The sequence below is a fragment of the Thiohalorhabdus sp. Cl-TMA genome (assembly GCF_041821045.1).
GTDB classification, from domain to species: domain Bacteria; phylum Pseudomonadota; class Gammaproteobacteria; order Thiohalorhabdales; family Thiohalorhabdaceae; genus Thiohalorhabdus; species Thiohalorhabdus methylotropha.
This window is the reverse complement of record NZ_JBGUAW010000005.1, coordinates 1-55213: the sequence shown is the minus strand read 5'-3', so window position 1 is coordinate 55213 and position 55213 is coordinate 1. Positions and strand designations below refer to the sequence as shown.

At 65.6% G+C, this 55213-nt stretch carries 57 protein-coding genes; 14 read left to right on the top strand and 43 right to left on the bottom strand.

All coding sequences use genetic code 11. From position 1 onward, the window contains the following. Nucleotides 1-188 precede the first annotated feature (188 nt). From pssA to ilvB, 4 genes are all read right to left on the bottom strand, one after another. Nucleotides 189-956: a CDP-diacylglycerol--serine O-phosphatidyltransferase gene (gene pssA, locus ACERLL_RS08105; protein ID WP_373655574.1), complete on the bottom strand. Its 768-nt coding sequence runs from the start codon at nt 954-956 to the stop codon at nt 189-191. 85 nt (nt 957-1041) lie between these two features. Next, on the bottom strand, nt 1042-2058 hold the full coding sequence (ilvC, locus tag ACERLL_RS08100) for a ketol-acid reductoisomerase (protein WP_373655573.1): 1017 nt from the start codon (nt 2056-2058) through the stop codon (nt 1042-1044). Between the two features lie 128 nt (nt 2059-2186). After that, nucleotides 2187-2675, bottom strand: a complete 489-nt coding sequence (ilvN, locus tag ACERLL_RS08095; protein ID WP_373655572.1) for an acetolactate synthase small subunit — start codon at nt 2673-2675, stop codon at nt 2187-2189. Nucleotides 2676-2685: 10 nt separating this feature from the next. After that, nucleotides 2686-4374 carry a biosynthetic-type acetolactate synthase large subunit gene (ilvB, locus tag ACERLL_RS08090; RefSeq protein WP_373655571.1) on the bottom strand — a complete coding sequence of 563 codons (1689 nt, stop codon included), beginning with the start codon at nt 4372-4374 and terminating at the stop codon, nt 2686-2688. Nucleotides 4375-4540: 166 nt separating this feature from the next. On the opposite strand from ilvB, the gene ACERLL_RS08085 reads away from it, so the two are divergent. Then, complete coding sequence (locus ACERLL_RS08085) at nt 4541-5242, top strand: arginyltransferase (RefSeq protein WP_373655570.1); 702 nt, start codon at nt 4541-4543, stop codon at nt 5240-5242. Nucleotides 5243-5311: 69 nt separating this feature from the next. On the opposite strand, the gene ACERLL_RS08080 is transcribed toward ACERLL_RS08085, so the two are convergent. From ACERLL_RS08080 to ACERLL_RS08070, 3 genes are all read right to left on the bottom strand, one after another. Continuing rightward, nucleotides 5312-5824, bottom strand: coding sequence for a superoxide dismutase family protein (locus ACERLL_RS08080; protein WP_373655569.1), 513 nt, complete (start codon nt 5822-5824; stop codon nt 5312-5314). Between the two features lie 156 nt (nt 5825-5980). Beyond that, nucleotides 5981-6910: a PA2778 family cysteine peptidase gene (locus ACERLL_RS08075; protein WP_373655568.1), complete on the bottom strand. Its 930-nt coding sequence runs from the start codon at nt 6908-6910 to the stop codon at nt 5981-5983. A 12-nt stretch (nt 6911-6922) separates the two neighbouring features. After that, a complete protein-coding gene (locus tag ACERLL_RS08070; protein WP_373655567.1) occupies nt 6923-7333 on the bottom strand; it encodes a PA2779 family protein in 411 nt (136 codons plus the stop codon). Between the two features lie 291 nt (nt 7334-7624). On the opposite strand from ACERLL_RS08070, the gene ACERLL_RS08065 reads away from it, so the two are divergent. Beyond that, nucleotides 7625-8695 carry a hypothetical protein gene (locus tag ACERLL_RS08065; protein WP_373655566.1) on the top strand — a complete coding sequence of 357 codons (1071 nt, stop codon included), beginning with the start codon at nt 7625-7627 and terminating at the stop codon, nt 8693-8695. Nucleotides 8696-8733: 38 nt separating this feature from the next. Here ACERLL_RS08065 and ACERLL_RS08060 read toward each other — a convergent pair whose 3' ends face one another. Then, on the bottom strand, nt 8734-9810 hold the full coding sequence (locus ACERLL_RS08060; protein ID WP_373655565.1) for a formyltransferase family protein: 1077 nt from the start codon (nt 9808-9810) through the stop codon (nt 8734-8736). A gap of 349 nt (nt 9811-10159) precedes the next feature. Between ACERLL_RS08060 and ACERLL_RS08055 the strand changes: the two genes are divergently transcribed. The 3 genes from ACERLL_RS08055 (at nt 10160) to ACERLL_RS08045 (ending at nt 13646) form a co-directional block, all read left to right on the top strand. Continuing rightward, nucleotides 10160-11245: a DegT/DnrJ/EryC1/StrS family aminotransferase gene (locus ACERLL_RS08055; RefSeq protein WP_373655564.1), complete on the top strand. Its 1086-nt coding sequence runs from the start codon at nt 10160-10162 to the stop codon at nt 11243-11245. A gap of 31 nt (nt 11246-11276) precedes the next feature. Next, on the top strand, nt 11277-12431 hold the full coding sequence (locus ACERLL_RS08050; protein ID WP_373655563.1) for an ATP-grasp domain-containing protein: 1155 nt from the start codon (nt 11277-11279) through the stop codon (nt 12429-12431). A gap of 279 nt (nt 12432-12710) precedes the next feature. Next, the gene (locus tag ACERLL_RS08045; RefSeq protein ID WP_373655562.1) at nt 12711-13646 is read left to right on the top strand and encodes a TDP-N-acetylfucosamine:lipid II N-acetylfucosaminyltransferase family protein; all 936 of its coding nucleotides are present in this window, start codon (nt 12711-12713) and stop codon (nt 13644-13646) included. A gap of 98 nt (nt 13647-13744) precedes the next feature. Here ACERLL_RS08045 and ACERLL_RS08040 read toward each other — a convergent pair whose 3' ends face one another. Further along, nucleotides 13745-14236 carry a GlcG/HbpS family heme-binding protein gene (locus ACERLL_RS08040; protein WP_373655561.1) on the bottom strand — a complete coding sequence of 164 codons (492 nt, stop codon included), beginning with the start codon at nt 14234-14236 and terminating at the stop codon, nt 13745-13747. A gap of 163 nt (nt 14237-14399) precedes the next feature. Beyond that, a complete protein-coding gene (locus tag ACERLL_RS08035; protein WP_373655560.1) occupies nt 14400-14843 on the bottom strand; it encodes a hypothetical protein in 444 nt (147 codons plus the stop codon). Nucleotides 14844-14952: 109 nt separating this feature from the next. Here ACERLL_RS08035 and mobB point away from each other — a divergent pair, with 109 nt between their 5' ends. From mobB to ACERLL_RS08020, 3 genes are all read left to right on the top strand, one after another. Then, nucleotides 14953-15519, top strand: a complete 567-nt coding sequence (gene mobB, locus ACERLL_RS08030) for a molybdopterin-guanine dinucleotide biosynthesis protein B (protein WP_373655559.1) — start codon at nt 14953-14955, stop codon at nt 15517-15519. Further along, nucleotides 15513-16151: a CYTH domain-containing protein gene (locus ACERLL_RS08025; protein ID WP_373655558.1), complete on the top strand. Its 639-nt coding sequence runs from the start codon at nt 15513-15515 to the stop codon at nt 16149-16151. The genes mobB and ACERLL_RS08025 overlap by 7 nt, the downstream gene beginning before the upstream one ends. 133 nt (nt 16152-16284) lie before the next feature. Continuing rightward, a complete protein-coding gene (locus tag ACERLL_RS08020; protein ID WP_373655557.1) occupies nt 16285-17874 on the top strand; it encodes a hypothetical protein in 1590 nt (529 codons plus the stop codon). 85 nt (nt 17875-17959) lie between these two features. Here ACERLL_RS08020 and ACERLL_RS08015 read toward each other — a convergent pair whose 3' ends face one another. Beyond that, on the bottom strand, nt 17960-18754 hold the full coding sequence (locus tag ACERLL_RS08015; protein WP_373655556.1) for a LysM peptidoglycan-binding domain-containing protein: 795 nt from the start codon (nt 18752-18754) through the stop codon (nt 17960-17962). 102 nt (nt 18755-18856) lie between these two features. Next, nucleotides 18857-19264 carry a hypothetical protein gene (locus ACERLL_RS08010; protein ID WP_373655555.1) on the bottom strand — a complete coding sequence of 136 codons (408 nt, stop codon included), beginning with the start codon at nt 19262-19264 and terminating at the stop codon, nt 18857-18859. A 473-nt stretch (nt 19265-19737) separates the two neighbouring features. Between ACERLL_RS08010 and ACERLL_RS08005 the strand changes: the two genes are divergently transcribed. Then, nucleotides 19738-20142, top strand: a complete 405-nt coding sequence (locus tag ACERLL_RS08005) for a DUF2069 domain-containing protein (protein ID WP_373655554.1) — start codon at nt 19738-19740, stop codon at nt 20140-20142. 120 nt (nt 20143-20262) lie between these two features. Here the strand turns inward: ACERLL_RS08005 and ACERLL_RS08000 are convergent, their stop codons facing one another. Then, nucleotides 20263-20748: a DUF302 domain-containing protein gene (locus ACERLL_RS08000; protein WP_373655553.1), complete on the bottom strand. Its 486-nt coding sequence runs from the start codon at nt 20746-20748 to the stop codon at nt 20263-20265. Next, complete coding sequence (locus tag ACERLL_RS07995) at nt 20748-21800, bottom strand: c-type cytochrome (protein WP_373655552.1); 1053 nt, start codon at nt 21798-21800, stop codon at nt 20748-20750. The genes ACERLL_RS08000 and ACERLL_RS07995 overlap by 1 nt, the downstream gene beginning before the upstream one ends. Nucleotides 21801-22206: 406 nt before the next feature. Between ACERLL_RS07995 and ACERLL_RS07990 the strand changes: the two genes are divergently transcribed. After that, nucleotides 22207-23466, top strand: coding sequence for an EAL and HDOD domain-containing protein (locus ACERLL_RS07990; RefSeq protein WP_373655551.1), 1260 nt, complete (start codon nt 22207-22209; stop codon nt 23464-23466). Here the strand turns inward: ACERLL_RS07990 and ACERLL_RS07985 are convergent. The 6 genes from ACERLL_RS07985 to ACERLL_RS07960 all read right to left on the bottom strand — a co-directional run bounded on the left by ACERLL_RS07985 (nt 23463) and on the right by ACERLL_RS07960 (nt 27697). Further along, on the bottom strand, nt 23463-24110 hold the full coding sequence (locus ACERLL_RS07985) for a class II aldolase/adducin family protein (RefSeq protein ID WP_373655550.1): 648 nt from the start codon (nt 24108-24110) through the stop codon (nt 23463-23465). The two genes, ACERLL_RS07990 and ACERLL_RS07985, sit on opposite strands and share 4 nt — an antisense overlap. Further along, the gene (gene mtnA / locus ACERLL_RS07980) at nt 24107-25204 is read right to left on the bottom strand and encodes an S-methyl-5-thioribose-1-phosphate isomerase (RefSeq protein ID WP_373655549.1); all 1098 of its coding nucleotides are present in this window, start codon (nt 25202-25204) and stop codon (nt 24107-24109) included. Before mtnA ends, ACERLL_RS07985 begins: the two co-directional genes overlap by 4 nt. 40 nt (nt 25205-25244) lie before the next feature. After that, entirely contained in the window at nt 25245-25784 is a 540-nt protein-coding gene (locus ACERLL_RS07975; RefSeq protein ID WP_373655548.1) for an adenine phosphoribosyltransferase, read from the bottom strand. Then, on the bottom strand, nt 25781-26686 hold the full coding sequence (locus ACERLL_RS07970; protein ID WP_373655547.1) for an S-methyl-5'-thioadenosine phosphorylase: 906 nt from the start codon (nt 26684-26686) through the stop codon (nt 25781-25783). The genes ACERLL_RS07975 and ACERLL_RS07970 overlap by 4 nt, the downstream gene beginning before the upstream one ends. 65 nt (nt 26687-26751) lie before the next feature. After that, nucleotides 26752-27261 carry a cupin domain-containing protein gene (locus ACERLL_RS07965; protein WP_373655546.1) on the bottom strand — a complete coding sequence of 170 codons (510 nt, stop codon included), beginning with the start codon at nt 27259-27261 and terminating at the stop codon, nt 26752-26754. A gap of 34 nt (nt 27262-27295) precedes the next feature. After that, nucleotides 27296-27697: a hypothetical protein gene (locus ACERLL_RS07960; RefSeq protein ID WP_373655545.1), complete on the bottom strand. Its 402-nt coding sequence runs from the start codon at nt 27695-27697 to the stop codon at nt 27296-27298. Between the two features lie 131 nt (nt 27698-27828). Between ACERLL_RS07960 and ACERLL_RS07955 the strand changes: the two genes are divergently transcribed. The 3 genes from ACERLL_RS07955 (at nt 27829) to ACERLL_RS07945 (ending at nt 30935) form a co-directional block, all read left to right on the top strand. After that, complete coding sequence (locus ACERLL_RS07955) at nt 27829-28098, top strand: hypothetical protein (RefSeq protein WP_373655544.1); 270 nt, start codon at nt 27829-27831, stop codon at nt 28096-28098. 462 nt (nt 28099-28560) lie between these two features. After that, nucleotides 28561-29985, top strand: coding sequence for an MBL fold metallo-hydrolase (locus ACERLL_RS07950; protein ID WP_373655543.1), 1425 nt, complete (start codon nt 28561-28563; stop codon nt 29983-29985). Nucleotides 29986-30293: 308 nt separating this feature from the next. Beyond that, entirely contained in the window at nt 30294-30935 is a 642-nt protein-coding gene (locus ACERLL_RS07945; RefSeq protein ID WP_373655542.1) for a methyltransferase family protein, read from the top strand. 78 nt (nt 30936-31013) lie between these two features. Here the strand turns inward: ACERLL_RS07945 and ACERLL_RS07940 are convergent, their stop codons facing one another. From ACERLL_RS07940 to ACERLL_RS07900, 9 genes are all read right to left on the bottom strand, one after another. After that, the gene (locus ACERLL_RS07940) at nt 31014-31445 is read right to left on the bottom strand and encodes a DUF1178 family protein (protein ID WP_373655541.1); all 432 of its coding nucleotides are present in this window, start codon (nt 31443-31445) and stop codon (nt 31014-31016) included. Between the two features lie 120 nt (nt 31446-31565). After that, nucleotides 31566-32144 (bottom strand): HNH endonuclease, encoded by a 579-nt coding sequence (locus ACERLL_RS07935; protein WP_373655540.1) that lies wholly within the window; start codon nt 32142-32144, stop codon nt 31566-31568. 95 nt (nt 32145-32239) lie between these two features. After that, on the bottom strand, nt 32240-33052 hold the full coding sequence (gene mazG / locus ACERLL_RS07930; RefSeq protein WP_373655539.1) for a nucleoside triphosphate pyrophosphohydrolase: 813 nt from the start codon (nt 33050-33052) through the stop codon (nt 32240-32242). A gap of 6 nt (nt 33053-33058) precedes the next feature. Next, a complete protein-coding gene (gene nfi / locus ACERLL_RS07925) occupies nt 33059-33757 on the bottom strand; it encodes a deoxyribonuclease V (protein WP_373655538.1) in 699 nt (232 codons plus the stop codon). Nucleotides 33758-33771: 14 nt separating this feature from the next. Beyond that, nucleotides 33772-34326 (bottom strand): [NiFe]-hydrogenase assembly chaperone HybE, encoded by a 555-nt coding sequence (hybE, locus tag ACERLL_RS07920; RefSeq protein ID WP_373655537.1) that lies wholly within the window; start codon nt 34324-34326, stop codon nt 33772-33774. A gap of 23 nt (nt 34327-34349) precedes the next feature. Next, a complete protein-coding gene (locus ACERLL_RS07915) occupies nt 34350-35573 on the bottom strand; it encodes an NnrS family protein (RefSeq protein WP_373655536.1) in 1224 nt (407 codons plus the stop codon). Between the two features lie 121 nt (nt 35574-35694). Next, complete coding sequence (gene dnaQ, locus ACERLL_RS07910) at nt 35695-36420, bottom strand: DNA polymerase III subunit epsilon (RefSeq protein WP_373655535.1); 726 nt, start codon at nt 36418-36420, stop codon at nt 35695-35697. 11 nt (nt 36421-36431) lie between these two features. Then, nucleotides 36432-36887: a ribonuclease HI gene (gene rnhA, locus ACERLL_RS07905; RefSeq protein ID WP_373655534.1), complete on the bottom strand. Its 456-nt coding sequence runs from the start codon at nt 36885-36887 to the stop codon at nt 36432-36434. Then, nucleotides 36865-37605, bottom strand: coding sequence for a class I SAM-dependent methyltransferase (locus tag ACERLL_RS07900; protein ID WP_373655533.1), 741 nt, complete (start codon nt 37603-37605; stop codon nt 36865-36867). The genes rnhA and ACERLL_RS07900 overlap by 23 nt, the downstream gene beginning before the upstream one ends. A gap of 363 nt (nt 37606-37968) precedes the next feature. On the opposite strand from ACERLL_RS07900, the gene gloB reads away from it, so the two are divergent. Further along, on the top strand, nt 37969-38751 hold the full coding sequence (gene gloB, locus ACERLL_RS07895) for a hydroxyacylglutathione hydrolase (protein ID WP_373655532.1): 783 nt from the start codon (nt 37969-37971) through the stop codon (nt 38749-38751). A 10-nt stretch (nt 38752-38761) separates the two neighbouring features. On the opposite strand, the gene ACERLL_RS07890 is transcribed toward gloB, so the two are convergent. The 14 genes from ACERLL_RS07890 to ACERLL_RS07825 form a co-directional block, all read right to left on the bottom strand. After that, nucleotides 38762-40531, bottom strand: coding sequence for a two-component system response regulator (locus ACERLL_RS07890; protein WP_373655531.1), 1770 nt, complete (start codon nt 40529-40531; stop codon nt 38762-38764). A 269-nt stretch (nt 40532-40800) separates the two neighbouring features. After that, entirely contained in the window at nt 40801-41124 is a 324-nt protein-coding gene (locus tag ACERLL_RS07885; protein WP_373655530.1) for a DMT family transporter, read from the bottom strand. A 70-nt stretch (nt 41125-41194) separates the two neighbouring features. Then, entirely contained in the window at nt 41195-42433 is a 1239-nt protein-coding gene (locus ACERLL_RS07880; protein ID WP_373655529.1) for a M48 family metallopeptidase, read from the bottom strand. 9 nt (nt 42434-42442) lie between these two features. Further along, the gene (locus tag ACERLL_RS07875) at nt 42443-43705 is read right to left on the bottom strand and encodes a M16 family metallopeptidase (RefSeq protein WP_373655528.1); all 1263 of its coding nucleotides are present in this window, start codon (nt 43703-43705) and stop codon (nt 42443-42445) included. A gap of 43 nt (nt 43706-43748) precedes the next feature. After that, entirely contained in the window at nt 43749-45845 is a 2097-nt protein-coding gene (pnp, locus tag ACERLL_RS07870; protein WP_373655527.1) for a polyribonucleotide nucleotidyltransferase, read from the bottom strand. Between the two features lie 17 nt (nt 45846-45862). Then, on the bottom strand, nt 45863-46132 hold the full coding sequence (gene rpsO, locus ACERLL_RS07865; protein ID WP_373655789.1) for a 30S ribosomal protein S15: 270 nt from the start codon (nt 46130-46132) through the stop codon (nt 45863-45865). A 157-nt stretch (nt 46133-46289) separates the two neighbouring features. Next, entirely contained in the window at nt 46290-47180 is an 891-nt protein-coding gene (truB, locus tag ACERLL_RS07860) for a tRNA pseudouridine(55) synthase TruB (RefSeq protein ID WP_373655526.1), read from the bottom strand. Nucleotides 47181-47232: 52 nt separating this feature from the next. Further along, on the bottom strand, nt 47233-48216 hold the full coding sequence (locus tag ACERLL_RS07855) for a DHH family phosphoesterase (protein WP_373655525.1): 984 nt from the start codon (nt 48214-48216) through the stop codon (nt 47233-47235). Then, the gene (gene rbfA / locus ACERLL_RS07850) at nt 48206-48580 is read right to left on the bottom strand and encodes a 30S ribosome-binding factor RbfA (RefSeq protein ID WP_373655524.1); all 375 of its coding nucleotides are present in this window, start codon (nt 48578-48580) and stop codon (nt 48206-48208) included. Before rbfA ends, ACERLL_RS07855 begins: the two co-directional genes overlap by 11 nt. A gap of 142 nt (nt 48581-48722) precedes the next feature. After that, the gene (gene infB, locus ACERLL_RS07845; protein ID WP_373655523.1) at nt 48723-51284 is read right to left on the bottom strand and encodes a translation initiation factor IF-2; all 2562 of its coding nucleotides are present in this window, start codon (nt 51282-51284) and stop codon (nt 48723-48725) included. After that, on the bottom strand, nt 51271-51861 hold the full coding sequence (locus ACERLL_RS07840; protein WP_373655522.1) for a DUF448 domain-containing protein: 591 nt from the start codon (nt 51859-51861) through the stop codon (nt 51271-51273). The genes infB and ACERLL_RS07840 overlap by 14 nt, the downstream gene beginning before the upstream one ends. Nucleotides 51862-51871: 10 nt before the next feature. Then, nucleotides 51872-53383, bottom strand: coding sequence for a transcription termination factor NusA (gene nusA / locus ACERLL_RS07835; RefSeq protein ID WP_373655521.1), 1512 nt, complete (start codon nt 53381-53383; stop codon nt 51872-51874). A 43-nt stretch (nt 53384-53426) separates the two neighbouring features. Further along, nucleotides 53427-53885, bottom strand: a complete 459-nt coding sequence (locus tag ACERLL_RS07830) for a ribosome maturation factor RimP (RefSeq protein ID WP_373655520.1) — start codon at nt 53883-53885, stop codon at nt 53427-53429. A gap of 140 nt (nt 53886-54025) precedes the next feature. Continuing rightward, on the bottom strand, nt 54026-54907 hold the full coding sequence (locus ACERLL_RS07825; protein WP_373655519.1) for an amidohydrolase family protein: 882 nt from the start codon (nt 54905-54907) through the stop codon (nt 54026-54028). Nucleotides 54908-55213: the final 306 nt, after the last annotated feature.

Here is a 55213-nt window from a genome sequence, read left to right as displayed (position 1 = left end):
GTAGGAGGCGTAGCCGCCGCAGGGGCAGGAGGGATAGGCGCAGGAAGGGCATCGCGGCAACAGCGGCACGTACGGGGCCGAAGCCGCCTTCCGGGGCGGCCCGGAATCGACAGGATGCGGCGCCTTGAATCGCTGACACTCCCATTGGTGCAAATCCCCTGGGCATGAAGTTTTACCAGTTATAGAACCTATTGCTCCGGGCCCTGGCTGTCAACCTTGGTACGCTCCCGGCGCTGGTGGCGCTTGTGCCGGAGCTGGCGCATGGTGTCCACCGGACCGGCCAAAGCGTACAGGAAGAAGAAGCCGAACAGCACCAGCGGCGGATGGATGGCCACCAGGATCAGGACCCCCACGATCAGCACCGCCGCGGGGAAGGGCACCCGATGCCGGAGATCGGCATCCTTGAAGCTGCGGAACCGGATATTACTGACCATGAGCAGGGCCAGGGCATATACACCGAACAGGGCCGCCACGTTCACCCAGACCCCGGTCAGCCCGGTCTCCTCCACGAACAGCACCCAGGTGACCAGGGTGGCGGCCGCGGCCGGGGCGGGCAGTCCCTGGAAGTAGCGCTTGTCCTTCACCGCACTCTGGGTGTTGAATCGGGCGAGGCGCAGCCCGGCGCAGGCCGTGAACAGGAAGCCACCGAGCCAGCCCACGTTACCGAAGGGACCGAGCGCCCACTGATGGGTCAGCACCGCCGGCGCTAGGCCAAAGGCGATCACGTCCGAGATGCTGTCGTACTCGGCGCCGAAGTCCGTTTCGGCGTTGATCAGCCGGGCCACCCGGCCGTCCAGGCCGTCGAACACCAGTGCCACCAGGACCGCCACCGAGGCCAGGGCGTAGTCCCCCTCCACGGATTTGATCAGGGCGAAGAAGCCGCTGAACATGGCCGCGGTGGTCAGCAGGTTGGGCAGCACGAAAACCCCCTTGCGGGGGTTGGCGCGGGTCCGCATCATCCGCTTCCCCAAAAAAGCCGGGCCGCGCCCCGCCGCGACGGCAGGACGGGCCCGGATCCATTTCTCCGTCCGGCGCGACGGCTCAGTTCTTTTCCCGGTCCACCAGCTTGCCGGCGCTCATGAAGCTCATGGCCGAGCGCAGGCGCTCGCCCACTTCCTCGATGGGATGCTCGCGGGCGAGGCGGCGAGCCGACTGAAGCCGCGGGGTACCGGCCTGGTTCTCCAAAATGTACTCCTTGGCGAAGCTGCCGTCCTGGATCTCGCCGAGGACCTTGCGCATCTCCTCCTTGACGTCCTCGTTGATGAGACGCCGACCGCGGGAGAAATCGCCGTACTCCGCGGTGTTGGAGATGGAGTAGCGCATATTGGCGATGCCGCCCTCATAGAGCAGGTCCACGATGAGCTTCATCTCGTGCAGGCACTCGAAGTAGGCCATCTCCGGGGCGTAGCCGGCCTCGGTGAGGGTCTCGAAGCCGGACTGGATCAGCGCCGAGAGGCCGCCGCACAGCACCGCCTGCTCGCCGAACAGATCGGTCTCGGTCTCCTCGCGGAAGGTGGTCTCGATGACACCGGCCCGGGTTCCCCCGTTGGCGCGGGCGTAGGATAGGGCGATAGCGTGGGCGTTGCCCGTGGCGTCCTGCTCGATGGCGATCAGGCTGGGCACGCCGCTACCCTGCTCGAAGGTGGCCCGGACGGTATGGCCGGGGCCCTTGGGCGCCACCATGAAGACGTCCAGGTCGGCGCGCGGAACGACCTGGCCATAGTTGATGTTGAAGCCGTGGGCGAAGGCGATGCCGGCGCCCTGCTTCAGGTTGGGCTCGATCTGGCCGTAATAGAGCGCCTTCTGGTGCTCGTCCGGAGCCAGCACCATGACCACGTCGGCCTTGGCCACGGCATCCTCCACGGAGGCCACCTTCAGGCCGGCGTTCTCCGCCTTGGCCCAGGAGCCCGAGCCTTCCCGCAGGCCGACGGTCACGGAGACCCCGGAATCCTTCAGGTTGTTGGCGTGCGCGTGGCCCTGGGAACCGTAGCCGATGATGGCCACTTCTTTCCCCTGGATCAGGGAGAGGTCGGCGTCCTGATCGTAATAAACCTTCATGGTGCGTGCGTCCTTTCCTGAACCTGCCGGTTTCGGCGGATTATAAATGAAAAAACAGTGATTTGCCCGTCCGGAACGCGAAGGGGGTGCGATGCCGCACCCCCGTCCAGGCTCCCGGCGTGTACGGGCTACATGCCGCGGGCGCCCCGCCCGATAGCGATGGCGCCGGTGCGCACCACCTCCACCACCTGGGCGGGCTCGAACAGCTCCAGCAGCGATTGGACCTTCTGGCCGTCACCGGTCACCTCAAGGGTATACGAGGAATCGGTGACGTCGATGATGCGGCTGCGGTAGATATCGGCGATGCGCTTCACCTCGGCGCGCTCCTCGCCGGATTCGGCCTGCACCTTGAGCAGCACCATCTCCCGCTCCACATGGGCCCCTTCGGTGAGATCGGTGACCTTGATCACCTCCACCAGCTTGCGGAGCTGCTTGATGATCTGCTCGATGATGGGATCGTCCCCCCAGGTGACGATGGTCATCCGGGAGACCTCCTCCTCGTCGGTGGGCGCCACCGACAGGCCCTCGATGTTGTACCCCCGGGCGGAGAACAGGCCCGCCACCCGGGAGAGCGCCCCCGCTTCGTTTTCTAGAAGAACGGATATCACGCGTCGCATGGGGCGCCCCTCAAACCAGGACCATCTCGTCCAGGCCCGCACCGGCCGGAACCATGGGATAGACGTTCTCCGCCGGATCCACCACGAAGTCCAGGAACACCAGCCGGTCGGTGCTCATGGCCTCGCGGAGCATGCCTTCCACGTCACCGGGCTTGTCGGTGCGCAGGCCCACGTGGCCGTAGGATTCCGCCAAAGCCACGAAATCCGGGAGGGCGTCCACATAGGACTCCGCGTAGCGGCTCTCGTAGAACAGCTCCTGCCACTGGCGCACCATGCCCAGGTAGCCGTTGTTCAGGTTGATTACCTTCACGGGCAAACGGTACTGCTTGGCGGTGGAAAGCTCCTGGATGTTCATCTGGATGCTGCCCTCCCCGGTGACGCAGGCCACCGCCGCGTCCGGATAGGCCATCTGCGCGCCGAGGGCGGCGGGCAGGCCGTAGCCCATGGTCCCGAGGCCGCCGGAGTTCAGCCACTGGCGCGGACGCTTGAAGTGGTAGAACTGCGCCGCCCACATCTGGTGCTGGCCCACATCGGAGGTGACGATGGCATTGCCCTCCGTCACCTCGTAGAGCTTCTCGAGCACGAACTGCGGTTTGATCAGACCGCTTTCGCGGTCGTACTGGAGGCAGTCCCGGCCGCGCCACTCGTTGATCTGGTCCCACCAGGGGCGGAGGCGCTCCAGGTCTCCCGGACCTTCGCGGTCCACAACCTGGCCCATCTCTTCCAGGACCGACTGCACATGGCCCACGATGGGAACATCCACCTCCACGTTCTTGGAAATGCTGGCGGGATCGATATCCACGTGGACGATCTTGGCATGCGGCGCGAAGCGCTCAATCTTGCCGGTCACCCGGTCGTCGAATCGGGCACCGATGGCCACCAGCACGTCACAGTGGGTGATGGCCATATTGGCCTCATAGGTGCCGTGCATACCCAGCATGCCCACGAACTGCGGATCGTCTCCCGGATATCCGCCCAGCCCCATCAGGGTGTTGGTGATGGGGAAATTGAGCTTGCGCACGAGCCGGGTCAGCTCCTCGGCGGCATCGCCGAGCACCACGCCGCCGCCGGTGTAGACCATGGGCCGCTCGGCGTTGCGCATGAGCTCCACGGCCTTCTTGATCTGGCCCGAATGCCCCTTGATGGTCGGGTTGTAGGAGCGCATATGCACTTCCTGGGGGTATTCGAACTCGCACTCGGCGGCGGTGATGTCCTTGGGGATATCCACCACCACCGGCCCGGGACGGCCCGTGGACGCGATATAGAAGGCCTTCTTGATGGTGGAGGCCAGCTCGCTGACCTCGCTGACCAGGAAGTTGTGCTTGGTGCAGGGCCGGGTAATGCCGACGTTATCCGCCTCCTGAAAGGCGTCGTTACCGATCAGGGAGGTGGGCACCTGCCCGGTAATCACCACCAGGGGCACCGAGTCCATGTAGGCGGTGGCCAGACCGGTGACGGCGTTGGTGGCCCCCGGGCCGGAGGTCACCAGCCCCACGCCCACCTTTCCGGTGGCCTGGGAGTAGCCCTCGGCGGCATGAATGGCCCCCTGCTCGTGGCGAACCAATACGTGGCGCACTCGATCCTGCTTGAACAGGGCATCGTATACGTGGAGTACGGCGCCGCCGGGGTACCCGAAGACCGTATCCACTCCCTCTTCCTGCAAGCATCGGACGACGATTTCTGCGCCAGTGAGCTTCAAGGCTCGCTCCTGTGTATAGACTTGAAGATGGCTGCGCGAGGGCCGCCACCTGGTAGCCGCTACTGCGTTATCATGGTCTGCTGGTAGACAGGAAAATTCCGTATTTTACGCACCCTAGGCCCGGACCGCCAGGGTGTCAATCTAGCCCCATTCGCCGGCCGAAGGCATGACATTATACGCCACTTTCCCCTATGACTGCCCTTACCTTCCTGACCGGACGGCGGTTTCCGCCGTTTACGATCCGGGAGTGCCCGTTGACAGCCGCCTGTACGGGGAGCTGATCCGTTACGGATTCCGCCGCAGCGGCCCGAGGCTGTACCGGCCGCACTGTCCGGCCTGCAGCGCCTGCGAATCCCTGCGCATTCCCTCCGAACGGTTTCGGTCCGATCGCAGCCAGCGGCGCATCTGGCGGCGGAATGCGGACATTCAGGTCAATATCCGGCCCGCGGAACTCGATCCGGACCATTTTGATCTCTATCGCCGCTACCAGAAGGCCCGGCATCCGGGCGGGGAAATGGATTTCCAGGACCCGGAAGACTTCGAGCGCGCCTGCCTGAGCTCGCCGGTGGATACGCGTCTGGTGGAAATGCGGGATCCGGACAACCGGCTGCTGGCGGTGGCCATCACGGATTTCCTGCCAACCGGACTCTCGGCCATGTACACGTTCTTCGAGCCCACGGCCGAACGGCGCTCGCTGGGGACCTACGCCATCCTGTGGCAGATCGACCATGCCCGGGAGGCGGGCTATCCCCACGTGTATCTCGGCTATTGGATCCGGGAATGCGCCAAGATGGCTTACAAGAACCGGTTCCGGCCGGCGGAGGTCTGGACGGGAAGCTTCTGGCGGGAGCTGGAAGCGGAGGAATAGCGACGAACCGGGCAGGGTCGTGTCGTCCGGTATGAAACGGGGACCGCCGGGCGGCCCCGCTCCGGACCGTTACTGCTCGATCACGCCGCAGGCGATCCGGGGGCCTGCATCTCCGGCGGGATCGGTCATGTAGTCGTCGGCGCCTTCGTGGATCACCACGGCCGCCCCATTATCGTCGAGCAGCTCGTCGTTCATGGATACCTTCGGATTGAAGATGACCGCTTCCAGCTCGCCCGAATCGGGCACGTAGATATTGGGCATGTCCCCGGCGTGGTAGCCGTCCTCGTTCATGAAGCCGTGCTGGTGGTCTTTCGGATTGTAATGCCCGCCGGCGGACTTGAACGGCGGCTTGCATTTGCCCTTTTCGTGGATGTGGAAGGCATGGGTGCCCTCGGGCATTCCGTCGAGCTCGGCATGGACGAGGACGCCGTGCGGACTCTCCTCCAACGTTACCTCACCAACCTCCTCGCCGTCCTTGTTCTCGAGCTGAGCGGTGGCCTCTTCGGCCAGGGCTTGGCCAGCAGCCACAAGCCCGCACAGAAGCAGGACCGCAGCGGACAATCCCGGGACCGCACGTGCCATGATCGTGCCTCCTAATGCCCGGAAGCGCCTCAGCCGGACGGACTCCCGGACGCTCGCTGGAAGTGGATGCCATAGGATCTTCCGGCCCAACGTAAGACTTCCCGTCCACCCGTGTACAGCCGGATAGGAGCACCCCTTACGCCGCTGGGCCGGGCTCTATGGCGCCCCTTCCAGCCCCCCGATCTCCTCCAGGGTGCGCCGGTACGTGTCCCGTTCCTCCTCTCCGAACCGGACGGCGGCCAGGGCCGCATCCCGGGCCGCCTCCCGGCGGCCCCGTTCCTTGAGGACCACCGCGAGATTGTTCCAGGCCGCTGCCGCGCGGGGATGCTGGCGCAGGGCGCCGCGGAAGGCTTTCTCCGCGCCTTCCAGGTCGCCCCGCCGATAACGGCTGTTTCCCAGCCCCATCCACCCCCCGAGCTGCCCGGGCCAGCGACGGGTGACCGCGGCATAGACACGCTCCGACGCCTTGTCCTTGCCGGTACGTTCAAAACCGACGGCGGCCTCCAGAACATCCAGGGGCCCTTTGCCCGCCGGCAGGTCTCCGGGCGGAAGCACCACCAGCGCCCAGCTTCCCCCGCGGTCCCAGGTCCGCTCGAAGGTGGCCAGCGCCACTTCCCGCGCCGGCGTCCGCCCCGTGTGAAGGATGACCGTTCCGCGTGACAGGTCATAGCCGATGGCCACCGCAAAATGCCAACGCGGCCACCAATCCAGGCCGAGGTTCTGGAAAACGAGCACGGGATGGCCGGCACCCAGCTCGGCCAGCACCCCTTGCAGCTCCCGGACGGGAACCGCCAGGCGCCCGTGGCGCCTGGCCGCGGCGATAATATCGGTCCGGAAGCTGCCCGCACGCCCCGGTGTGAAAACCTGGGGGGCCACTTTTTCCTGCGCCACTTTTTCCCCCGACCAGGAGAGCACCATAGCCAAGGACGCCGGGCCGCAGTAATGTTCCTGCTGGGGATAGAACGGTACCCCGACCACCTCCGAGCGTTCCGGAAGGGTGCCCGAATCCTCGCGAAGCCCTTCGCTTTCAAGATGTGCGCACGCGGACAGCATGGCCGCGAGCAACAGGGCACACGCCCTCCGCAAGACCGGCCTCCGCTACGGCTTCTTGACGAAGGGGAAAACGTCGGTGAGCCCGGCGATATCGGTAATGAGCAGCAGGATGAAGACGAAAATGGCTCCGCCCACCAGGGTCCCCAGGGCATCGCCGCCCGCGGGCTCCCGCTCCAGCGCCCCGGCAAGGCGCCTCACCTCGGAGTCGGTGAGGCTGTCCACCCGGGAAGAGGCTTCCTTGGGGCTCACTCCCCACCGCTCCAGCTGCTGCCGGACATCGCTCCGGGCCAGGAAAGCCTGCACGCGCGCCCGCTTCTCCACCAACCGGGCGTCCTTCACCACTTGTTCCGTGGATACCAGACCCGCCTTCACCACCCCCATCGGCATGGACAGCAGCACGACCAGCACGGCGAGCGGCATGGCCAGTACAGGCCCCAATTTCTCTACGCGCTGCATGAGTGACCCCCTTGGCTTGGACGAGAGATTTACGGTGCCTGAACGGCTTGCGTAACGCTTACAGGCCCTTACTTCGACACTAGGGACAAAAGCACTCCCGGACAAGGAGAGCACAGCCGCCCACCGGTCCATCCCTGGCGACACCCCGCCTCCGTCTTCTTGCCCGAGGAGGATCCGCCTTGACAGCCGGTGGCTCCCCCGCCGTGATGAGTAACTGAGGCTCAAAAAAACAGACACCGCTTTCGCGAAGACGCCCACCCTCTCCCGTCGAAAGGCCGACAAGAGGTGAACATGCAGGTCTTTGCCCACATCGGGATACCGAAAACCCTGACCACCTCCCTGCAGAAGGACTTCTTTGCCCAGCACCCCGAAATCGCATACCTGGGGGTAGGCGCCGACGGCGGGATCGGCTACGCGGACGAGGAGCTCGAGCGCATCTTCGAGCACCTCCTCCTTTACGGACGGAGCGAAATTTTCGAACGGGAAAGCCAGGAGGCGAGGAAAAAGATCGAAGCGGAAATGGCCGAAGCGCGGCGTGCGGGGAAAGCGGCCTTCGGGGTGTCCCTGGAATGGCTCTCCTTCCGCTTTTCCGCCGACATGAGCGACACACGGCGCAGTGCCCATAGGCTCCGGACGCTTCTGGGTCCGGATACGAATATCCTGTTCACCCTGAGACGGCAGGACACGCTGCTCCACTCCCTTTACAACGAATACGTCAAGGACGGGCTTCCCCTATCCTGGAAGGATTTTCTTTCCTATATATACAAATTCAGGGAACGCAATTTCTTTCTGGATCTGTGCTACGACGAGCTGTACGAATCGTATGCGCAAGCCTTTGGTCCGGAACGAATCGAAGTGGCTTTCCTGGAGGAATACCTGGAAGCGTCCGGGGCTTTGCGGAGGCGAAACGGGCGCGAGGCCATCGTGGCGGATCTGTCCCGATCCCTGGGTATCGCACAGCATGACACCCCCTTGGCGCATCACAACCCATCCCTGCCCCGGGAAGCGCTGGCCGAGAAGCTCCGCCTCAACCGGGAATTGCGGCATGATTTCGGCAATCTGCTCTTCGAGCACGCCAGCCTGCACCGTCAGAGCGCCGCGCACGCGCGGGACAGGACCCTTTTGGATATCGATGTCTACGGAGACGTACGGCGGAAGAGAATGCTGATCGCGGAGGCCGATGCACGCAGCCGAGCCCGGCTTCCCGATACCGACGAGGTGCGCCCGGATCCCGACGATCCCGTTTATGGCTGGCTGCTGGAGCGATTCCGGGAGGCCAACCTCCGGCTGTCCCGGAGAATCGGCCGTTCACTTCCCGAGGGATACTATTTCCCGGAAAACGGGGCACCCGCCTTCTCTTAAACTTCCCCGTCCCGTGGGCATTCCGGGACGATTCCCTCTTACAGGAAGGCGCCACACATGGAAAAATCCATGGAGAACAAGAAAAGCTCGCGGAGCTTCACCGATGCAGGCAGGCGCTCCACCCAGGCAGTGAACTCCTGCCACCGCGGCCATCTCCCGCTCGGAATAATCCCACCAGGCTCCGGTCGGGCAGCAGGCTCCCCTCCTCCGGCTCCACGGGCCAATTCCAGGTCCACAGCCCCTTCCCCCGTCACCACCGTTACCCGGCTTCCCGCCCCGGCAATGACTCGGCCCGGCCGATCGCCACTTCCAGCGGGCCGCTCCCCACGATCTACCACCGACCGTATGGGGTAGTCCCGTTCCCGGAATCGGATATGGCAGTCCCGGTGCTCGGCAACCCGGGCAATGAACCAGGATGGTGCTCGCCAATCCAACAGTAAGGACTCGGGCGGCTCGGAGCCCGTTTGTCGCTTCCAGCTGAAATGGCAGGGAAGATTGGTGGACCGCATCCCGCCTTCGGGAGACCGTCCGGCCTTCATGGCCCGGATCACCTCGCTGTACATGGGCCGAATCCGTTGAGCCGCCCGCATTTCCAGATCCCGCCGGCCATCCCCTTCAAGAATCGGAATCTGCTCCTGGAGAAGGGGCGCCCCCGTATCGATTCCCGCGTCCAGGAAATGAATGGTGACGCCGGTCCTGCGCATTCCGGCCAGGAGCGCGCCGGGAATCGGATGCTTACCGCGCAGCTCGGGAAGAAGCGAGATATGGGTATTGAGCACACCCCGCGGAAACCGGCCCAGGAAGGACAGGGGAAGCAAGTCCCAGCGGGAGACCACGACTAGATCCACCTCGAGCTTGTCGATAAGCCCGGAGACCACGGGATCTTCGGCTTCGCCTGCCGCCGAAAGCCGCAGTGCGGCGGGAATCGGCCATTTGTCCCCGAATACCCTCTTGGTCCTCCGCACCCACAGGGCGGGACGGCTCAGGCCGGTGGAGGAATATTCAACCACCGCCTCTACCCGACCACCGCCCTCGTTGATGCCCTCGAAAATGGGCACCTGGAAGGGACTGCACCGGGTAAGCAGCAAGACACGGGGAGAATCACCACCTGACAAGCCCACCTCCCATTGCCGCCACGGCACTTCGGAAGACACGCAGGAAGTCACGCCGTGGATGAAACGGAAGCTCCATACCAGCCAATACGTGCAAATTTCCGTGGAATCAACCTCCATCCCACCAAAACATTGTAAATAAATTTGAAATCAGGGTTCATCCCGATCCAACCGTCAAAAAGTAAAGATACATACTGGCGGGGACCCATTCGGACAGAGCAGAAAGCGGAACTGCTCCGGGCGCCCGACAAAAGCCAAAAAAATGAGATTCCGCGTGCGGGGCTGATGACTTCGGAAAAAAGCGTCAGCTTCACCACCCCTTTTGATTGAACCGCATCGCAAGGACCTACCCATGAACGCCGTGGGCAGCCCCTATCTGCCGGACCCCGAGAAATTCCATGGCTATCTGAACCGGATCTACGAAACCGGTCGCCTTTCCAATAACGGACCGCTAGTCAGGGAGCTCGAGGAGCGTCTTCAGGACTTCCTGGGAATCCGCAACCTGCTCCTGGTGGCCAACGGCACGCTGGCACTGCAAGTGGCCCTTAAGGCCTTGAACGTGCGTCACGAGGCGGTAACGACCCCGTTCACCTTTATTGCCACCAGTGCGGCCCTGTGCAACGAAGGGGTCACTCCCCGGTTCGCGGATATCGACCCGGAAAGCCTCAACCTGTCTCCGGAGCGGATCCGGGGGCATGCGGGCCCGGGCACTTCGGCCCTAGTCCCAGTGCACGTTTACGGAAATCCCTGCGATGTGGAGGAGATAGAACGAATCGCGGCAAACAGGGACCTCGCGGTCATCTACGATGCCGCGCATGCCTTTGGCATAGATTACGACGGAAACAGCATCCTCCGCTGGGGGGATGCCTCGGTCCTCAGCTTCCACGCCACCAAGCTATTCCATACGGGCGAAGGCGGAGGGATCGTCTTTTGGGACGATCAGGCCCTGGAACGGGCGCGAAGCCTTATCAATTTCGGACTGGATCCGGGAAACGGCGAAATCAAGGAAATCGGACTCAACGCGAAGATGAGTGAGCTCCACGCGGCCATGGGGCTGGCTGTCCTGGAGGATCTTCCGGACATTCTCGCCGCCCGGAAAGAGGTACTGGAAACCTATGAAAGGGAGCTGCAAGGATGGGTGGAGTTTCAGGAATGGGGCCCAAAGGCTTCGAAAAATGGGGCGTACGCGCCGATACTCTTGAGCGATGTCAGCGAGCGGAAAAGAGTAGAAAAATACCTATCGGGAAATGGGATTGCATGTCGGCCCTATTTTTCACCAGCTCTACATGAGACCTCCCCCCTCCGGACCGGTACCGACCTCCCGAATGCGACGGCACAGGCCGGGCGGGCACTTTGCCTCCCGATCAGTCCCGGGCTGAGCAGAACGCGGGTGAAATCGATCTGCGACCGCATAAAAACGGTATTGAGCAATGAGTAAAATTCTATTCCTAGGCGGGAGCAGGAACCAGATGCCGCCGATCGAATATGCGAAAAACGAGAACCATTACGTGATCACCGTGGATTTCAAGCCCGATAACCCCGGTCACGCAGTGGCGGACGAGTACCACAACCTCAGCACACGGGATCATGAAGGAGTGCTGCATCTGGCTCGGGAAAAACGCATCGACGGGATTGTCGCCTACGCCTCTGACCCGGCGGCGCCCACGGCCGCCTTTGTGGCCGAAGAGCTGGGCCTCCCCGGAAACCCTTACGAAGCCGTAAGCACTCTGGCGGACAAGAAGAAATTTCGGGATTTCTTGCAAGCCCATGGTTTCAATAGTCCGAAATGCGAAGTCTTCTCGGATGTCCGGGAGGCCGGTGCATTCCTTTCCGAAATCCCGGGAGACGCCTTCGTCAAGCCGGCGGACTCATCGGGAAGTAAAGGAGTGACACGCCTCAAGGAGCGCACGGCTTTCGCGGAGGCCTTCTTCCAAGCGGCGGAGTTCTCGCCCACCGAGCGCGTGGTGATAGAGGAAGAAATCCCCAGAAGCGGATATCAGATCGATGCGGACGCATTCGTCGTGGACGGCGATCTGAGATTCTGCTGCTGGTCCAATCAGCATGTGGACGCGAACTGCAGCGGAAACGTTCCGGCCGGGATCAGCTTCCCTTCCACCCTGACGGCGCAGAAACAGGCCCATGCGGAGAAGGAAACGCAGCGCCTCCTGGATGCAATCGGCTTCCGGAACGGTGCGCTGAATATCGAGCTGGTCTTCACGGATACCGGTGAGCTGTACTTCCTCGAGGTGGGTCCCCGGAACGGCGGGAACCTGATCCCCGAGGTCACCCGGTACGCCACCGGCGTGGACATGATCAAGTATACGGTGGATGCGGCCTTGGGCCGGGATTGCAGTGATCTGGAAAACCGGCCGGTATCCGGATTCTGGTCCTCTTACATTATCCATTCCCGACGGCCGGGAAGATTCAGGGAGCTGCGCGTATCCAGCTTGCTCGAAGAGAAAATCGTCGAATGGGATCCGTGGGTGGCCGCCGGGGACCGCGTGAACGCATTCCAAGGGGCTCATCATACCTTGGGCACCTCGATCCTGCGTTTTTCCGACATGGAGGAGATGCTGTCGCTCATGGACGATATGGAAAGCCACATCGAAGTATGTACGGACTGAGCGGCGAAAACCGTGCAGCTACCGAATTCTTTGAAGAGCCTCCCCCATAGCCTTCCGGTCATGACCGAACGCCCCCGAATCGCGCATGTGTCCCCGGACGACAAGTTCCTGGATTCGGCCTACAGGTTTTTCGAGGAGGTTGCCCCGAATTCGAACCGTTTCCTGGTTTCTGCCGGAACGGACAGGACCCGATATATCCGGGAAGCGCCTGTCCGGCCCATAGGCCCCGCCCGGTTAAGGCACAGAAAATTCGGGGAGCAACTGCAGGAATACGATCTGGTGGTCCTGCACTCCCTGGATGCCTTCAACAAGGAGCTGGTCGGCCGGGCGCCGGCAGGGGTGAATTTCGCCTGGGTGGGAATGGGCTACGATTACTACGACCTGATTTCCGAGGGAGCCGATAAGCTCTTCACCGAAAAGACCCGGGCAATATTCGAGAAATGCCTCCGCCCCGGAGGTCTTCGCCAGGACTTGCAGCACTATCTGCGTAAGCTGACCCCCTGCCGCGGGGCTTCGATCACCAAGGAAGAGGCCGCGAGCCGAGTCAATTTCTTCTCCCCGGTAATCAGTCCCGAGTACCGGATGGTCGTGGAACGGATCGGGCACCCGCGGCCCGGCTTCCTCGACTGGAATTACAGCCTGAACGGCCGCTTTTTCGACCGTACCGAAAGCTGCCACGCAGTGTCCGGAAACGACATCCTTTTGGGAAACAGCGCGGCTTTTTCCAATAACCATGCGGAAGCCATCGATTTCATAGGAGAGATCGACAGCACGGAACGGAGGGTTATCTGCCCGCTCAGCTACGGCAATGCATGTTACGCGGAATTCGTTGAAAAGTATGGAAGAAGCACCCTGGGGGAACGGTTCGCGGCCCTGCGCCGGTTCTTGCCGCCGGACCGTTACCTGGAAGCTATACGGCCCTGCTCCAACGTGATCATGAACCACTTCAGGCAGCAGGCGGCAGGAAACATCGCCATGATGCTCTTCCTGGGCGCCAAGGTTTTCCTCAACGAGGAAAACCCGTTATTTGCGTATTATAGAAGCCTCGGAATACAGGTCTTTTCCATGGAGGAGCTGGCTTCCGACCCCGGTCTACTGGATTCCGACCTGCCTTGGTCGCGCGTGCTGCAGAACCGGAGCATCCTGCGGGAAATTCTGGGGTGGGAGGCGGGGGTTCGCAAAACACGCGACTTTATCGCGACCGCCATTGGCTAGCCCGTTTGCGGCCCGCTCGCTTCCGGGCCCGGGATGGGGCAGCCCGAGCCCTTCCCGGGCATATCCCATTGTGCTCCCGGGCTCAATCCGCTCGCCCGTTACATCCCTCCGAATTGCAGGCGCTCCGCCACCGCATCGAGCCCTTTCTGCGCGCAGGCCTCATCGATATCCCCGCCCGGCGCTCCGCTAACCCCGACAGCGCCGACCATGGTCCCACTGCCCATCTCGATGGGTAGGGCTCCGCGCGCGAACAGCAGACCCTCGACATGATTCAGGGTGCTGCCGGCCTCGGGCCGACTGGCTTCCAGCTCCTTGGTGGAAACGGAGAACATTACCGAGGTATAGGCCTTCTGTTTAGCGATTCGAAGGCTCACCTCCGGGGCGTAGACATCCCGCATTACCACCTGGGTATCCCCGTTGCGATCCACCACTGCCGCGGTGACCTGATATCCCTTATCCCGGCAGGCCTTCACCGCCGCCTGGGCAATGTCCCGGGCAAGCTCCATGGACATGCGCTTAACCGACATGAAGTCCTGTCCCGCCGTTTGCGCCTGTGCACCGAACGGTAGCAGCAGGCACGCGGCCAGCATCGCTTTCCAAATCCTCTTTCCGATTTTCTCGGTCATACCCATCCTCCTTTGCTTCCATGCCCGCCCGCAGGCATTCCGATGCCTGGGGCACTACCTGGAGACCCCACCTCCGATCGAGCTCCTTCTCCCAGAATCGAAGCCCGCGAGAGCGGAGACCTCCGCGTCACTCCGCACCGGGACCGGCATCCTCACGGGCCTTCATTCGGAACCCGCCCACCAGGCCCAGCACTCGCCTTCGCAGTTCTTGACTGCATGCAGCCGTGTCCACTGCGCCGGATCCGTTCCGACCGCACTCCCCGCCGAGCCGCCAGACCTTGTGCCTGTACCCCGAGAGCAGGCCGGTCCAATCAGGACATTCGGGTCCTGCGAGGGCCACCACCAGATCCCACGCGGCCGCTTCGGTGGACGACCACGGAACCGGTTCGGGCAAGGGACCGGGCAGATCCGGTGGAAGCAGACGCTTCGGGGAAGGCGGCTCGGCCTCCCAGGCCGCGGCCCCGGCCTCCACCCATCCGTCTCCGAGGTACCCGGCCCAGGCGGCCGCCATCCCGGAAAGCTCCCCCCGCTCCGGATCCAGGAACAATATCCGCCCTTTACGCTTGTACATACCCTCCCCTCCGATATCCCTTCCCGGGAAACGGTCGAACCGATGCATCCAGGCGGGTATCCTGTGGAGTCTTTCGGCCAATGACAACCGGTTTCACCCAGGAGAAGCCATGATTGGCGCATTCCCGAAACCCGTACTGGGCTTCGTCGCCTATAGCGGCACGGGCAAGACCACGCTCCTTACCCGCTTGATTCCCCTCCTGCGGGAGGCGGGACTGCGCGTCGGACTGGTAAAGCATGCCCATCATGGCTTCGACCCGGACATCCCGGGCAAGGACAGCTATCGCCTGCGCAAGGCCGGAGCCGCGCAGACCCTGGTCGCCTCTCCGAGGCGATGGGCGCTGTTCACCGAGGAGCCGGAGGAGGGAGAGGCTCCCCTGGCGGCAATGCTGGAACGTTTGGATCCCGGGCGGCTCGACCTGGTGCTGGTGGAAGGCTTCCGTGGAGAGGACATCCCCAAGATCGAGGTGCACCGGCCCGCCCTCGGACAGCCCGCCCTGTATCCCGAGCTGGAGGGCATCATCGCGGTGGCCCTGGATGCACCTCCGGAACTGGATTTCGGGAACCTTCCCCTGCTGGATATCAATCGGCCCGAAACGGTGGCCGCTTGCATTCAGGTAGAGATGCGGGAAGGCCGCCTTCGAGCCGGCGTATTCGGGGAGGACCCCCAATGCTAGAGCAGGAGTTCAAGCTCCAGGTCACGCACCAGGAGCGGTTCGAGGAAATCGCCGGGGCACCGGAAGTTCGCTCCCTGTCCGAGGGTCCCGAGCGAACGATCGAGATGACCGCGGATTACATTGACACCGCCGGCCTCCACCTCCTGCAAGCAGGCTATGCATACCGGGTACGCCGGGAGGGCAGCCGATGGGTGGCGACGGTCAAGGCGGATGCCGGGGAGAATGCCGGGGACGGCCTTCATCATCATCGGGAATGGGAGGCCCATGTGGACACTCCGGAGCCCGATCTGGGGGTCTTCGCGGATGCGGAGCTTATCCAACGACTGCGGGCCCTGCAGGGCGACCTGCCGCTCATTACCCTGTTCCGGGTGGACATGGTGCGCCGGGCTCGCGACCTCCGGCTTGAAGGGGGTACAACAGCGGAATGGGCGGCCGATCGAGGCACCATTGTCGCGGATGGCCGGGAGGACCCTATCTGCGAGGTGGAGCTCGAGCTGAAGGACGGCTACCTGGGGGCCCTGCAAGAGCTGATAAACACGCTACAGTCGAAATATCCGTTGGAGCCAGGAGCCCGGACCAAATTCTCCCGGGGGCTGGCCCTGGCCGGCCTCGGACAGTCCACGAACGAATGAAGGCCCCGGGCCCGGGATGTCCAGTAGCGTTCCCGGGAACCCCCTACCGGAATGATAGAATCGGCCGCGCAGTCCGGCTGCGGATTCGAGCCCAAGCCGGGTAAGCTCTCCCCGTTACTGGCATGAGGAGCGGTTGGCGCTTCCATCACTCCATACCCGCCTGCCCCTGGAATGGTCCGAGGACCTTCCGGAGCCCGTGCCGCCAACGGAGAAGCCCCGTTTCGGCCGGTACCTGGAAGTCCTAAGGGAGCATCCCGATTCGCGGCCCCTCGGTCCCGAGGAGCCCGATCCGGTGGGACTAGCCGCTCTCCAGCACATCCCCGGGAGCCTCCGGCTCCGGTTCCTGGATAAGCTCTATGCGGCCTTCCGCCCCACGGAGCCGGCGCGCCTGGACCGTTTCATCGATGCCTATCTGCTTCTGGCCCGACAAGGTTTCAGCATCCTGCCCATCCGCAGCCGAAGCCGCAGGCGGCTCGCCCAGGCCACTACCCACGCGCTCGAGCTGATGCAGATCCTGTTCCGGGCCCATTGGCATCAGAACCGAATTCCGCCAAGGGAATGGTGGGCCCGCTTTCTCGCCACCTTCCGAGGCGCCGGGGCCGCACATCTTTTCGCGGTACGCGGCCCCTCCCTGGTAGGGGATACCGCCACCACCCCGCTGCGGCCGTCGGCCCGCCTCCTTCTGCAGGCCGCCACCAACCCCCACGCCTGGGAAAGCGAGCTGCACGCCCATCTGGAGCAGTTCCTTCAACTGCTCAGCGAGGATGTACTCCTTTTCCCCGCGGCCTCCCCATCCGCGTACGTGGAAAGCCGCCGGGGCCGGTTCGTATTCGATGCCGCCGGGGATCAACCGCCGGTACTGCCCGACGGCCTGGACCCCCGCAAGCCCACCGCCAAGGCGCACGCACCGGATTGGTGGATCATCGATGCCAGCCGGGCCCTTTCCCGGCTTACGGAGCTTCGCCGGAACCTGGACCTCGGAGCGGCTCCAGCCCGGCTACACCCCCTCCTCGCGGAGACGCCCGAGGCTCCGCGGCGCATCCTTCTGCAACGCCTTGAGCGGATCCTGGGAAGGGGGAACCGGCGGCGGAGAACACCGCTCCCCGTCCCCAGGCCAGTACATGTTGCGGTGGGCATGGAACAAGCCGTCCGGCATTGCTTCGCGGGTCGCTGGAGCCGGTCCGGCGACCCTGCCACCCTGAAGGCCAACGTTCGCCTCCAGAGCGAGGTCCTCGCCCATCCTTCCGCGACCCCGGAGGCAGGAGGCTGGGAGGCCGTGGAGTGGGACGAGGCGGGGATCCGGCTTCGCGGCCAGGGAGTTGGAAGTGGCACGCTGGTGGGCAAACCAGTCCTGATCCTCGACCTGGAGGAAAGCCCGGATACGTCGACGCCACGCATGCAGGCAGGCTTGGTCCGCTGGCACCAGGACCTTCCCGCATCGGGCGGGGTACAGGCGGGTGTGGAGCTCCTCCCGGGGCACCTGCATGACGGCTGGTGCCGGATCTCCTGGAGCATGGGGAATGCGCTCCAGGAGCAGCCGGTGCTGCTTCTGACCCAGTCGCAGGGGCCCACATCCATGCTCATGCCCGCGGGCCTTTTCCGTTCCGGGGCCCCGTTCAATATCCGCATCGACAACCGGGACCGGCTCGGGGAAATGATTCAGCTCGCGGAGCCCGGCGTGCATTTCGAGCATGTCCATGTCCGGCTCAAGGACACGCCGTAGGGGCCCCGGCCGGGAATGCATGACCAAAAAAACGACGGCCCGTACAGGCCGTCGTTTTTTTCCTGGTGCCGAAGCCCTTCCCGTACTAATTCTGCTCCAGATACTCCAGGTCGGAGGCCTCGGGCTCACCCAGGCGCCAGGAGCCACGGGTCTTGGCGTGGCGCACCGCAGCGTTGAAGGCGGCGGAATCCACATTCCACATGATCTCGAATTCCTGGCTCGGGAAGATCAGGTCCGGATCGTTGATCTTGCCGCTGTTGAACTTGTAGATCAGGGGCCAGGCAAAGGGGTTGCCGTAGATGGCGTCCGCGGATGCGACATCCCACAGCGTGTCTCCCCGGCCCACCTTGTACAAGCCCTGGTCATCGGACTGGATGATCAGCGTGCCGTTGGCCACGGATTTGCGCTCCCCGGCCATACGATCACCACCTTCCCGGTCCCGGCTGGCGTCCTGCTGGCCGGCCTTGGCGGCGCCGACCCATTCCTCCTCGGGGAAATCGCCGCGCTGCTTGGCCGCTTCCTCGGCCTTCTTGTACTCTTCCTGCTCTTCTTGGTACTGCTCGAGCCCCTTCTCGGCCTGGAACTTGGCCTGCTCCGCCGCGTCGATGGCCGCCTGGTAGTCACCCTGCTCCAGGCTGTTCTTGGCATTGTTCAGGATACCGAGAGTGCTTTTCCAAAGCCCCCAATCATCCGTTTCCTGCTGGGTCTTCTTGACCGCAGCTTCGGCCTCGGAAACGGCCTGGGCAGCCTTTTCCTGCATGCTCATCTCGGCCTGCTCCGCAGGCGCTTCCTCGGTTGGCTGGGAGGCGCAGCCACCCAGGGCCAAGGAGGCCCCCAGCACCATCCCGCCCAAATACAGGAGTCGGTTCGCTCGGATCATAAGCCCGCACACTCCTCGCTGAGTGGTTTCTAGGAATCGGCGTTGCCGATGACCCTATCAAAAAAGGAAACGGGTGCCCAATTCAGGACACCCTTTTCCCAATCACTCACCGGAAGTTTTGCCGGAGACCCAGCTGGCTTCGTTGAAATTGCCGCTATTGCTGGCGGTCTTCGCGGCGACCTGGAACTGGTCCTGCTCCTCGCGATACTGGGCCAGTCCTTTGTTGGCTTGAAAGCGGGCCTGGCGTGCAGCGTCGAGGGCGGCCTTGTAATCACCCTTTTCCAGGCTGGCCCGGGCATTGCCCAGGATTTTCTTGGTGCTCTTCCACAGGCCCCAGCCATCGGTTTCGGTGCGGGTTTTCTCCACGGCGGTCTCGGCCTTCGCGACGGCCTGCTCGGCCTTCTCCGCCATCCCCATCTTGGTGCCGTCCTGCCCGGCGCAGCCCGCCAGAATCAGTGCACCACCGAAAACGAGACCGAGCATCTTGGCAAAAGGCTTCTGCTGGATCACGGAACCTGCTCCTTCCCGAGGTTTGCATTTTTGGAGACGACGTCTCCCTAGAACAAAGAATGAGGCCCTTGATGCACCCTCTCGGCAGGCGAGCTCCTCCTTTGCGTACCCCTAAAGAGGAAATGCCCATCGACAAAACAAAAGCAAGGCCCTTCGCGCTGTCGATTAAGGACTTGCGTTTTCCGGAATCCAAATCCTCCCCATTGTGGTTGCTCCCCCCAAACAAGCCCGGCAGAATACCGCCCCGTTTCCGAAGCAGGATGTGCGCCGGGCGCTGTCCTCCACGGCGAGGAAGATTCGGACAAAACGACGTACCCTTGCGGGCTTTTGAAGTCGAAATTACGCCCGCCCGGATTGCAGTGTCAACACTACACGGACATTTCATGCGCAGGGAACATAATTCCTTTAAAAATTACTTATAGTGGCCTTCAAGCATTTTATGCCCCTCCTTCGCCAAAACTCCGGTAATCAACATGCGCAAGCTCCTCGCCAAGCCCGCCCACAGCCTTTCAGCCGAGACGTGGCAATGGCTCGCCGTTGCCGGCCTGCTGGGCCTCATAGCGAATTCCATGGCCTGGGCCCTCTGGTGGAGTCCGCACGGCCCCTATCCGGCCTGGATGACCATAAAGACCCTGCCCCTGCTGCTTCCCCTTCGCGGACTGCTGCACGGACGGCGACGGACCGCGCAATGGGCAAGCTTTCTGCCCTTCCCCTATCTGCTCGGGAGCATCCTCACCGTCTATGGTTTTCTGGTTCCCCCCTATTTCACGGTGACGGCGGATTTCGCGGGAGGAGTGCTGCAGGGCGTGCTCAGCCTCCTGCTCATGACTGGATGCATGTACTACGCCTATTCGACGGCCGGGATGCGGAAGGACTGAGCCTCTCTGACACTTGACCAGAATAGGACGGGCGGCACACGGCCCCGTCCGGGATCCCCGGGGAAGCGACCACGTACAGTGCCGGGAACCCGGCGGACCGGTACCGGCGGAGCAGCACGGCTAGGGGGAGAAGGTGCGGCCGCGGACCTCTTGTACGGTTTGATCCAGGATGCGGGAAATGTCCCGGGACCAGTTCCGGAATTGCTCCTGAAGCCCGGGGTTGAACATCCGCCCCACCACCGTCGGGTTTACGACCGAGAGGTGCGTGTCGCCTTCATCGCCCTCGTAGATGGTGATCTTGAGCGGCAGGTACGGAATGACGCGGGGGTCGATCCGGCGTGCCTCCTCGAAGGCCTTCCGATCGCCGAAGAAAACGATCTTGTAGGGAGGTCGGTCGAATCCCTTGGCCGCCAGCCCCTGGTCCACGTTCTGGATCCGCGTGAAAGTGAAGCCCGCTTCATGGATGGCGGCCTGGATGTGGTTGAGCACCAGCCCCACATGGGCGCCCGGGATCTCCCGCTCCAGGAAGTTTGAGCGGGCCTGGTCGGCCCCGGCCTGGGAAACGGTCAAAAGCAATGCCAGTACGGTCAGGATGCGCGCCGCCATCAGAAGTTCGCCTCCTGCATAATCCGGAGATATTTTTCGCTTACCAGGGAGCAGAACAGCTCCAGCTCCGGCTTATGGAAAAGCGGGGACAGGGCCTTGGGATTGATGGCGCTCATGACCGTCCGTCCGCCCTCCCGGTAGACGCTGATCTGGCAGGGCAGGAAGGCACCCACCCGCTCATCCACCTTCAGCGCCTTGTCGAGGAGTCCGAAGCTGCAGAATTGCAGGATATGGACGGGGCTGTCGGGCTTTTTCGCCGCGGGCGGCAGACCCTCGTAGAGGGTCTGCTGCCGGATGAAAACGAAGTTGTGGCTGTTGATGGACATCTTGAGCATGGGGATGAGCTCGTCCATGGGCAGATCGGAGCGCACCTCGATTACCGGCTTGGCGAGCGGGTCCACCCCCTGGCCCCAGCTACGGATGTAGGCCACCAGATCGTTCATCTGCTGGTCGGTAAGCTCCTCCGCTCCGCCATAGGCCCGCATGGGCGTGCCCTCCCGGCCACGCAGCATGGTCGCCTTGATGAAGGCATCGCTGGCCGCCGCCAGGAAGCCGGAGTTGTTCAGCGCCGGCGGCACCACGGCCTTCTTGCCCGTAATATGACCCGGCGCGGCCTTGGGCTGGGTGCCTCCCTGCCCCTTGTAGCCGTGGCATCCGGCGCAGTTCCGCTCGAACAGCTCGGCACCGTGGTCGGCGCTCCCTTCTCCGACTTCAGGCAGCTCCGCCTCCGGGCCTTTCTGCCATCCCTCGATGAAATCCGCGATCCGCCCCCGCTCGGTCCGCGTCAGGAGATGTGCGAATCCGGGCATGACCCGGCCGGGCCGGCCGTGCTTGATGGTCTCCATCAGGTATTGCCGGTCGGCGATGCGGAGGAAGTCCTCCAGATGCAGGGGCAATCCGATCCCGCCCCGACCCGACGGCCCGTGGCAGGTGGCACAATGCTCCCTGAAAAGCTGCTTGCCGCTGGGGGAATTCGTGGGTTCGGCCTGGACCGGCCCGGAACCGAAGAGCGCGAAGAACAGGCAGTGGAGGAGGATACAGCGCTTAAGCACGGCGGGCTCCTGACAAGGTCTTGGGCACGCTCCCGATAGTACTTCAGCGCCTCCTTATAAAGAATGATCCCGATCAAAAGGGCACCCGTCTTCCAGGAAAAAACGGCTCCCGGATTCGGGGATCTTTCTCCCATTCGACCGGGAATGGAGAAAGCCATCGGCCGGAGGAAATCTTCGCAGCCCCCGGAAGAGGCCGCTGGACAGCCTGCAGGCGACCATGGAAGGGGAGCGGACCGGGTACCGGCGGGCATCCACAGCCCTCTAGCCTTCGGCGCGGAAGACCTAGTATTCTACGGGCGGAAAGGGAACCCCCTACAGGTCATGCTGGAGCCGGATCTCTGCGAATGCGCTCCAGCCCTCGGGGGAGCGGGTCCACCCCCACGACCCAACTAAGAAAGCATCCCGGATGCAGCAGATCCACATCGCCCGTTACCCGGTGCTCGATCGGGAGCAGGAGCTCTTCGGGTACGAGCTACAGTTTCGCGACCCGGACAACCCGGGGGCCGATGCCTCCCATCTGGCCCGGGAGCTGCCCACCGCCCTGGTGGATACCCTCGACAGCCCGGAATTCGGTAAGCTGCTCGGGGGGCGCACCGCCTTTATCCATGTTTCGCCGGAATTCATCAGCCGGGGGTTCGCCGATCTGCTCCCCGCCGAACGGTGCGTGCTCGAGCTGGTCCAGACCGTGGAGCCGGACCAGGCGCTTATCGACCAGCTCCTCGGCGCCTCGCGAAAGGGCTTCCGGCTGGCCCTCAGTCTTCTGATCGCCGACCCGGGATACCGCCCCTTCTACGAGGTGGTCGACTACATCAAGGTGGATTTCAATCTGGTCGGGGACGAGGCACTCGACGATCTACTGGTCTCCCTGCCGGACAACGGGGCCACCCTGATCGCCGAGAACGTGCACAGTCGGGAGGCGTTCGAGGAGGCCCAGGATCGGGGATTCCACCTGTTCCAGGGCACCTTTTTCGCCCGGCCATCGCAGATCACCACCGAGTCCCTGTCCCTGCAGCAGACCGCCCTGCTCACGCTCTACAAGCAGGTTTCCGGCGAGGCGGAATTCGACGAGATCGAGGCCACCTTCAAGGAAAACCCGGACCTCAGCTACAAGCTCCTGCGGCTCATCAATTCACCGGCTTTCCACCGGGCCAAGGATATCCACTCCATCCGGCAGGCGCTGGCCCTGCTGGGCAAGTTCAATCTGCGCAAGTGGATCGCGCTGCTGCTCTACTCCGGGGCGGGACGGGGCGACATCCGCAACCCCCTCCTGGAGGAGGCGGTGATCCGCGGACGGCTCATGGAGCTGGCCGCCGGCCACATGGACGAGGACCCCTACTTCGCGGAAAGCGCCTTCATCACCGGTGCCTTCTCCCTGATCGAGGCGCTGGTGCAAAGGCCGCTGGGCCAGGTGGTGGAGGAGGTCCGCTTGGATACGGATATCGCCGATGCCCTGTTGAGCCGTTCCGGCCCCCTGGGCGACCTCCTGACCACCATTATCGAGCTGCGCGAGAAGCGGGCCCTGCCGCGGAAGAAGCCGGACAACCTCTACGTGCTCCGGGACGCCGACCTCTATTCCTACGAGGAGCAGGCCACCAGGGAATTCGAGGAGCTGGAGGATCTGGATAGGCAGGATCACGACGACGGCGATTCCAGGTCCCGAACCTAATCGCCGCCTCCCGGGCCGTACCCCGCGAACCGCTCCAGCACGCGCTCCATCTCCTCCAGGCCCAGAAGAACGGGATCGCCGGCCTGCAGGGCGAGCAGGTACTGGCGGGCCAGATTCTCTACTTCCCTGGCCAGGCCTAGGGCCTGCTCCAATCCGGTCGCCCGGACCACTAAGCCGTGGTTCGCGAGCAGGCAGGCCCGCAGGTCACCCATGGCAGCGAGAAGCTGATCGGAAAGCTCCTGGGAGCCGAATGTGGCGTAAGGGGCCAACGGAATCTCCATGCCCCCGGCCACGGCCACCATGTAATGAAAGGCCGGAATGGGCCGGTTCAGGCAGGCCAGCGCGGTGGCGTAGGGGGAGTGAACGTGGACCACCGCATCGGTTTCGGGATAGGCGGCCAGGATGTCCCGATGGAAGCGCCATTCGCTGGAGGGACGCAGGCGGCCCTGGACCACGCCGCCCTCCATGTCCTGTTCCACCAGATCCCCGGGGCGCAGCTGCTCGTAGGGTACGCCGGAAGGGGTGATCAGCAGTCCACCGGGGACCCGGAGGCCAACATTGCCCGAGGCGCCCTGATTCAGGCCGGCCTGCCCCAGCTCGTCCATGGCCGCCACCAGGGACCGGCGGGCAGTGATATGTCTCATGATGCCGACCGTTCGGGATAGAGGCCGGCGAGGCCAGCCTCCGAGGCCGCGCAGACGCCGCGCTCGGTGACCAGCGCGGTTACCAGGGAGGCGGGCGTGATGTCGAAGGCCGGATTGACCGCGGGCGTGCCCTCGGGGGCGATGGCCACGGAACTCACCAGGCCGTCGCGGGCTCGGCCAGAAATATGGGTCACCTCCACTTGGCTCCGCTCCTCGATGGGGACTTCAGCCAGCCCGTCCGCCACCGTCCAGTCAATGGTGGACCCCGGCAGGGCCACGTAGAAGGGCACCTGCGCTTCCCGGGCAGCCAGCGCCTTCAGGTAGGTACCGATCTTGTTGGCCACATCGCCGCTTCGGGTCGTGCGATCCGTGCCCACGAGGCAGAGGTCCACCCGGCCGTGCTGCATCAGGTGACCGCCAGCGTTGTCCGCCACCAGGGTATGCGGAACGCCGTGCCTGCCCAGCTCCCAGGCGGTGAGGGCGGCCCCCTGGTTGCGGGGCCGGGTCTCGTCCACCCAGACATGGACCGGGATGCCGGCGTCATGCGCCCGATAGATGGGCGCCAGGGCGGTCCCCCAGTCCACGCAGGCCAGCCAGCCCGCATTGCAGTGGGTCAGGACATTCACCGGTCCCTCCCCCTTGGCCCGGTGCGCCGCCTCGATCAGCGCCAGGCCGTGGTCCCCGATCCAGCGGCAGGTTTCCACCTCCCCTTCGGCGATTTCCGAGGCCTGCGCATAGGCCGCTTCGACCCGTTCCGCGGGGGGCAGCCTCCCCAACCGCTCCCGCATTGCCTCCAGGGCCCAGCGCAGGTTCACCGCCGTGGGCCGCGTCGCCAGCAGCTGATCATGGGCCCGCTCCAGGGCCGCGTCGGAGGCATCGGCGCGCAGGGCCAGGCAAAGCCCGTATGCGGCCGTGGCGCCGATCAGTGGCGCACCACGCACCCGCATGGACCGGATCGCCTCGGCGGCCGCCTCCATGCTGGCCAGGCGGGCGACCCGCCACTCCCAGGGCAGGCGGGTCTGGTCGATGATGTCCACCGACCAGCCGTCCTCCGCCAGCCAGATGGTGCGATAGGGTACGCCGTCCACGCGCATGGGCGATGACCTGTCGGTTGCCGTGACCCGGCTCCGGCGCTCAGTCCCCCTCGAACTCGATGAGGGAGGAGACCGCGTAGCCGCGCTCGCGTAGCTGAGCGCTACCGCCGAGATCCGGGAGGTCGATAACAAAGGAGCAGCCGACGACGCTGCCGCCCACCTGCTCTATGAGGTCCAGCGCAGCCCCCGCGGAGCCACCCGTAGCGATCAGGTCGTCCACCAGCAGGACCCGCTCGCCCCTGGCGATGCAGTCGGTATGGATCTGGATCGCGTCGGTGCCGTATTCCAGGTCGTACTCCGCGCTCACCGTCTCCCACGGCAGCTTGCCCATCTTGCGGGCCGGGACGAAGCCGGCATGCAGCTGGTGGGCGACCGCCCCGCCGATAATGAAGCCCCGGGCCTCCACGCCCACCACCTTGTCCACGGCGCTGGCCTCGAAGGGCGCCACCAGCAGGTCCACGGTCTCCCGGAAGCCCGCCGGATCCTGCAGCAGGGTGGTGATGTCCCGGAAGATGATGCCGGGCTTGGGATAGTCGGGGATGGAACGGACCCGTTCCCGCAGGGACGGATTCTGGCTCATGTTTCCTCCGTGTCGGTGGTCAGCACCCGTCCGGCCACGGCGTCCAGGCGCCGGACGGTTTCGGCGTCACGCGCCTCGGGCATGGTGATCAGGGCGGTATCCAGGACCCGGTCGCATCCCTGGCCGCAGGGTACGGGGCGGTGGTCGAAGCTCTCCGCCAGTGCCGTCACCAGGGTCCGGGCCTTGCTGGCATTGGCCTGCAGCACCCGGATAACGTCCTCCACTTCCACGTTACCGTGGTCCGGGTGCCAGCAGTCGAAATCGGTGACCATGGCCACGGTGGCGTAGCACAGCTCCGCCTCGCGGGCCAGCTTGGCCTCGGGCATGTTGGTCATGCCCACCACGTCGCAGCCCCAGGAGCGATACAGCTCCGATTCGGCGCGACTGGAGAACTGCGGGCCCTCCATGGCCAGGTACGTGCCGCCGCGATGCACCCGCAGCCCCTCCTCCCGGGCCACCCGCTCCACCAGATCGCCGAGCCGGTTGCATACCGGCTCGGCCATGGAGACGTGCGCCACCAGCCCCGCGCCGAAGAAGCTCTTCTCCCGCTGGATGGTACGGTCGATGAACTGGTCCGTAACCACGAAGGCTCCGGGGGGCAGATCCTCGCGCAGGGAGCCCACGGCGCTCAGGGAGAGGATGTCGGTGACCCCCAGCCGCTTCAGGGCATCGATGTTGGCCCTATAATTGACCCCGTTGGGCGGCAGGGGATGCCCCCGTCCATGGCGGGGCAGGAAGGCCACCGGCAAACCGGCCAGGTCGCCCACCAGGATCCGGTCGGACGGGGCGCCGAAGGGCGTTTCCACCCATTCCCAGCGGGCGTTCTCGATTTCCTCGATGTCATAGATCCCGCTGCCGCCGATCACTCCCAGCATGGGCGGGCTTGGCGCATCCTCGGGCATGCATGCTCCTCCGGTTCGACTCCGTGCGCTCCGGCCCGACCCGGACCGGAGTCAGATAAACGGATTCACGGCTCGATGGTTAACCGCTCGATCAGCTCGGCATGCTGTGGGAACTGCGCCTTCAGGGCGGCGCGGCTCCCCAGGCGGAAGTCGTCGAACTCGAATCCGGGGGCCACCGTACAGCTCACCAGCACGAAGCTGTCGGGCTCGGTAACCTCGGCCCCGAACCAGGTACCGCGCGGCACCACCGCCTGCAGAGCCTCCCCCGCCTCCGGATCGGGCCCCAGCCGGATGTCCGCCCGCTCTCCGTTTTCATGGAGGCAATAAATGTTCGCGGCGCTCCCCGCGTGGAAGAACCAGAGCTCGTCGGATTCCATGCGATGGAAGGCGGACATCCGACCGCTCTTCAGGAGGAAGTAGATGGCGGTCTGATAGGAGCGGCTCCCCTCGTACCGGTCCGGTAGATGGACCGCGTCCATTCCCTCCGGGGCCCGGAAGGTCTCGCGAAAGAAACCGCCTTCGGGGTGCTCGGTGAGGCCGAGCTTGTCGATCCAGTAGTCCGCATTGCGGCTCATGCGTCGTGCCTCGCTGCTCGCTGGAGCCTGGGGCTCAGCCGTCCAATTCCGGGTGCTCGGGATGGGCGCGGAGCTTGTCGCGCAGCCCCTCCAGTATGTGGGCCAGGGCCGAAGCGTCGGGCGGCGTGGAAAGCGCCTGCATTTCCTCCGTGCCGGGGCGCTGTCCCCGGCACAGGGCGGCGGCATCATCCGCCAGACGGCTCAGCCGTTCCAGCTGCTCGGCGCTCAATTCCAGGGAGACGGATTCCGCGCTCCCCAGATGGCCCTGGAGGAGGCTCCGTATGCCCTCTAGGAGATAGAGGTCGCGCACGCGGAGGGCATCCTCCACGCCCTCCTCCGCATCCTCCTCCAGGTACTCCTTCAGAGAGACCACCGCGCTTTCCACGAACCAGGCGGTAATGGCCAGTTCCTGGGCGTCCAGGTGCGCCGTTGCCATGAGAGCCCCCACTCAAAAAAACGCCTTATTGTAACGCCCCAGAGAGCCGTGACGAAGTGCGGCGTTCGCCTTGATCCGACCTGGAGCACAGGCGCAAGGTGGATTTTTGACCACCTCACAGGAGGTGCCGTATGTGCGTCTGCGAAAGCGATCTCGTCAAGATGAAGCTGCACCTGATCACCCGGCGCCATTACCCGGGGATCCGATACAACGAGGAAGCCCTGGGGCGGATCGCCAAGAATCTGGGGATCCGTTTCGAGCGGGAGATCCGCGACCTCGACGGCGAGCAGCAGGCGGACCTGGCGGCCGCCGTCTTCCTCGGCCTGCCCGAAGGCGCTCCGCGTGAACCGGGGCCGACGGTGGAGCCCGATCGGCAGCGCAAGGAGACCACGCCGACCTGACCGGGGCCGGCTTTCGCATGAATCCCGCCCCGGCCTCCGCCGGGGCTTTTTTCGGCCTGTCAACAAACTGCAACCCGGCCTCGCTGCAATGGACCCTGCGGATTCCAAAGCGGGCCCGGCCCGCAGGAGGAGAGTTTTCATGAAGCGCAAACGTCCCGCCTCCCGGACCATCAACCGCCGCCGCCGTACCCGCCAGGAGCCGCTGCGCAGACGTCCCCGCCGGCAGCGCAGCCCCCACCCGAGCCGTAACCGGCGCTGATCCGTTCCCCACCCCGAGCCCTCTGATACCCTGGAGCCGGACCGACCGCGTCCGGATAGTACCGGGAAACCAGAGGGTTCCGCATGTCCAGCGAGAAAACCGCCGTCCATCGGCTCCCCGTGGGCCGCATCGCCACCCGCCATCCGATACCCGCCGGAGTGCGCTCCCGGCCCCCCCATACCCGGCCGGGGCGGGCCTGAGCCATGGATATCCAGTTCCTGGGAGCGGCACGGGAGGTTACGGGATCCTGCTTCCTCATCCGGGTGGGCCGCAAGCGCATTCTGGTGGACTGCGGCCTTATCCAGGGGAGCCCCGAAGACGAGGAGCGCAACCGGGACTCCTTCCCATTCGCCGCGGACCGCATCGACGCGGTGGTCCTGACTCATGCCCACCTCGACCACTCTGGCCGCCTGCCGCTGCTGGTGCAGGCGGGCTTCCGGGGCCCCATTTACACCCACCGGGCCAGCCGCGACCTGTGCCGGATCATGCTCAAGGACGCGGGTAACCTCAATGAGCGGGAGGCCGAGGCGGTGAATCGCAAGCGCCGCCGGCGCCGACTGGATCCCGTGGAGCCCCTGTACACGGTCAAGGAAGCGCAGCGCGCCATGCGCCGCTTCCGGGGCCTGGACTACGACGAGATCCGCCGGATAATGCCCGGGGTGCATGTGCGACTTCGCGATGCCGGCCACATCCTGGGATCGGCCATCGTGGAGCTGTGGCTGGAGGAGGACGGCCTGGCGCGCAAGCTGGTTTTCAGCGGCGACCTGGGGCACCACGGCTCTCCCATACTGCGCGACCCGAGCCCGGTGGAAGAGGCGGATCTGGTAATCCTGGAATCCACCTACGGGGACCGGCTCCACCGTTCCTGGGAGGCCACCTGGGGAGAAATGGCCGAAATCTTCCGGGAAGCGCGCTCGGAGGCCGGCAACATCCTCATCCCCGCCTTCGCCGTGGGCCGGAGCCAGGAGCTCCTGTACACCTTCGCCAAGCACCACCGGGACTGGGGCCTGGATGACTGGTCCATCTTCCTGGACAGTCCCATGGCCATCGAGACCACGCAGGTATATGCCCGCCACAAGGAGGTGTACGACCCGGAGGCCGTCAAGCGCAGCCAGGAGAACGGCGGCAACCCCTTCGCGCTCCCCAACCTGCAGATGACCCGCACCCCGAGGCAATCCATGGGCATCAACCGGGTCCGTAGCGGGGCCATCATCCTCGCCGGCAGCGGCATGTGCACGGGCGGCCGCATCAAGCACCACCTGAAGCACAACCTGTGGCGCGACGAGACCCATCTGGTGTTCGTCGGTTACCAGGCGCACGGAACCCTGGGCCGGCGGCTGGTGGACGGCGCCCGGGAGGTGGAGCTGTGGGGAGAGCCGGTAAAGGTCGGCGCCCGCATCCACACCGTGGGAGGCCTTTCCGCCCATGCAGACAGCGAGGGCCTGCGGCGCTGGTACGCGGGATTCACCCGGGGGCCCGCGCTCGCCCTGGTCCACGGCGAGGAGACGCCCATGGAGGTTCTGGGCGACCGGATCGCCGAGCTCCGGGGCCGGCAGGGGATCTTCCGGCCCGGTAACGGCGAGCGGATCGACCTCGCCGAGCTTCCTGAACGGGCCGGCACCGGCTAGACGGCTGCGCCACTTCGCACCCCTACTCCGCCCGGACGGGGCCGGCAGACGGACCGCCGCGGCGCCTGGTTGGGACCGCGCCACACCCCTCCTTCCGGGGCGGATTTCCGGGATACCCGACGGGCACTCCACTCCGCGCCTTCCAGGACCATGCCAACGGGCGGCTACAGATCCGCGCGCGCCTGCCGCTACCTTCCCCGCTGAAATTTGATCTCCCGGGATGCCCTGGGTTGCGCCACACCCGACGAACCGGGATAGGTGGAATAGAGGCTTCCACAAATTCGGCAACCACGGTCGGTCTCGGGAAAATGGCTTTCGGACAGGGCCTCCTCAGCCAGCACCGCCCCCTTCACCACACCCGGACCCGCCGGCGTCTGAGCGGTGCCGTGGCGGTACTGGTGGTATTCCTCGCGCTGTCCACGGAGAGTGCGCTGCTCGGCGGTTCCTGGTGGGCGCTTGCCACGGCATGGGCCGGTTTGATGCTGGTAATGGCCGGCATCTTCGGCCGGTTGCTCGCCACGTTGTTCATCGGCGGACACAAAGGGGCGGAGCTGGTGCGCGCGGGACCGTACGGGGTGACCCGCAACCCCCTCTACCTTTCCAGTCTGCTGGCCACCATCGGTCTGGGGCTGGCGAGCGCCAATCCCCTCCTGCTGCTTCTGCTCCTCCTGGCTTTCCTGCTCTATTATCCGGGCGTGCTGACCCGCGAGGAGGAGAAGCTGGCCCGTCGGCACGGCGCCGCCTATCAGGACTACCGGCGGGCGGTTCCCCGATTCTGGCCCCGCCCCGGCGCGGATTGGCGGGAGCCAGACTGGGTAACCGCCTCACCGCGGCAATTCCGCATGGCCCTTGCGGACGCGGGCTGGTTCATCATCGCCTATATCGCCCTGCGCGCCATTGCCGAGGCCCACGCCCGCGGCGTGCTGCCGGCTTACACCCTGCCCTTCTAGACCGCCGGAACGGCAAAGGCCCCGCGCTTGCGGGGCCGCTCTCGCCACGTCAGCAGGGATTTATCCCCCGGTAGCCTCTTAATGGGTCGACTCGGGGTCCTCGGCGGGACCCAGGGGCAGGACCGCCAGGCCTTCCTCCAGCAGGGCTTCGGCCTCCTCGCGGGTCGCCTCGCCGTGAATGCTCCGGTCTTCCGTCTCCCCTTTCTGCATCCGGCGCGCCTCCTTGGCGAAATCTTGGCCCACGTATTCGGAATGGCCGCCGATATGCTCCCAGACCCGGCGCATGAGCTCGCGCGCGGCGGCTTCCCCCCTGGCGGGCCCGGGCGCCGCCGTCGGCTTGCCGGCCCCCGTGGCCACCCGGGAGCCGCTGACCGCCCGCTTGAGCCGATCGGAGCCACAGACCGGACAGGTCAGCTGTCCATTGTCGAGCTGGGCCTCGAAATCGGCGCCGTTGGCGAACCAGCCTTCGAAACGGTGCTGATTGCTGCAAAGTATGTCGAAAACGATCATGTCGTTCCTCGAACAGCGAGCGGGCAAACTGCGCGAGCAAGGGGACAGCAAGATGATGCGCGCACGGTACAAAACGCCCTTAAGAATACGCTCGTGGACCGGGGGAGGAAAGCGGTCGCCTCAGGCGATCCGGGGGATATCGAAGCGGAGGGGGCTGGTGCGCGGCAGATGCGCGCGCAGGATCTCCATCTGGTCGCCCCGGATATTGCGCCCCGTCAGCACCATCCACTCAGCGTGGACCGGTGCGTACGGTACAGCAAGCAGGGGCATCCGGGCCTCTTCGGGGGTGCGCCCACCCTTTAGCCGATTACAGCGCCGACAGGCGGTGGCAACGTTCTCCCACCGGTCGAGACCGCCCAGGGAAAGGGGATGAATATGGTCGCGGGAAAGCTCGCGCCGGTCGAAGCGACCGCCGCAATAGAGGCAGGTCCACTCGTCGCGCTGGTAGAGCTCCCGGTTCTCCCGCCTCGGCAGGGGCACCCGGTCACCGGGATGGCGCGCCTCGGCCACCACCGCGATGGACGGAACCTCCACCATGCTGCGCTCCCCGGTCTCCCGGGAGACCCCGCCCCGCACCCGGTAGACGATGTCGCCCATGGGCTGCTGAATCAGTCCCCGGCACTGGAGAATTACCAGCTCTTGCCAGGTAGCCCAGGCAATAGGTCGCGTTCCACGGTTTAAGAGCAGAGTGTGCACCATAGGGTCATTCCATCCTGGTTGCTACCTTACTCCCTCCGGTTTCTAAAGCCAACACTTTTCAGAAAGGTGACACGACGCCGGCTTCCCACGGCCGGTCATTCCCCGGCGCCGCCACCGCCCGTCGCCGCCTTGGCCGCCCGCCAGAGCCGCTTCAGCTCCCCCAGGGACTGCGTTTCCATGGCCCGCCCCTCGGTACGCAGGGCCCCCTCCATATGCCGGAACCGCTCCTCGAAGCGGTCGTTGGAGCGGCGCAGGGCGGTCTCCGGGTCTACCCCCAGACGCCTTGCGAGCCCCACGGCGGCGAACAGGAGGTCCCCCACCTCATGCTCGACGCGCTCGGCCGGACCCTCCTCTTCCACCTCGTGCCGCAGCTCACCGAGCTCTTCATCCACCTTGGCGAACAGGTCCTCATCCCGGGGCCATTCGAATCCGGTCCGCTCCGCCCGCTCCTGAAGCTTCCCCGCGCGCTGCACGGCGGGCAGGGTCCGCGCGACGTCGTCCAGGGCGCTTCCGGACCCCTCGCCCGCCTGGCGCGCGGCGCGCTCCTCCGCCTTTTGCGCTTCCCACGCCCGGGACTGCTCCTCGGCCGACTGGAAATCCTGCCCGCCGAAAACATGGGGATGGCGTCGCACCAGTTTGTCGCTGACCGCGGCGGCCACGTCACCGAAGTCGAAGCGCCCCTCTTCGCGGGCGATCTGGGCATAGAAGACCACCTGGAAAAGCAGGTCCCCAAGCTCGTCCGGAAGGTGGGCCCAGTCCTCCCGCTCGATGGCGTCCGCCACCTCGTACGCCTCCTCCAGCGTATGCGGGACGATGGAGGCATAGGTCTGCTGCCGGTCCCAGGGACAGCCGCCCTCCGGATCCCGCAGCCGGGCCATGATCTCCAGCAAACGGCTCATCTCGGTCATGCGCGCTCATCCTTCCTGCTCCGGCGCCGAATCGGTGCGCTCCCGCAGTTGCCGCTTGTGCACATCGGCCCGCTTGTCGGCGATGCGTGTGGGCTCCGGCAGCCGGTAGCGGGTGCAGCAGGCCAGCGTCCAGGATACCGCATCGGTCACGTTGCAGCGGTGGCCCGGGCTGACGAAGAGCGGCCGCACGTTGCGCCGGCTGCGGAGCACGGTCCCGAGCGTCTCGCCGCCGTCCATGAGCGGCACCCGGTCCCCCTTCTCCACACCCAGTCCGACCGCATCGTAGGTTCCCACCAGGCGCGATTTGGCCACACCCACAGCCGGCCGATCCAGCAGCAGACCCATGTGGGAGGCGATGCCGAGCCGGCGCGGGTGGGCAATCCCCTGACCATCGAAGAGGAGCAGATCGGGGAGCGTGTGGAGGCGCTGAAAGGCCTCCAGGATGGCCGGACCCTCGCGGAAGGAAAGCAGACCGGGGACATAGGGGAAGGGGATCGGGAGGGCGGCGATTGCCTCTTCCACCACCTCCAGCTCCGGATAGCGAAGCACCACCACCACGGCCACCACCCTGTCGGTCAGGAAGGCGGAATCCACCCCGCCTACCCGACTAACGGGACGGTCCAAGGGCTCCAGCCGCACCTGTCCGCGGAGCCGCCCCTGTACCGCGCGAGCGGTCTCCGGATCGTCCGGCAGCGCTCCGTCCATGGGATCCACAGCAGCTACCTGCGACCCAACAGGCCCCGGAAAAGGTCTCGCCGGCTCACTCGGCGGGGCCCCGGGGAGGATTCCGCGTCGGACGGGGTCTGCCGCCCGTTGCGTCGGGCCGCCCGCTCCCGGGCCCAGACCAGGGCCTCCTCGGTATCCTGGAAGGCGCCCATGCTGGTCAGGAGCATTTCCACCAGGTGGTGGCCCAGGCGCGTGTCGTAGGCCACCTCCAGGTCGTGGATCACCCCGTCGAAGGGGAAGCGCAGCTCGGCGCCGACCACCACGCGGCCATCCTCCTCGCACTCCAGCTCGGCCGGCTCCGGAAGGGCCGACAGGTCGTGCGGTTCCCGGGGAAGGTAGACCTGCATGGCGGCCCAGGGGGTAACCAGCAGCACCTGATGCCAGCCGTCGCGGGTTTCAGGCCCTTCCGCCCGCACTTCCAGGCATTCGTTCAGACGGGGGCTGCCATAGCCCAGCATCTCGAACTGGATCCCCTGATAGGCGGCCTCGAGGCCGGCAACCGGATCCGGAACGGCATGGAATTCCCAACGGGGCTCGTCCTGGCTCATGGCGGCTCCCAGGATGTGCCTGTTCACGAGTGCTCGGCCATGCGCGGCAGCAGCCGCACCAGCCAGATGGCGAAGGCCGCCAGCCACAGCCAGGCGGCCCAATGGGTTGCTGTCATCATGCCGCCCTGCCCCTCCGGCGTCCAGAGGGGCAGGAGCAAGCGCAGGAGCACGCTCCCCTGAAGCAGCCAGAAGGCCACGCGCAGGGCTCGGTCCGGGTCCAGGGCGCGACCGGCGTGACCGAGGCTTACCCGCATGCTGAACACCAGGGCGAGCGAGGCCATACCGCCCAGGCCCACGGCGTGGACCCAGGCGCGGCCCGCGTCGGGCCAGCTTGCTCCCAGGGCAACGGCCCCGCTCAGCGCCAGGCCGACCACGAACCAGGCCATCGGGACCAGCTTGGCGCCTACCAGCCACCGGTGCACCGCCGTGGCCGGGGACCAGCGCAGGAGCTCGCGGAGCACCCAGCCGGCCAGAAGCACGTCCACCGCGCCGCCCGCCAGTGCCGCACCCGACCCGGGAGACGCCGCCAGCACCAGCCGCACCCCGATCCCGGCAGCCAGCACGGGCAGGAAGCGGGGCCCCTGAGAGCCCTGATATCCGGGGATCGCGTTGCGGGCGAACATGGGCACTAGGCGATGGGAGAGGGCCAGGGCCAGCCCCATCTCCGCGTACAGCCCCGCCCGGATCGCCCAGTCGTGCAGGCCCGGTGCGCTGAGGCCCCAGGCCAAAGCGTCCAGCAGGGCGGCACCGCCCGATATCGCCAGAGCGGCCAAGGCGTAGCGGGGCTGGTGCGGATTGCCGGCGTCCGGCAGCCAGCGCGCCAGGCCCGCCGCGGTCCCCAGCATCAGGAGGGCACCCAGACATCCCGCCCCGATAGCCAGGGCCACCCAGCCACCGAGTCCGCCTATCCAGATCCCCGCCTGTGCCAGCAGGAACAGCGCAATGAGACCGACCCAGCGCCGGGGCGGCACCTCGTTCGGATGGCGGCACTGGCGCGGCAGGGCAGTGAGGATGAAGCCAAAAATGAAGAGCTGCAGCACCCCCCAGACCTGGGTATGGCCGTGAAGCCAGCCGGGGGGGATCGCCGGGATGGGAACGCCCGGACCCAAGCCGCCCAGATACAGCAGCCAAAGCGCCCAGCCCGCCATGACGGCGAGGGCATAGAGGGCGGCGCCGGGAAAGAATAGACGGTAGGGCTCGCGGAGGAGGACGGCGCGGTTGCCGCGGGCATCTGCGGAAACAGCCATGGTGATCCGGCTCCGGGTGGTAGGGACGAAAGCGGGAAGTCGGATCAGGATGCTCGGCCGGCCCGGGAACCGCCTTGATGCCCGTCAAACGGCGCCACCCCGGAGCCCGGGACCACCGGGCTCAGCGGCCGGCGGACTCCTCGCGGTCCAGCCAGAGACAGTCCCCCGACTCCTCCTGTATACGCTCCAGGAAGTGGCGGTGGGCGGACCATTCCGCGCTTGTGGGCTCGACCACGGCGAGCGGTGGGCGGTGGCTGGTATCCTCGGGGGCGAGGAGCCGTTCGGCGGCACTAGCCGGGGAGGTCTCCTCCGCCGCCAGGGCCAGATCCTCCTGACCACCGGTCATGGCCAGGAAGACGTCGGCCAGGATTTCGGAGTCCAGCAGGGCACCGTGCTTGTCCCGGCGGCTGTTGTCCACCTCGTAGCGGCCGCACAGGGAATCCAGGTCGTTCTTCTGTCCGGGATGCCTGTGCCGCGCCTCCTGGAGGGTATCCAAAATCTGGCAGTGGTCCTCCAGGCGGGGCCAGCCCGCCTTCTGCAGCTCCATGTTCAAGAAGCCCACGTCGAACGGGGCATTGTGGATTACCAGCTCCGCACCATCCACGAAGCCGAAGAGCTCCTCCGCCAGATCGGCGAACACCGGACACTCCGTCACGTCCGCGTCGGTGATGCCATGGATCGCCGTGGACTCCTCGGGGATGGCGCGCTCGGGGTTGACGTAGCGGTGGAAGACCCGGCCCGTGCGGCGGCGCCCGGCCACCTCCACGCAGCCGATCTCGATGATCCGATCGCCTCCCTGCGGGTCGAGGCCGGTGGTTTCGGTATCGAGGATGATCTGACGCATCATGGGCGGGACCCTCAGTCTACCCTGTTCTGTGCTTCGTCCAGCGCGCGGTTGGCCAGGGCATCGGCGCGCTCGTTCTCTGCATGGCCGCTATGGCCCCGGATCCAGTGAAAGGCCACCTCATGCTTTTGAAGGAGGGCATCCAGCTCCTCCCACAGGTCGCGGTTCTGCACCGGCTTCTTGTCGGCGGTCTTCCAGCCCCGCCGCTTCCAGTTCTCCATCCACTCGGTGACGCCCTTGCGCAGATACTGGGAATCGGTGGTCAGATCCACCCGGCAGGGGCGCTTCAGGGCCTCCAGCCCCCGGATGGCCGCAGTGAGCTCCATCCGGTTGTTGGTGGTGTCCGGCTCGAAGCCATAGAGCTCCCGCTCTTGGCCCTTGAAGCGAAGCAGGGCGCCCCATCCCCCCGGTCCGGGGTTGCCGCGGCAGGCGCCGTCGGTGAACAGCTCAACGGTCTCGGGTCCAGCCATATTCTCTATCCATGGAGTAGGCAGGCAGGCATTTTTCGCGACCCCGCCCCAGCTCCGCCCGGAAGGCGGGGCCGAGCAGCGTAAGTCCCGGCTCCTCCTTGCGCGCCTGGATGCAGGCTACCCCGCCCAGAGGGAGCTGCTGGCGCTTGGGCAGCCGTTCCAGGAAGCGCAGGGCGCTGAGCGGCCCTTCTCGGTCTATGGGCGGCCGATAGAACAAATACCGGCTCCGCTCGTGGGCCAAGCCCGTGGATTCTAGCATGCGTCGCACCATGAACCCGGGATAGAAACGCCCGCTCCAGGGGGAATAGGGGGTGGGCCAGCGGTGGAAGGAGCGAGCCACTCCGAATAGGGAAAAGGGGTTGAATACCAGCACCAGAAGCCGGCCATTGGAAGCGAGCACCCGCTCGGCCTCGGCCAGGATCTGATAGGGCGAGCGGGAATATTCCAGGGGGTGCACCAGGGCCATCAGGTCCATCCAGCCGCTGGGGAACGGCAAGGTCTCCGGCAGCCCCCAAACCAGGTTAACGGGACGCGGAGCGGAGCCCGGGCTCCCGCCAAGGCCCTCACCGGTGGCGGGGACCAGGAGATTGGGACGGCGGCTGCGGCGGCACAGGCTCTCATAAAGGGGGGCATAGATCTGCGGCGCGATGGCCAGCGAATCCTGCACGGGGGGCAGGTCCGCCAGCAAGCGCCGGAGCAGATCGTTTTCGGCCGCCATTAGGGTCCGCCCGAAGGGACCTTCATACCAAGCCACCCTGGCCTCCAATTAACAACGAGCCTGGAAATTGCGCCCAAACGCGGTCCGCCCGTGTGCAGCACCGTGAACGGGGCACGTCGCTCGGGCCAAGCGCGAAGCCCGAGCTAAGTCGCCCGGGCCGATCGGCGGAAAACGCCGGGAGCCTGCCGCCGCCTCGGGTGGCGGGACCTGCGGGAAAGCCCGAATAGGCCAGCCTGGCGCACCTCTTTGATATACTGGACAGTCGAGATCGCCAAGAGCATTTGGGGCTATTTCCGGACCTCCTGCCCACCGGCATCCATTGTCGAGGATTCGGCCCGGTTTCCCAACCCGAAAGGAGCATCCATGGACACCCCCGTAGCCCTGGTCCCCGCACTACGGGATAACTACGTGGCGCTGCTGCACTCTCCCAACGGCCGCAACGTCGCCATCATCGATCCTTCGGAGGCGGATCCGGTGAAGCGCTTTCTGGAGGAGCGGGACCTGCAGCCGGTGGCCATCTTCAACACCCACCACCACCCCGATCACGTGGGCGGCAACCGGGAGCTGCAAAAGGCCTACGACCTGCCGGTTTACGGCGCCGCGGAGGATCGCGACCGCATCCCGGGGCTGACCCATCCCATGTACGACGGCGACCGGGTAACGCCCCCCGGTCTGGACCGCGTGGGCATCCTCTGGGATATCCCCGGCCACACCCGCACCCATACCGCCTTCCTCTTTCCCGAGGACGAGCTGGTCTTCGCCGGGGACACCCTGTTCGTCGCTGGCTGCGGCCGGTTGTTCGAGGGTTCCGCCGAGCAGATGGAGACCAGCCTCTCCCGCCTGGCCGGCCTTCCCGATTCCACGCAGGTATATTGCGGTCATGAATATACCGTCAAGAATCTGGAGTTCGCCCTGGCGGTGGAGCCGGATAACGGGGAGATTGCGGAGAAGCTGCAATGGGCGCGGGAGAAGCGCCGGAAGGAGGAGCCCACCCTGCCCTCCACCATCGGCGCGGAGAAGCGGACCAATCCGTTCCTGCGGGTGCGCGAGCCCGCGGTCCGGGAGGCCGCCGGCGGCCGCGGAGCGGCCGACAGCGACCCGGTGTCCGTATTCGCCGCCCTCCGGGATTGGAAGGATCGGTTCTAGCCCGCCGCGCTCAGAACAGGTAGTAGGGCTGCTCCGCGCGCTCCTTGGAGCAGTACATGGCCTGATCCGCCCGGTTGAGCAGCAGATCCGCTTGATCGCCGTGCTTGGGGGCCATGGCGATGCCGATGCTCGCCCCCAATTCCACCGTCACGCCGTCGGCATTCAGGGTGACGGGCCGGGACATGGACCGGAAGAGCTTGCGCGCGAGCTCCGCCGCCATGTCTTCGCCGGGCAGATGCTTGAGCAGGACCACGAACTCATCGCCGCCGAAGCGGGCCACCGTATCCCCTTCGCGCAGGGCTTCCCGCATACGCCCGGCCATTTCCCGCAGCACTTGGTCGCCCGCCTCGTGGCCGTACGTATCGTTGACCGCTTTGAAGGCATCCAGATCCACGAACAACAGGGCCAGCCGGTCCCGCCCCTGCGGCTCCCGGTGACGGTCGGCGAGTGCCTGGGTTAGCCGGTCGTGGAGCAAGCGGCGGTTCGGCAGGCCGGTAAGGGGATCGTGATTGGCCAGGTGCTTGATGGCGGCCTCCCGCTCCTTTTCCTCGGTGACATCGCTGAATACCGTCACATAGTTCGTGGCCTCGCCGAGCTCGTTCCGTACCACCGAAACGGTCAGCCGGGCAATGAAAACGGCCCCGCTCTTGCCGAGGGCGCTGAGCTCGCCCCGCCAGTGGCCTTTTTCCGACAGAATACGTCCCAGCTTGCTGAAGAACGCCGTGCCGTTCTCGCCGGCGCCCAGGAAACGGCTGTCCCAGCCCACCACCTCCTCGGCGGAATACCCGGTCATCGTGGTGAACGCCTCGTTCACCATCTCCACCCGGCCTTCCGCGTCCAGGATCATCATGCCCTCGGCGGACGCCTCGAAAACCGCTGTGGCCAGACGGAGGTATTTGTCCGCTCGCTTGCGGGGGGTAATGTCCCGGAGGATTAGCTGGCCCTGGTTGCCCCGTGCTTGCTGGAGGGGAATGGCCATGAACTTGCAGGCGGAGGGACACCGGCCGTCGGCCTTCAGGCATTCGCCTTCCTGGAATTCGTCGTGCGGCTGGAGGCCGGCGATCACCCGGTCCAGCCGCCACGCCAGCTCGGGATCCTGCGGGCAGTTCAGGAACTCGGTCACTTCGCGCCCCTGGATCTCGGCCAGCGAGGAAACCCCGAATAGCTCCAGGGCGGCGGGATTGGCGAAGGTCATGCCCTCGTTGTTGTACAGAACCACGCCGTCCGGGAGGTTCTCCACGAGCGTTTGCAGGCTCTCCTGGCTTTTCTTGAGGGCGTAATCCGCTTTCTGCCGATGCACGGCGAAGCGCAGGGTCCGGATCAGGAGCTCGGCATCCATGCCGCCCTTGTGCAGATAGTCCTGGGCCCCGGCTTCCATGGCCGCCTGCCCGGGCACTTCCTCATCGGTGCCCGTAAGCACCACCAGCGGAATTTCCGGGAAGGAGCGGGTAAGGATCTGGATGGAGGGCAGTCCGCGGCAATCGGGGAGCACCAGATCGAGGAGCACCACGTCGAAGGGCTGGTAACGCAAGCGGGCGAGGGCGCCCGCCAGGCGGTCGCAGGTCTGCATCTGGATCCGGCTTTTTGGGCCGGCGGGCAGCATGGTCCGGATCAAACGGATCAGCCCGGAGTTGTTGGAGACCAGGAGGAGCTTCAAGGGCGGGGCCAGGGCCGCACGCTCCTTCCGGGTACCCACGGGCGAAGCCAGGAGTCCTCCTTCCCGACCCAGGCGGGGGACCTGCCCTGAGCCGCCGAAATCGCTTCCGGACGGAATCCACACCGCTGCCCCTCCTGACGGCCCTGCCCCGCCTGTGGACGGGAGCCCGGCGCCCATGACATTTACCGGCCCAGCCGTCCGGCCACGCCTCCTGACGGAGCCGAATCTCCGGGCGATACAGACAGAAGTAGCATCCGATTGTTCGGTGGGGAAAGAAGGGTTATCGATAAGGATCAAGAAAGCCGCTCAGGCATGGGCGGGAAGGCGGGCCCGCGCCGCGTGAGCCCGGCGTCCCCCCTGCCCGTTCCGGATACCCCGACACCGATCGCGGCCTAGCCGCCCGCCTCCAGGTTCAGACCCACCACCCCGAGGATAATCATGGCGATGCTGGCCAGCTTGAGGGAGGTGACCATTTCCTGGAAAAAGGCGATGCCCACCAGGGCGATCAAGGCCGTTCCGGTTCCCGCCCAGACCGCGTAGGCCACCCCGATCTCGATGCGCTTCACGGCCATCGTCAGGCATGCGAAGGACAGTCCGTACAGCAAGGCCATGAGCACCGAGGGCACCGGACGGGAAAACCCGTCGGATAATTTCATGCAGGTGGTTCCCGCCACTTCCAGAACGATGGCCGCCAAGAGGAATCCCCAAGCCTGCATGCGTACGCTCCTCCGGAGTGGCGGCGGATCGGGAGAGACACGCTCCGCCGGCACGGTCGCCCCGAAGGGTTTACTCCCCTTTCAGGGCCTGGACGCGCTCAATGGGTGACGGATGGGAATGGAAGGTCCGGGCGTAGAGGGGGTCGGGAGTCAGGGTGCTGGCATTCACCCGGTACAGGGCCACCAGGGCCTGGGCCAGCGCATCGGGATCACTGTATCGGGCGGCAAAGGCATCGGCCTCAAGCTCCCGACGCCGGGACCACCAAGCCCCCAGAGGCTGCAAAAAGAAGGCGAACCAGGGGCCCGTCAGCACGAGCAGGGTCAGGAATGCAGGATCCGAGGGGCGCGCCACCCCCAGGCCGGTGTAGAACCAGCCCTCTCCCCTCAGCCAGGCCAGCAGCGCCATAACCCCGAGGGTGGCGAGGACATTCAGCACGAAGCCCGAGCGGATGTGGGCCAGCCGGTAGTGGCCGAGCTCGTGCGCCAGCACCGCCTCCACTTCCGGCGGAGCGAGCGTGTCCAGCAGGGTGTCGAAGAACACCACGCGCTTGGCCCGCCCCATACCGGTGAAATAAGCGTTCCCGTGGGTGGTGCGCCGGGAGGCGTCCATGACGTACACCCCCTTCAGGCTGAATCCGCACCGCTGCAGGAGGCCGAGAATTCTTTGCCGTAGACGGGGCTCCTCCAGAGGGGTGAACTCGTGGAATAGCGGCGCGATCCACTTCGGATACAGCCAGGTCAGGGTCAGGGTAAATGCCGTCCACAGGCCCCAGGCGTACAGCCACCAGAGCAACCCGCCGCGGTCCATTAGGACCAGGAAAGCGGCCACCAGCGGCCCCGCCAGCAACAGCGTCAGCACCCCCTCCTGCAGCAAGTCGCCGATGAACAGCCCGGAACTGCGCCGGTTGAACCCGAATTCCGCCTCCACCCTGAAGGTCCGGTAGATTCGAAAGGGGAGGCCGGCCAGGGCCACCAGCAGGCCCACCGTAAGGACGGCGCCCACCCCCCATACCACGACGGGGGCTCCGCTTCCCGCCCAGAAAGCCAGGATACCCGCCAGTCCTCCGCCCAGCGTGAGCGCCAAAAGGAGCAGCGCCTCCACTACGGTCTCGGCCATGCTCACGCGCGCCTGTGCGCAGGCGTAGTCCGCCGAGCGGGCGTGGCTCTCGGCGGATATCGTATCCCGGAAGGCCGCAGGGACGAGGGCGCGGTGGGCCTGAACGTGGCGCCACTGCCGGTCCAGTAGCCATAACCGGACGGCAGCCACCACGGCCACCACGGCCGGGAAGACCCAGCTGAAGATGTTCATAAGGGGAGCTCAGGCGTTTTCGGGGACCAGGGCCAGCAAGCGGCGACGGCGCCAGTGCTCCGCCACCACCCGGTGCACACGCTCCGGGCTCGCGGCCTCCAGGGCTTTCAGCCGTTCCTCCCGGGGCACCGTTCGCCCATGATAAAGGATATCGCCCACGGCCTGGGAGAGCCGCTGCTCTAGCGTCTCCCCGCTGCGGAGCAAGCCGGAGCGCAGGCTGTGCCGCGCCCGCTCCACTTCCTCCGGCTCGAACCCCTCGGCCACCATGCCATCGAGGATCTCCCGAACCAGATCCGCTGCCCGCTCGCGCTCCTCGGCGGGACAGGCCAGATAGACCGCCCACAGCCCGCAATCGCGCAGGCTGTCAAGCTCCGAATACACGGTGTAGGCCAGTCCGCGCTCCTCGCGAAGCTGCCGGAAAAGCCGCGAAGTGACCGAGGCACCGAGGATATGGTTGGCTATTCCGGCGGCGAAACGGTCCTCGTCCAGCCGCGCCGTGCCGGGGGCGCAGATTCCCACGTGGGCCTGCTCCACATGGCCGTCGAGGATGCCTTCCCCGGCGCTGAACGCGGGGGGTCGGTCGGCGGGACGCTCGCCCCTGGGCAGTTCCCCGAGCTCCCGGGCGCACTGATCCCGGACGGCCTCGGGATCCACGTCCCCGGCCAGAGCCACCGTGATCCGGCCCCCGGTGTAGCTGCGGGCATGGTACGCCGCCAGACGCTCCCGATCGGTTTCGGCAATAACGTCGGGGTTGCCGAGTATGGGCGCGCCGGCGGCATGCTCCGGCCACCCCTCCGCCACCAGCCTGTCCAGGAGCCAGGATTCGGGGTCCTCCCGCACCATGGCGGCTTCCGCGGCCACCACGCGCCGCTCCCGCTCCAGCTCCTCGGCGGGAAAGGCGGGCCGGGCCACCATGTCGGCGAGCAGGTGCAGCGCGTCGGCCGCGTCCTCGCGCAGCACCTCGAGGGTATAGGCGGTAAGCTCCCGCCCCGTCCAGGCATCCACCTCGGACCCGTAGCGGTCCATGGCCTCCGCGGCGTCACGCACGGTGAAGTCCCGCGTCCCCTTGAAGACCATGTGCTCGAGGAGATGCGCCAATCCGCTCTCCTCGGGCCCCTCGAAGCGACTGCCGTTCTCCACCCAGATCCCCAGGGCCACCGCGGGATGGCCGGGCTCCGGACGCACCAGAACCCGGACCCCGTTATCGAGCAGATAAACGGTTTCCGGGACGGCGTCGGCGCGACGGTTGAAAGCGGGGAAAAGGGTGCTCATGGCATCCCGTCGGGGTCTACGGGCACGGCTGTTCGGTGGCGTCTCAACCGGCGTCCAGGACCTTCTTGGACAGCCGGATACGGCCCCGGTTGTCGATCTCCAGCACCTTAACCCGGACCATGTCGCCCTCGTTGAGGTAGTCGGTAACCTTCTCCACGCGCTCCGGAGCGATCTCGGAGATGTGCAGCAGGCCGTCCGTTCCCGGGAGGATATTCACGAAGGCGCCGAAATCCGTAATCCGGACCACCTTGCCTTCGTAGATCTTGCCCTCCTCCACTTCCTCAACGGTCTTCTCGATGCGCCGCTTGGCCTCCTCGGCACCCTCGGCGTTGGTGGAGGAGATGTAGACCGTGCCATCATCGTCGATATCGATGCTGGTTCCGGTCTCTTCGGTGAGGGTGCGGATATTCTTGCCCCCGGGCCCGATGATGTCTCGGATCTTCTCCGGCTTGATCTTCAAAGTGATCATGCGCGGGGCATACTGGGAAAGTTCCGTGCGGGCCTGATCGATCACCCGGCCCATCTCCCCGAGGATGTGCATGCGGCCGTCGCGGGCCTGCTCGAGGGCATTGGCCATGATCTCCCGCGTGATACCGGCGATCTTGATATCCATCTGCAGGGCGGTCACGCCGTTCTTCGTCCCCGCAACCTTGAAATCCATGTCGCCGAGATGGTCCTCGTCGCCGAGGATGTCGGAGAGCACCGCGAACTCGTCGCCCTCTTTCACCAGCCCCATGGCGATGCCGGCCACCGGGTCCTCGATGGGACAGCCCGCGTCCATCAGGGCGAGGGAGGTGCCGCAGACGGTGGCCATGGAGGAGCTGCCGTTGGACTCCAGGATCTCCGAGACCACGCGGAGGGTGTACGGGAAGTCCTCGTGGCTCGGGATCACCGCCTCCAGGGCCCGCTTGGCCAGCTTGCCGTGGCCGATCTCCCGCCGCTTGGGCGACCCCATGAAGCCGGTCTCGCCGGTACAGAAGGGTGGGAAGTTGTAGTGAAGCATGAAGCGCTCACGGGTCTCCCCCTCCAGCGCGTCGATCACCTGGGCATCCTGCCCCGAGCCCAGCGTGGCGACCACCAGGGCCTGCGTCTCCCCGCGGGTAAAGACGGCGGAGCCGTGGGTTCGTGGCAGAACGCCCGTCTCCACGGTAATGGGCCGGATATCCGTGAGACTGCGGCCGTCGATCCGCGGCTCGCCGGCCAGGACGTCCTCGCGGACGATGCGGCTCTCCAGCTCCTTGAACAGATCCTTGATCTCGCCGGCACGGTCGGGATCCCCTTCCGGATCCACCTCCAGGGCCTCGAACAGCTTGTCCTTGGCCTCGCCCACCGCGTCCTGACGATCCTGCTTCTCACGGATGGCATAGGCCGCGCGCAGATCGGCTTCCGCGATCTCGCGCACCTGCGCCGCCAGCTCGGCATCCGATTCGGGCTCCTCCCACTCCCAGCGGGGCTTGCCCACGGTAGCCGCCAGATCGTTGATGGCGGAGATCACGGGCTGCATCTTCTCGTGGCCGAACAGCACCGCGTCCAGCATGGTTTGTTCGGAGAGGCGGTTGGCCTCCGACTCCACCATCAATACGGCCTCGCCGGTACCGGCCACCACCAGGTCCAGATCGGAGGACTCCAGCTCCTCGAAGGTGGGATTGAGCACGAACTCGCCGTCCACGTAGCCCACCCGCGCACCGCCGATGGGACCGTCGAAGGGAATCCCGGAGATGGCCAGGGCGGCGGAGGCGCCGATCATGGCCGGGATATCCGGATCGTTCTCGCCGTCAGCGGACAGCACGGTGGCGACGATCTGGGTTTCGTTGAGGAAAGAGTCCGGAAACAGAGGGCGGATGGGCCGGTCGATGAGCCGGCAGGTCAGCGCTTCCTTCTCGGAGGGCCGGCCTTCCCGCTTAAAAAAGCCGCCGGGGATCTTCCCGGCGGCAAAGGTGCGCTCCTGATAGTTCACTGTCAGCGGGAAGAAGGCCTGTCCCGGCTTGGCCTCCTTCCGGGCCACCGCGGTGACCAGCACCACAATGTCGCCGAGCGTCACGGTTACGGCCCCGTCCGCCTGGCGGGCACGGTTGCCGGTCTCCAGCGTGAGCGGTTGCCCGCCGTATTCGAGTTCTACCTTGTGAGCTTCGAGCGGCAAAGGGGGCTCCTGAGGGGTTATTTGCGGATCCCGAGACGTTGGATCACGGTGCGATAGCGGTTCACGTCCTTGCCCTTCAGGTAGTCGAGCAGCTTGCGCCGCTTACCGACCATCTTGAGCAGGCCGCGCCGACTGTGATGGTCCTGCTTGTGATCCTTCAGGTGCTCGGTCAGCTCGGTGATCCGAGTAGTGAGCAGCGCGATCTGCACCTCCGGAGAGCCGGTGTCGTTGTCGTGCTGCTTGAATTCACTGATGACTTCATTTTTCTGCTCGGCGGTCATGGTCATGCCGCAAAAACCCCTCGGTTGCAATCCATTCCGTCCAGACCCGCTTGCTTGTGCGAATCCGGCGCGGCGGAGAAACGTCAATGCCCCGGGATCAACCGGGGCGTGAAGGCTTAATTCTAGACCCAGTGGCGGCTGCGGAGCAAGCGGGCCCCGCTTTTCAGGGCAGATGGAAGAGCCGCTTGGGGGCCACGCGCCCGTCCGCCAGCGTGGCCCCAACACCCAGGAACTTCCCGGAATCGTCGTAGAGCCGGAGGAACTGGCCCTCCGGGGCCTTGGGCACCATAACGGGCTGCCCCTGCAGGAGGTAGTAGGCCGCGGTCTCGCCGAGCTCCACGGCCGGGAAATCGCTCAGCGCCGCATCGACGGCGAGCACCCGGTGGCGGCGCTCCTCGAAGGATTGCTCCTCCAGGGTCTCCAGCGCCACGGCATCCTCGATACGGAAGGGGCCGGAGGCGGTGCGCCGCAGCTCCGAGAGGTGGGCGAAGCAGCCCAGTGCCCGGCCGATATCGGTGGCCAGGGTCCGGATGTAGGTGCCCTTGGAGCAGCGGATATCCAGCTCTAGCTGCTCCCCATCTAGGGAAAGGAGCCGGAGCTCGTGGATCTGCACCGTCCGCGATTTGGGCTCCTCCACCTCCTCGCCGCGGCGCGCCTTCTTGTAGAGCGGCTCGCCGCCCTGCTTGATCGCGGAGTAGATGGAAGGCACCTGCTCGATCTCGCCCGTAAACCGTTCCAGCACCTCGCGGACACGTTGCTCATTCAGCTCTACTGGGGCGCTCTCTACCACGTCGCCCTCGGCGTCCCCGGTGGTGGTCTCCTGGCCGAGACGGAGCGTTGTCCAGTAGCGCTTGTCGGCCTCCAGCAGGAACTTGGAAACCTTGGTCCCCTCGCCGAAGCAGAGCGGCAGCAGCCCGGTGGCCATTGGGTCCAGGCTGCCCGTGTGCCCGGCCTTTCGGGCCTTCAGGAGCTTTTTGGCCTTTTGCAGCGCGGCGTTGGAGGAGAGTCCCCGGGGCTTATCCAGCAGCAGGATCCCGTTGACGGCATCGCTCATAAGACGGCTTTCATCCTGTTCGGAGTTAACGGATGCAGGGGGCCGCGGAGGTTTATCCCGCGCGGTTGAGCTCTTCCTGGATGCTGGCCACCAGCCGGTCCCGGGCCTGATCCAGCGGAAGCTCCAGGCGGCACCCCGCGGCCCGGGCATGCCCGCCCCCACCAAATCGCTCGGCGACGCGCGACACATCCACCTGCTTCTTGGAGCGCAGACTGGCCTTGTAGGCAGTTTCCTCGAGCGTGGGGCGCAGGAGGACCGCCACTTCCACGCCCGCCACCGAGCGCGGCAGCTCCACCAAACCTTCGGCGTCCTCGGGGGCGGCGTCCGCGCGCTGGTAGGCACCGGGATCCAGCGGGATGATACCGATGCGCCCGTCGCCGTGGAACTCCAGCAGCCGCAGGGCCTCGCCCATCATCCGCAGCCGGGAGGGCGGATTGTTCTCGTGCAGGGCGTGATGGACGGTGTACGGCGTGGCCCCCGCCCGCACCAGCTCGGTGACCGCCTCGAAGGTGGTCACATCGGTATTGCTGTAGCGGAAAAACCCGGTATCGGTGGCAATCGCCGTGTAGAGGCACAAGGCCGTTTCGGAGCCGATGGGCGCCCCGATCTCCTCCAGGAGCTGGAAGGCCAGCAGGCCAGTGGCGGAGGCTTCCGGGATCACCACGTTCATGTCGCCGTAGCGCTCGTTGGAACGGTGGTGATCGAGGTTGATGACCGTGCCGAACCGGGAACGATCCCCGGGTGCGTCCCCGAGGCGCTCCCAGTCGCCGCAATCCAGTGTCAGCAGAACGTCCCAGTGCTTTCCGTCCCCCGGCCCGCTGCGCACGAAGTCGCCGGCGGGCAGGAAGGACAAGTAAGAAGGCACCGGGTCGGCGATGCCGAGAAGGGCCTCCTTGCCCATGGCCGCCAGGCCTTTGGCCAAGCCCAGACCGGAGCCGATGCCATCGCCGTCCGGACTGACATGGGTGGAGAGCAGCACGCTGTCGGCCTGGGCGATGCAGGCTGCCGCATCGGCCAGGGTCGCCTCATTCGCCATCGGTTTCCCCGTTATGGAGCGAACGGAGCAGGCGGTTCATGCGATCGCCCTGCTCCAGGGAGTCGTCGTAGGCAAAGTACAGGTGCGGAACCGAGCGCAGGGTGAGCCGGCGGCCGATCTGGCCGCGGATGTACCCGCTGGCACGCTCCAGGCTTTCCTGAACCGCATCCCGGTCCTCGTCGGCCTCGGTGCCGGGCATGCACGAGTAGTGGACCCGCGCCGACTTGAGGTCCGGGGCCACGTCCACCTTCAGAATGCTGACCCAGGCCAGGCGCGGATCGCGGAGCTCGGTCTGCACCAGCGGGCCCAGCTCCTGTTGGATGAGCTCCCCCACACGTCGCGTTCGGGAGGTTTCTTGACTCAACGATGCTTCCTTCGCCCGCGGCCTGCTGGACCGGCGGGCCCTGACGGACCGGATGGCCGAGCGGATCGCTGTCCCCGCCCGGAGCGAGAGGCCACGCTTTGCCGAGGGAATGCCGGTGGCCGGCGGCCGGCGCCCGCCGCCGTCAGTCCAGGGTCCTGGCGGTCTCCCGGGATTCGTAGCATTCCAGGACATCGCCGATCTTCAGGTCGTTGAAGTCCTTGATGCCCATACCGCACTCGTAGCCTTCCCGCACTTCCTTGGCGTCGTCCTTGAAGCGCTTGAGGGAGTCCAGCTGGCCATCGTAGACCACCACGTTGTCGCGCAGCACGCGAACCTTCGCGTTGCGGGTGACGTGGCCCTCGATGACCTGGCAGCCGGCCACGGTGCCCATCTTGGGCACGCGGAACAGATCCCGCACTTCGGCGCGGCCGGTGATCTCCTCGGTGATCTCCGGCTCCAGCAGCCCTTCCAGGGCCGCCTTGACCTGGTCCACGGCCTCGTAGATCACGCTGAAGTAGCGCACGTCCACGCCGTTCTGCTCGATCAGCCGCCGCGCGGAGGCCTCCGCGCGGACATTGAAGCCGATGATGATGGCCTCGGAGGCGAGCGCCAGGTTGACGTCCGACTCGTTGATACCGCCCACCTGGGCGTGGATCACCTTGACCTGCACTTCTTCGTTGGACAGCTTCTCCAGGGATTCGCGCATGGCCTCCACGGAGCCCTGGACGTCGGCCTTGAGCAGGATGGGCAGCTCGGCCACCTCGCCTTGCTGCATCTGCTCGAACATGCCCTCCAGCTTGGCGCGCTTGTTGGCGGCGATCTGCTGCTCCTTGGCGCGCTGGTGGCGCATTTCCGATATTTCGCGCGCCTTGCGCTCCTCGGTCACCACCTGCGCGTCGTCGCCGGCCTCCGGGACGCCGGAGAGCCCGAGCACCTCCACCGGCATGGAGGGGCCGGCATCCTCGACGTTATCACCGTACTCGTTCACAAGGGCCCGCACCCGGCCGTACTCGGGCCCCGCCAGGAGGACATCTCCCTGATGGAGCCGACCCTCGCGCACCAGGATGGTAGCCACCGGGCCGCGGCCTCGGTCCAGCTTGGATTCGATGACGATACCCTGGGCGGGGCCCTCGGCCACGGCCTGGAGCTCCAGCAGCTCCGACTGCAGAGCCACCATCTCCAGCAACGAGTCCACCCTGTCCCCGGTCTTGGCGGAGAGGTTCACGAACACGGTCTCGCCGCCCCAGTCTTCCGGGATCAGACCGTGCTGGGACATCTCCTGCTTGACCTTTTCCGGCTCCGCATCTGGAAGGTCGCACTTGTTCACGGCCACCACGATGGGGACCTCCGCCGCCTTGGCGTGGTCGATGGCCTCCATGGTCTGGGGCTTAATACCGTCATCGGCGGCCACCACCAGGATCACCATGTCGGTGACCTGCGCGCCGCGCGCCCGCATGGCGGTGAAGGCCTCGTGCCCCGGGGTATCCAGGAACACCAGGGTGCCGTTATCCGTATCCACGTGGTAGGCGCCGATATGCTGGGTGATTCCGCCGGCCTCGCCCGCGGCGACCTTGGCCTTACGGATGTAGTCCAGCAGCGAGGTCTTGCCATGGTCCACGTGGCCCATGACCGTTACTACGGGAGGGCGGGCCACCGCCTCGCCCTGGGGTTTTTCGGCCGCCAAGACCTCCTCCTCGAGGGCTTCCTCCGATACGTGCTTCACCTTGTGCCCGAGCTCCTCGACCACCAGGGTGGCCGTATCGGAGTCCAGGGTGTCGTTCTTGGTAACCATGACGCCCATCTTGAAGAGCTGCTTGATCAGCTCGGTGGCCTTCAGGGCCAGCCGGTTGGATAGCTCCTCCACGGAGATGGTGTCGGGTACGGCCACTTCGCGAACCTGAGGCTCGGGACGCTCGAAGCCGCGGCGGTCCTCGCGCTTCCGCCCTTCACGCTTGGCGCGCTTTTCACGCTTCTTACGCTGCTTCTTGGATTCGAAGCCCTCTTCCTCGGAAGCCTCCTTGTTCCGGAGCTCTTCTTCCTGTTCCTTACGTCCCTTCTTGCTCTTGCCCTTGTCGGGGGCGGGGCCCTCCTCCGGGGCAGGCTGCTCCGCGGGCGCACCTTCCACGGCGGCGGCCTCCTCCGCAGGGGCTTCCTCGACCGCCGTCTGCTGCTCGGCCGGCTCGGCCTCCTCTTCCATCGGGGCCTCTTCACGCTCCGTAGTCTCTTCGCCTTCCTCGGTCTCCGGCGCGGCCTCGGCTTCCGCCGTACTCGGCGCCTCGTGCTCCTCGGCAACGGGCGCGGAGCCGGCGGCAGCCCCCTCCATTTCCAGCTCGGCAGCCTCGGCGCCTACGGTTTCCGCTTCCGGCTCTTCGTCGCCCAGCTCTTCGTCGCGGCGCCGCTTGACGAAGGTCCGCTTCTTGCGCACCTCCACCTCCACGGTCCGGGATCTCCCGTGGGAGAAGCTCTGCTTCACCTGCCGGTTGGACCGGCGCTTGAGCGTGATCTTGCTGGGTGCCGGCTCCTCTTCCTCGTCGGCACCGCCATGGCTCTTGCGCAGATAAGCGAGCAGCTGGCGCTTATCCTCGTCGTTGACGAACTGATCGGCGGAGTGCTTCTCCACCCCGGCGGCCCGTAACTGCTCGAGGAGCTTTTCGTCGGACGTCCCCATCTCGCGGGCGAATGTGGATACCTTAACCTTGCCCATCACCATTCTCCTCTCTCAGCCGATTCCAGCGCACCGCCAGAGCCTGAATCTTGTCCGCCATGCGGGGGTGCGTAACGGTGGCCACCCCCACTTCAGCCGGTCCAAGGACTCCCCCCAGCTCACTCTTGGCCGGGGCCCGAAAGACCCGATCCCCGCCTGCCCGGCTGCACATGTCGGTTACTGTTCGTTGTGCCGCGTCCACGGCAATCAGCACCCAATCCGCCTGTCCCGCGGAGAGGGCATCGGTCACGCGATCGCTACCCCACACCACGGCCCCGAAACGATGGGCGTGCCCCAGCTGCTCCCTCAAAAGTCGCTCCAGGCCGTCAAGGGCTTCGATACGCAGTTCCTCCGCGGATTGCTCGGGAGGCTTCGCCTCCAGGGCCCGCGGGACCCCTTTGGGCTGTAGGCCCTTGCGGATGCACGCCCTCCGCGGACACAGATAGGCGCCCCGCCCCGGGAGCTTGTCCCGAAGATCCAGCACCGGGAGCCGGTTGGGTCCAAGAACGAAGCGCAATAGCTCGCCTTTCGGGTGTACCTGACGGCAGGCACAGCATTGGCGCTCGGGGTTCGCCATGTATTCTCGTTCAGCCCTCCGTGTGGCCGGAGGCCTGTTCGCCTCCTTCGAACCAGGGCCGACGGGCAGCCATGATCAGGTCCTGGGCCTGTTGCTCGGTGATGCCTTCGATGTCGAGCAGCTCATCCACCGCCGAGTCGGCCAGGTCCTCCTGGGATTTGACGCCGCCACTCACCAAGCGGCGGGCGGTGGCCTCGTCCATGCCCTCCACCTCCATGAGGGACGGATCCATTTCCGACTCCAGGCGCTCCTCTTCGGCGATGGCCTTGTTGAGCAGGGCATCGCGGGCCCGGGTGCGGAGCTCCTGGGCGATCTCCTCGTCGAACTCCTCGATGGAGGCGAGCTCCGAGAGGGGGACGTAGGCGATCTCCTCCAGGCTAGTAAAGCCTTCCTCGGCGAGAATCCCGGCCACCTCCTCGTCGGTCTCCAGCTGCTCCATGAACAGCTTTTGGTAGACCTCGAATTCCTTGGTCCGTTTCTCGCGCTCCTCCTCCTCGGTGAGGATATCGATCTCCCAGCCGGTAAGCTGACTGGCTAGCCGAACGTTCTGGCCGCCGCGTCCGATGGCGAGGGAAAGCTGGTCCTCGTTCACCACCACGTCGATGGTGTGGAGCTCCTCGTCCACCACCACCCGGCTGATCTCCGCAGGAGACAAGGCATTGCAGACGAAGGTGGCCGCATCGCCGGTGTGCTGAATGATATCCACCCGCTCGCCGGCGAGCTCGTCCACGACCTTCTGCACCCGGGAACCGCGCAGGCCGACGCACGCCCCTACGGGATCGATCCGATCATCGGAGGTGGACACGGCGATCTTGGCGCGCGATCCCGGATCCCGGGCGGCCCCGCGGATCTGGATGATGCCCTCGGCGATCTCCGGCACTTCCAGCTCGAAGAGGCGCACGATCAGCTGCGGATGGGTCCGCGACAGGAAGACCTGCGGGCCGGATTGCGTCCGGCGCACATCATACAGGTAAGCCCGTACTCGGTCCCCCGCGCGCAGATTCTCACGCGGGATCTGCTCGTTGCGGGGCAGGATGGCCTCGGTACGGTTCAGGTCGATGATGGCGTTGCCGCGCTCCATGCGCTTGATGACGCCGGTGATCAGCTCACCGACCCGGTCCTCGTACTCTTCCACCACCATGTCCCGCTCGGCCTCACGGACCTTCTGCAGGATCACCTGCTTGGCGGTCTGGGCGGCGATGCGCCCGAACTCGATGGGCGGCAGATCCTCCTCGACGGTACCGCCCACCTCCACCTCGGGATCCCGTTCCCGGGCCTCGGAGAGGTGCATCTCCTGCTCGGGCTCTTCGAGCTCGGCGTCGTCGGGCACCACCGTCCAATACCGGATGCTCCGGAAATCACCGGTATCCTTGTCAATCTCCACCCGGATGGCCTTGTCCTGGCCGTACTTCTTCTTGGATACGGTGGTCAGGGCCGCTTCCATGGCCTGGAAGATGATGTCCTTATCGACGCCCTTCTGCCGGGCAACCGAATCGACCACCATCAGGATTTCGCTACTCATAGGCGGAGCATCCTCCGATCCTGCCGAATCTGGTGTCACTGGCCTACAAATCCGCCACTAAATGGGCCTTGGCAATCTGCTCCCGGGGGATGGCGGCCCGCCCGGCCGGCGTATTCAAGATCACCTGCCCTTCCTCCAGACCGATCAGCGTGCCGGTAAAGCTGCGCTGCCCGTCAACCGGCCCGAAGGTCTTGATTTTCACTGTCTCGCCCGCGAACCGCTGGTAGTCCTCGTCCTTACGCAGCGGGCGGTCCACGCCGGGCGAGGAGATCTCCAGGCTGTACTCGCCGGGAATGGGGTCCTCGCCGTCGAGGACTTCCTCGACGGCTCCGCTTACCGCCTCGCAGTCGTCCAGAGTCACCCCGCTCGGGGTGTCGATGAACAAGCGCAGGACACGGTTCCCACTACCGCCCACAAGCTCGAGCTCAACCAGCTCATAGCCCATGGCGCGGACCGTGGGCTCCAGCATCTGGATGAGCCCATCCCGTCCGATCGCCGACATTGCCTGCCTCGGTCACCTGAAATAAAAAAAAGCGGGTGCGCGACCCACTTTTCGGGATTGGCCGAACTCCATGGAATCCCGAATTCTACCATTAGATCCAGGGATTCCCAACCCTTGCCCCTTTGAGACCAGTACGCGCCCTATTGGTTCCTGGGCTCGGAAAGGGCGTAGGCGAAGAATCGCTGCGCATTGGTCAGCCGGATTTTCCGCGCAAGATCTTGTGGAAGCGCACGAAGCCAGCGCCGGTGATAGTCAAGGAACTGCTCGAACCGCCGCCATCCCGTGTCGGCGGTATCCCAGCGGAACACCATCCCCGGAGGCCAGACCGGATCGGAGCCGATCATGAACCGCTCGGGGAAGCGCTCGAACAGTCGGCGCCAGGCCTCCGGCAGGCTGCCGTCTTCCGCGGCGAAGCGCCCATAGCGCCAGGGATCCCGTGCGGACAGCTCGGTCCATACATTGGGACACGCCTCCATCAGGGCCCCCACGGCTTCCGGCCCCATGCGGGCGCCCGCATGGGCCCATTGGAAGCGGACCCCGGGATTGCTCCGGCAGACCGGGAGGAAATACCGGTGGTCCGAGGCTTCCGCATGGACCAGAACCGGAACCTCGAACTCCCGGGCAAGATCCAGGAGCCCCTGGAAGACCGGATTGCTCCAGGGGGGACCGATACTCGCGACGAAGTGCACCTCGCCAATGCCGTGAAACCGGCCGGAGGCCAGGGCCGCCCTGGTCCGCTTGAGGACCCGTTCGTCCCGGTGCCAATCCAATCGCCCCCGGTGATGGATATAGGGACTGAAAAAGGCGATCACGGGCATCGAAGCGGCCTCTTTCAGCTTGAGCGCCCGCGCCGCCGGAACCCCGGAGACCACGCCGAAGGCGACTTTGTTCCGGGCTAGCTTCTCCGCGGCCACCTCCGGCGGGGTGACCTCCTCATGATCCCAGTTGTAATGGAGATGCACATCGGCCACGGGCTGCGGCTCGGCTGCTGCCATGCCGCTGACCAGAAAGAGGGCGACCAAGGCTGCAAGGCCCTGTCGGCCTATGGACCCGTCAAAACCACGCACTCTTCTGCAGCTCCGTTGGAAAAGGGAAATGGACCGCAAAACCTCAATTACATTCTACGCCCGGCAACAGTCCCCCAAAAATCGGGCCGCCAGCGGAACCTGCGGCATTCGCACCATCCCTTATCCCCGAATGCGCCGAGCCCATTCCCTGTTCGCAAAAAAAAAGCCCCCGGGGGGACCCCGGGGGCTTGGCGAAAATGCCTGGCGGTGACCTACTTTCGCACGGGGAGGCCCCGCACTATCATCGGCGCGCCGCGTTTT

Excerpts from the sequence above, each read along its gene's own strand:
- pssA (WP_373655574.1), bottom strand. The coding sequence starts at position 956 with ATGCGGACCCGCGCCAACCCCCGCAAGGGGGTTTTCGTGCTGCCCAAC.
- ilvC (WP_373655573.1), bottom strand. The coding sequence starts at position 2,058 with ATGAAGGTTTATTACGATCAGGACGCCGACCTCTCCCTGATCCAGGGG.
- ilvN (WP_373655572.1), bottom strand. The coding sequence starts at position 2,675 with ATGCGACGCGTGATATCCGTTCTTCTAGAAAACGAAGCGGGGGCGCTC.
- ACERLL_RS08085 (WP_373655570.1), top strand. The coding sequence starts at position 4,541 with ATGACATTATACGCCACTTTCCCCTATGACTGCCCTTACCTTCCTGAC.
- ACERLL_RS08080 (WP_373655569.1), bottom strand. The coding sequence starts at position 5,824 with ATGGCACGTGCGGTCCCGGGATTGTCCGCTGCGGTCCTGCTTCTGTGC.
- ACERLL_RS08070 (WP_373655567.1), bottom strand. The coding sequence starts at position 7,333 with ATGCAGCGCGTAGAGAAATTGGGGCCTGTACTGGCCATGCCGCTCGCC.
- ACERLL_RS08065 (WP_373655566.1), top strand. The coding sequence starts at position 7,625 with ATGCAGGTCTTTGCCCACATCGGGATACCGAAAACCCTGACCACCTCC.
- ACERLL_RS08055 (WP_373655564.1), top strand. The coding sequence starts at position 10,160 with ATGAACGCCGTGGGCAGCCCCTATCTGCCGGACCCCGAGAAATTCCAT.
- ACERLL_RS08050 (WP_373655563.1), top strand. The coding sequence starts at position 11,277 with ATGCCGCCGATCGAATATGCGAAAAACGAGAACCATTACGTGATCACC.
- ACERLL_RS08040 (WP_373655561.1), bottom strand. The coding sequence starts at position 14,236 with ATGCTGGCCGCGTGCCTGCTGCTACCGTTCGGTGCACAGGCGCAAACG.
- ACERLL_RS08035 (WP_373655560.1), bottom strand. The coding sequence starts at position 14,843 with ATGTACAAGCGTAAAGGGCGGATATTGTTCCTGGATCCGGAGCGGGGG.
- mobB (WP_373655559.1), top strand. The coding sequence starts at position 14,953 with ATGATTGGCGCATTCCCGAAACCCGTACTGGGCTTCGTCGCCTATAGC.
- ACERLL_RS08025 (WP_373655558.1), top strand. The coding sequence starts at position 15,513 with ATGCTAGAGCAGGAGTTCAAGCTCCAGGTCACGCACCAGGAGCGGTTC.
- ACERLL_RS08015 (WP_373655556.1), bottom strand. The coding sequence starts at position 18,754 with ATGATCCGAGCGAACCGACTCCTGTATTTGGGCGGGATGGTGCTGGGG.
- ACERLL_RS08005 (WP_373655554.1), top strand. The coding sequence starts at position 19,738 with ATGCGCAAGCTCCTCGCCAAGCCCGCCCACAGCCTTTCAGCCGAGACG.
- ACERLL_RS08000 (WP_373655553.1), bottom strand. The coding sequence starts at position 20,748 with ATGGCGGCGCGCATCCTGACCGTACTGGCATTGCTTTTGACCGTTTCC.
- ACERLL_RS07990 (WP_373655551.1), top strand. The coding sequence starts at position 22,207 with ATGCAGCAGATCCACATCGCCCGTTACCCGGTGCTCGATCGGGAGCAG.
- ACERLL_RS07985 (WP_373655550.1), bottom strand. The coding sequence starts at position 24,110 with ATGAGACATATCACTGCCCGCCGGTCCCTGGTGGCGGCCATGGACGAG.
- mtnA (WP_373655549.1), bottom strand. The coding sequence starts at position 25,204 with ATGCGCGTGGACGGCGTACCCTATCGCACCATCTGGCTGGCGGAGGAC.
- ACERLL_RS07975 (WP_373655548.1), bottom strand. The coding sequence starts at position 25,784 with ATGAGCCAGAATCCGTCCCTGCGGGAACGGGTCCGTTCCATCCCCGAC.
- ACERLL_RS07970 (WP_373655547.1), bottom strand. The coding sequence starts at position 26,686 with ATGCCCGAGGATGCGCCAAGCCCGCCCATGCTGGGAGTGATCGGCGGC.
- ACERLL_RS07965 (WP_373655546.1), bottom strand. The coding sequence starts at position 27,261 with ATGAGCCGCAATGCGGACTACTGGATCGACAAGCTCGGCCTCACCGAG.
- ACERLL_RS07960 (WP_373655545.1), bottom strand. The coding sequence starts at position 27,697 with ATGGCAACGGCGCACCTGGACGCCCAGGAACTGGCCATTACCGCCTGG.
- ACERLL_RS07955 (WP_373655544.1), top strand. The coding sequence starts at position 27,829 with ATGTGCGTCTGCGAAAGCGATCTCGTCAAGATGAAGCTGCACCTGATC.
- ACERLL_RS07950 (WP_373655543.1), top strand. The coding sequence starts at position 28,561 with ATGGATATCCAGTTCCTGGGAGCGGCACGGGAGGTTACGGGATCCTGC.
- ACERLL_RS07945 (WP_373655542.1), top strand. The coding sequence starts at position 30,294 with ATGGCTTTCGGACAGGGCCTCCTCAGCCAGCACCGCCCCCTTCACCAC.
- ACERLL_RS07940 (WP_373655541.1), bottom strand. The coding sequence starts at position 31,445 with ATGATCGTTTTCGACATACTTTGCAGCAATCAGCACCGTTTCGAAGGC.
- ACERLL_RS07935 (WP_373655540.1), bottom strand. The coding sequence starts at position 32,144 with ATGGTGCACACTCTGCTCTTAAACCGTGGAACGCGACCTATTGCCTGG.
- mazG (WP_373655539.1), bottom strand. The coding sequence starts at position 33,052 with ATGACCGAGATGAGCCGTTTGCTGGAGATCATGGCCCGGCTGCGGGAT.
- nfi (WP_373655538.1), bottom strand. The coding sequence starts at position 33,757 with ATGGACGGAGCGCTGCCGGACGATCCGGAGACCGCTCGCGCGGTACAG.
- hybE (WP_373655537.1), bottom strand. The coding sequence starts at position 34,326 with ATGAGCCAGGACGAGCCCCGTTGGGAATTCCATGCCGTTCCGGATCCG.
- ACERLL_RS07915 (WP_373655536.1), bottom strand. The coding sequence starts at position 35,573 with ATGGCTGTTTCCGCAGATGCCCGCGGCAACCGCGCCGTCCTCCTCCGC.
- dnaQ (WP_373655535.1), bottom strand. The coding sequence starts at position 36,420 with ATGATGCGTCAGATCATCCTCGATACCGAAACCACCGGCCTCGACCCG.
- rnhA (WP_373655534.1), bottom strand. The coding sequence starts at position 36,887 with ATGGCTGGACCCGAGACCGTTGAGCTGTTCACCGACGGCGCCTGCCGC.
- ACERLL_RS07900 (WP_373655533.1), bottom strand. The coding sequence starts at position 37,605 with ATGGCGGCCGAAAACGATCTGCTCCGGCGCTTGCTGGCGGACCTGCCC.
- gloB (WP_373655532.1), top strand. The coding sequence starts at position 37,969 with ATGGACACCCCCGTAGCCCTGGTCCCCGCACTACGGGATAACTACGTG.
- ACERLL_RS07885 (WP_373655530.1), bottom strand. The coding sequence starts at position 41,124 with ATGCAGGCTTGGGGATTCCTCTTGGCGGCCATCGTTCTGGAAGTGGCG.
- ACERLL_RS07880 (WP_373655529.1), bottom strand. The coding sequence starts at position 42,433 with ATGAACATCTTCAGCTGGGTCTTCCCGGCCGTGGTGGCCGTGGTGGCT.
- ACERLL_RS07875 (WP_373655528.1), bottom strand. The coding sequence starts at position 43,705 with ATGAGCACCCTTTTCCCCGCTTTCAACCGTCGCGCCGACGCCGTCCCG.
- rpsO (WP_373655789.1), bottom strand. The coding sequence starts at position 46,132 with ATGACCATGACCGCCGAGCAGAAAAATGAAGTCATCAGTGAATTCAAG.
- truB (WP_373655526.1), bottom strand. The coding sequence starts at position 47,180 with ATGAGCGATGCCGTCAACGGGATCCTGCTGCTGGATAAGCCCCGGGGA.
- ACERLL_RS07855 (WP_373655525.1), bottom strand. The coding sequence starts at position 48,216 with ATGGCGAATGAGGCGACCCTGGCCGATGCGGCAGCCTGCATCGCCCAG.
- infB (WP_373655523.1), bottom strand. The coding sequence starts at position 51,284 with ATGGGCAAGGTTAAGGTATCCACATTCGCCCGCGAGATGGGGACGTCC.
- ACERLL_RS07840 (WP_373655522.1), bottom strand. The coding sequence starts at position 51,861 with ATGGCGAACCCCGAGCGCCAATGCTGTGCCTGCCGTCAGGTACACCCG.
- nusA (WP_373655521.1), bottom strand. The coding sequence starts at position 53,383 with ATGAGTAGCGAAATCCTGATGGTGGTCGATTCGGTTGCCCGGCAGAAG.
- ACERLL_RS07830 (WP_373655520.1), bottom strand. The coding sequence starts at position 53,885 with ATGTCGGCGATCGGACGGGATGGGCTCATCCAGATGCTGGAGCCCACG.